We start from the raw sequence: 57671 nt of genomic DNA, 5'->3' as shown, positions 1-57671 counted from the left end.
CTCATGCTGAAATTAGCTCCAATAAATCTAGATAGCCAAATGTTTAAACAGCTATTATCAGAGAAGGATGAACCGTCTCTTAACGGGGAACCAAAATGGATCAGCAAGCTGGAACAAATATTGCAAGGTGATTGGAACGAAGAGATTGGCAGCAATGAAGTAAATTATGAAATCTATCAAAACAGTTTTTTTCCATTCTTTATCCCTTTCCTGCAATATGCGAAAGCGAGACTTATAGCTGGATTGGACGAGCTTGAATCCTCTGTGGGTGCAGAAGAGTCCCTTTTTGGCAAAACACTGCTTCCCTCTATGCTCCAAACCCTCCATAAGCATCTGCAAATGCTCTCCGTACGAACGCTGATCTCTGAACTTCATATTGCTAAATGGGGAGATGAATTGAACGGCGATACACCCGAGGACAGGTATCGTCATTTTGAAGCCGCTCTTGGTGATTCTGCCAGACGAAGAGAATTGCTTGAAATCTATCCTGTATTAGGCCGTCTGCTGACAGAGGCGGTCATTAGAAGCCTGACGGTGAATCTTGAAGCATTGAACCGTTTTACCAAGGATCTGCCTGCTATCCGCAAGGCCTTCAATCACGGTAAGGACAAGCTTGCTGCAATGCATGCTGATGCGGGTGATTCTCATAAGGATGGAAGGACTGTCATGATTTTTGAGTTTGAGTCCGGATTTAAGCTGGTCTATAAGCCGCGATCCATGGATTTGGACCGTCATTTTAACCAGTTCTTATCATGGGTTGAGGAGAGAGGCTATTCGCTGCCCTTAAAGGCGCCGCTCCTTCTCGACAGAAGCGGGTACGGATGGCAGGAATACATAGCATACAGAGAATGTCTGACAGAGGAGGAGCTGAAACGCTTTTATTACAGACAAGGCGGCTATATTGCACTGCTCTATTTTTTCCGTTCATCAGACTTTCATTTTGAAAATATCATTGCAAGCGGAGAATTTCCTGTACTGATTGATTTAGAAACGCTCTTCAGCAATCACCTTGATCTCTTTAAGGAAAGCAAGGTTCTTACCAATACATCGATTGAACTTCATGAATCGGTATTTGGATCACTAATGCTTCCAGTCCGTTTCTCAAGGGATATGCCGATTGATTTGGATATGAGTGCACTCGGAGGAGAAGGAGGCCAGGAATCCCGGAAGATTACGACGTGGGGAATTACAGGTTTTGGGACAGATAATATGCAGCTGGTGCAGTATCCGGTCATTATGGAAGGGCGTCAGAATTTGCCGCTTAAAGATGGCAAAAAGGCAAGTGCTACGGACTACATGCATGATATCAGCAGCGGTTTTCAGGAAATGTACGAACTGTTTATGGCAAACCGGCTTGAGCTTCTCTCTGACACAGGACCAATTGCTGTTTTCAGAGAAGACCATGTCAGGCATGTCATCAGACCGACCAGGAATTACACCCGGTTCCTGACAGCAAGCACTCATCCTGATTTTCTTCAGAATGGTCTGGACCGCGAGCAGCTGTTTGATCATTTCTGGCTGGCAACGAAGCGGGTAGATAAGTTTGCAGATTTTATCCGTTTTGAATGTGAGGATCTCTTGAACCAGGATGTTCCTTATTTTTCATTTCAGTTTGGAGGGACGAGTCTTTTTGACAGCAGAGGAAGCGAGATTGAAAGCTTTTACAGTCAATCGGGCATGGACCTCGTGTTCGACCGTGTGAAAAATCTATCAGAGAACGACTGCAGCAAACAAATGAGATACATTCGAATGTCTGTCATGACACTGCTGAAAAAACCGGAATCACACAAACCCATGGGAACTGTTTATCTGAATGAGGGTTATCCTGTACAGCAGGCGGCTGAATTTTTAAAGGCAGCAGCTGAAATTGGCGATGAACTGGTGCAGACCGCATTTTATGATCAAGAAAATCACGAGGCTGTCTGGATTGGGCTCTCGCTTGACCAGCATGGGGGATTGATCTGTTCTCCTCTCGGTCCCGGACTTTATGATGGGACGCTTGGAATCATCCTGTTCCTGGCACAGCTCTCTGAAGAAACAGGTAATCCCGTTTACAGGCAATACGCAGAAGCCGGGCTTGCGGGTGTGACGAAAACAATATCGGAATCCGCAGAGCCGCTGTCCATTTCAGCCTATCATGGGTATTCTTCTGTCCAATATACTCTCGCAAGCTTAGGGGTAATTTGGAAGGACCAGGGGCTCATTGACAGAGCATCTTCTTATCATACAAAGATTAAAGAACTGGCCGAAAAGAACGAAACAGCCGATTTTCTTGGAGGTACAGCAGGAGCACTTCTTGTGGCGCTGCAATTGTATCGTCTAACGTCTCAAAAAGAAGCACTGGATACTGCCGAGCATCTGGCGGAGTGCCTTGCCCCTCATGTGAAGGAGAAGCTTGAGAAGGGGATGTGGACCGGCCTTTCCCACGGTGCAAGCGGCTATGCCTGGCCGCTGCTTGAGCTGTTCAAGGAAACAGGAAACCGGACTTATTATGAGCTTGCAGAGAGCCTGATTGATTTTGAACAAGCCCATTTTCTCCCTTCTGAACAAAACTGGAAGGACCTTCGAGGTCAAGACGGCAAAACGCAGCCGGTATTTTGGTGCCACGGAGCCCCAGGTATTGGACTTGCAAGAAAGAAAATGCTGGAAGGACTGGAGGGCGGCACTTTACATGAAAAGCTCAGCAAAGACTTAACAGCCGCCATCAATAAAACGCGCTCGGCAGGATTTGGTGTAAGCCATAGCTTATGTCACGGAGATTTCGGCAATCTTGATATATTATTATCGGCGGCTGGCGGAGATGTCAGCGAGTGGAGAAAGATTGGGAAGTCATCCTTGGACTTTGGCAAACAGGCCGGATGGTCGTATGGACTCCATGAGAAAGCAGAACTTCTCGGTCTGATGCTTGGCTTGGCCGGAATCGGATATGGATTGCTCAGGCTCTGGAATCCATTGCTTCCATCAGTGCTGGCACTTGAATGGCCGGATAGAAAGGTGATGTAGATGGCTAAACATAAGCGGAGAGTCCCATATATTGAACAAATGCAGCAGACAGAATGCGGTATCTGCTGCATGGCGATGATCTCTTCTTATTACCGCAGTTCTGTGTCTCTTTACGAGCTGAGGGAATTTCTCGGGAGCGGGAGGGACGGCACCACGCTTTTCCAGCTTGTTCAGCTGGCCAAGCATCTCGGAATGGACGCATCCTGCTATAAGGTGAAGGCGGAAGAACTAGTCGCCTTGCCTCTTCCCGCCATCCTCTTCTGGGATGACCAGCATTATGTAGTATTAGAAAAAGTAACAGGCAAAAATGCGGTTATTATCGACCCTGCGATAGGAAGGAGAAAGCTTAGTTTCGGCCAGTTTGCGGAAAGTTTTTCAGGATATGTGCTGGTATGCAAACCAAATGACGGCTTCGTTATTCAAAAGCAGCCAAGTGTCTGGAAGCCGTATATCAGGATGCTCTCAGGCAGGAAAAGACTTCTCATGCCCGTCATCCTTCTATCTTTGATGATTCAGTCGTTTTCCATTCTTATGCCTGTTCTCATTCAGTTTCTAATTGATCAAATTTTATTGAAAAACAACGCATCAATGCTCTCCGTCTTTTTTGCGGGGATGGTGTTTCTTGTCTGTTTTCAAGGCTTGTTTTCTTTTTTCAGGGGGCGTGTCCTGATTGCTTTATACAACCATTTAGACAAAAGTATGATGACCCGCTTCTTCAGTCATTTATTAAAACTGCCCTATTCTTTTTTTCAGCTGCGATCCTTCGGTGATCTGCTTTTCCGTTCCAACAGCCACCGGATTATCCGGGACCTTTTGGCGAATCAGCTGATTAAAGGAGTGCTGGATGCGGGTCTGCTCCTGGTGATGATTGGCTATATGTTCAGCAAGTCCGTTCTCCTCACAGTCTGCGTGCTTGCCCTCATGTCGGTCAATATCGGCGTCATGCTGATCAGCAAACAGAAGCTTTCTGAATACAATCAGGAGGAAATCGTGAAGAATAGTGCCCTTCAAGGGTATCAATCCGAGATTTTTTACGGAATGTTTACTGTGAAAACAGCTGGAATCGAAAGCAAAACCTATAAAGACTGGCAATCAAAGTTCGAAGAATTGATTACAGCATACCGAAAAAAAGAGCTTTTGCTTAATGGAGTCAATACAGCATCAGGGATGATCATAATGCTTGCTCCGCTTACAGTACTTCTCATAGGATCCGGCCTGATTTTAAACGGAACCTTTACCATCGGTGCACTCGTTGCTTTCCATGCACTCGCAAGCCAGCTTTTCATGCTGAGCGGCTCCCTAGTTCAGACGGGAAACTCGTTTATTTTAACAGATTCCTATCTTCGCAGAATTCAGGACGTGCTGGATGCCCCTCCCGAATATGAAAGCAGAAGTCCAAAAGCTGCAGGCGGTTTAACCGGTGAAGTTGAGCTGAAGAATGTTTCCTATTCTTACAGTAAATATAGTCCGGAAGTTATTCGGGATGTCTCATTGACCATCAGGGCCGGCCAGAAAATTGCTATAGTCGGCAAATCTGGAGCCGGAAAAAGTACACTTGCAAGGCTTCTGCTCGGTCTGTACGAACCAGTGCAGGGGAACATCCTCTTTGACGGAGTGGATTTAAAGGATTGGGATAAACCGCGACTCAGAAGCCAGATTGGTGTTGTGCCCCAGGACGTCACATTATTTAACCGTTCAATTTATAACAACATTACCGTCCACAGACACAATGCTTCAATGGAAGAAGTGGAGGAAGCGGCAAAAATGGCGCAAATTCACCAAGATATTATGACAATGCCGATGAAGTACCACACAATGATCAGTGAAATGGGCATGAATATCTCTGGGGGGCAGCGGCAAAGAATTGCCTTGGCGCGCGCCCTGCTTCATAAACCTTCTATTCTGGTTTTAGATGAGGCGACAAGCTCGCTTGATCAGCTGAATGAAGCCAGAATAGACCAGTATTTGACGAACATGAAATGCACAAGGATTGTCATCGCACACCGCCTCAGCACCATCCAAAATGCAGACCGTATTTTTGTCATGCATGACGGAACAATAGCTGAACAGGGAACACATGATGAACTGATGAATATGGACGGCCATTATGCAAGCTTTTATCAAAACAACCGGGAACAGAAAACGATTGAGGTCGTGAACTGGTAAAAGGAGGAGAGGAAAATGAAAAAGTGGTTCCTACTTGCCATTTTGTCAGCAGTAGCTGCCTGTGCATATCCAGCAGAGGCAGAAGCCGGTTCTGTGCTAATCTCCGTTAACGATGACATGAAATGGGAGAATTTTCGCACACCGGATGGTCTTTCACCTGGAACAGATGTGAAACCTTTGCCGGGTGCGGGTCTGGTCCGGGTATCCTCTTCCGATAAAGGAAACCTCGAGAAAACTGTAAAAAAAATTGAACAGCAGCTGGAACCTTACATTCTGGAGAGCGGTTCGGACCCGGAAATGAAATTGCCTGATATACCGAAAGATTCGTTCATTAGCTGGCCAGTGATTTCCTCTGCGCTCCTTTATAAAAACTGGGGCTGGGATGTCAAAGCTGTCACCGAAGGCGGAAAAAGCTATGAGCTGCACAGAGGAAGCCGGAACGTTGAAATAGCGGTCGTTGATACCGGAATTGACCTTGAACATCCTGATTTGAAAGAAAGCATCGTCCGGCCAGGTCAATCCTTCGTACCAAATTCTCCTTCGACAGATGATAACAATGGCCATGGGACGATGACTGCGGGGATGATATCGGCAAATGGAGAGCTGCTTGGAGTAGGGCCGGGTCTTGGCATTGTCCCATATAAGGTCATGGACAAGGATGCGGGACAATTCTCGTGGATGATTGAGGGGGTCCTGGCCGCCATCCGGGACCGTGCAGATGTGATTCAAATCAGTCTCGGCACGTACAAATCACTTTCTGATAAAGACGAAAGAATTGCGGTAAGAGCATTTGAAAAAGCAGCGGGACTTGCCCGAAGAAATGGCATTCTCATAGTAGCCAGTGCGGGCAATGAGGGAATTGATCTATCGAATCCGGGCAGGGCAGGGGAACAATTGGGCAGACCTGGTGAGCGAATGGTGCATTTGCCTGGCGGAAGCCTCAAAAACACGGTATCCGTATCAGCTGCGACGAGACAGAACCAGCTCGCTCCTTACTCAAATTATGGAAAAGAAATTGATTTTACCGCTCCGGGCGGCGTTTTGGACTATACGGATCAAACCCTTGCTCCCCTTATTTTGACAACCTATCCGATAGACCTTCCCCAGCCTGTTATTCCGTTTTACCTGGGTATGCCTAAAGGATACGAATTTTCTGCCGGCACCAGCCTGGCTGCGCCGAAAACCGCGGCTACAGCAGGGCTTATTATTTCAGCTTATTTGGAGAAGCACGGGAAAAAACCAAGCGCTGACAAAGTTCTGGATATCATGCGGAGATCCGCAAATGATCTCGGTATGCCGGGCTCTGATCCGCAATTCGGATCAGGCATGATTAATGCGTTTCAAGCGTTAAAACTGGCAGCAGAAGAAAAATAAGGATGGAAGCCTGCACAAAATATTAGCAGGCTCTTTTTTATGAATTCACTTGCCTGGAGCTTGCATCTTTTTAGGAAAAAAATACTAAATTTCTCCTTTGGTGTCAAAAATACTTTACATTAAGTAAAAAGTTTTTTACTCTGAATGTAGAGGTGAACATCGATGTCTCAAAAATATAACGGAGTACTCCACAACCGCATAGCTATTCTAAGGGCTGAAAAGGGCTGGACCCAGAAGGAAGTGGCCGACCGGCTTGGGGTCAGCAGACAGACGGTCATCAGTATGGAAAAGAACAAATATACGCCGTCTCTGATCTTGGCGTTTGAGCTAGCGGAGCTTTTCGAAAAGAACGTGAACGAAGTGTTTCAATATGACACAAATAAAGAGAGGGACGACTGATGCTTAATCAAGAGATGATTGAACTGGCAAATAACATTTTGACGCAAACCGCTTTCATTTCCATGATCATATTTATCTTTTTCTACATCAAAGAAGGAAAAGATGAGCGGGGCGGAATGATTTTTAATGTGTTTTTTCGGAGCATGTTCATTGTACTTTCGGTCAGTATTATCGGAATTACAAACGTGCAATTCTGGTTCAGCGTTTCGGATGAATGGTTCCGGCTGCTGATTAATCTTGCATTATCCGCAACCTATACGTTCGGAGGAATTTACCTTTTGTATTTGCGCTTTAAGTTTTAAACAAATGCTGTTGTTTTATCTGTTGATCAAACCAAAAAGTCGGCAGCCATTCTAAATAAAGGAGCGTTTAAATTGATACTTGAAACGAAAGGTTTGACAAAGGTGTACGGGAAACAGGAGATTGTCAGCGGGGTAAATCTGCAGCTTGAAAAGGGTCAGATTTACGGGTTCTTAGGTCCGAATGGTGCAGGAAAAACAACGACGATGAGGATGATCCTCGGATTGACCAAGCAGGCTCGCGGGGAGATCCTGCTGTTTGGCAAAAGCCTGAAAACGGACCGGATTCAAATCTTGAAAAGAATTGGCTCTTTAATTGAGACCCCAAGCTTTTACAGCCATCTTACCGGTTTGGAAAATGTAAGGATTGCTGCGAAATTATATGGTGTGGATGACAGAAAAAGAGTGGATGAAGTGTTCTCGCTGGTGCGGCTGGAGCATGCCATACACCGGAAAGCTGGTACCTATTCATTGGGGATGAAGCAGCGGCTCGGTCTTGCTATGGCGCTGATTCACAGACCTGAGCTGCTGATTCTGGATGAGCCGACAAATGGTCTGGACCCTGAAGGAATTCAGGAGATGCGCGAGCTGATCAAGAACATGCCTTCTATTATGAATACAACTGTGCTGGTTTCAAGTCATCTTCTCAGTGAGGTGGAACAAATGGCTACCCATGTCGGAATCATCCATCAGGGATCAATGAAGTTCCAGGGAACCATGGAGGAATTAAAAAAGCAAAACAGCGGACACCTCCTGATTCGTACGAATGATCCGGAGAGAGCCTGGTCCATACTCAAAGAAAAAGGATTTATCGCCAAGCTCCAGGGAGACCAACTTAAAATCAGTGATGCAAGACCCGAAATTATCCAGCAGATTCAGCAGCAGCTCATTTCCAATGATGTGACCATACTTCGGATGGAAGAAGAAAAATCATCACTGGAAAAAATGTTTATGCAAATGACGAAAAGAGAGAATGCTTCATGAGGCAGATTCTGTCATCGGATTTGATTAAGCTGAGGCGAAGCTGGTTCCTTGAAGTTACAGCGGCGGTTCCGATTCTCATGTGTCTCCTCATTTCTGTCTTTTTCTGGTATTACCGGAATACCGGCATGGAGCCCTTTAAAATCTGGGGCGTCGTGTTTGAGTTTCTTTTCCTGATATTAAATCCAATGATTTTTGTAACGATTGCCGTCATTGCCTCCATCCTGAGTTCCGTTGAACATCAATCATCAATGTGGAAGCAGCTTCTGTGCATGCCGATCTCCAAAACGTCCTTTTACATGACCCGGATTGGGTTGGTGCTGTCGGCAACTCTCGGGGTCGGAGCCATTATGACAGCCGGAACCTATTTCCTTGGGAGTGTATTCGGCCTCACGGACGGAATGCGCTTTACCCAGTTTTTTGTCCATATTTTCTTTCCTTTTCTCATCAGCATTCCCTATCTTTGTTTTCAAACGTGGCTGTCATTGACTGTACAGCATCAGGCGCTGCCGATTTCAGCGGGAATTGCGGCTGTCTTTATCGGGCCGCTCATGAAAGATTGGGCCGTCTGGACTCCGTGGGGTTTCCTTTCAGCTTATTCGGTTCCGGTTTCCATTCCGGAGGGAGCCGTTATCGGAGCAACAGCCGATTATACAATTGACTGGAGCTTCCTGGTTATCATGATCCCATTGACCTGTATGCTTCTGCTGATTGGCACTATTCATTTTCATCAAAAAGAATTTCACTAGGAGTGACTTTGAATGCGAACTCTTTTACAAATGGAATGGGAAAAATCCAGGAAGACAAATATTTGGCTGATCATCCTGCTTATGACGGGAATCCCCGTCGTCTATGGTGTTGTCATCTACACTAAGGTGATGGTTGGCGAATACAATTCACCGTTTGAAAATCAGTGGCTGATGGCCTGGATGATTACAAGTCTGTTTTACGCAAGCGTGTTTTTGCCGATGCTTTCTGGAATGATTGCTTCTTCTTTGTGCAGATATGAAGAGAGGGGAAACAACTGGCTCAAGCTGTTCACTTATCCGGTGAAGCATGAGGCTCATTTCTTTTCGAAAACGTTATGGCTGTTCATGCTGCTTGCGCTGGCGCAGGTAATTGCGCTGGCTCTGTTTATCCTGCTTGGCTCTTTTCTTGGAATTAAGGGTGCTGTTCCATGGGGCACCTTATTCAAAAGCAGCCTGCTTGGATGGATGGGTGTCTGCGGACTTTCAGTCATCCAGTTTTTGATCGCCTATTATCTCAAAAGCTATATAAAAAGCATGATCCTGAACGTATTCCTATGCTGCATCGCATTTTTAACCGCAACTTCAGCTGCCGGTCAGACGTTCGGCATGTTTTATCCCTGGACGATGCCATATGCGGGTACTGTCGAAAACAGCTCCGGCATTCTCATTTCATTTACAAAGCTGTTCTTCCTTTACACATCCTGTTTTTTGCTGGTCGTTTTGGCTGCAGGGCAGAAGATTTTTGTTAACAGAACTCATTGAATGAATTAGAACGTTATCTTTCTGGCGTGCTGAAGTGTTCATCTCTCCTTATAAAGAGCTTCGCATATTCTCGGCTGGTCAACCTATTTAGGTCAATGTTGACATTCAGCAGAGAATACCTTAAAATTATCTTGAATTCGAGATATTAACTCATGTTTATATAGATTGAAGAAAGAGAAACTACTTTTAAAGGAGAGATGTATCAATGAAAACAGCCGGTATTCACCATATTACGGCAATTGTCGGCCATCCGCAGGAAAACGCTGATTTTTATGCAGGAATTCTCGGGCTTAGATTAGTGAAACAAACGGTTAACTTTGATGATCCGGGGACATACCATCTTTACTTCGGAGATGAAGGGGGCCATCCGGGAACCATTATTACCTTTTTCCCCTGGCCGGATGCTTACCAGGGAACGATTGGCGACGGCCAGGTCGGTGTAACGTCGTATGCTGTTCCAAAAGGAGCTCTGACGTTTTGGGAAGAAAGACTTGGGAGACTAGGCGTGCCGTTTGAAAAGATGGAACGGTTTGGCGAGTCATTCCTTGTATTTGACGACCCTCACGGACTGCATCTTGAGCTTGTTGAGAGGGAAGAAGGAAAACTGAACTCATGGGAGTTTGGCGGTGTTACGACCAATGTTGCGATAAAAGGTTTCGCAGGTGCAACTCTCCTGTCCGCACGTCCTGAAAAAACGGCAGAACTCCTTGAAAGGGTGATGGGATATGAAAAGATCGCCGAAGAGCGGGACTTTATCCGTTTTCGTTCAACGGCTGATATCGGAAACATCATTGATTTGAAGATGACTCCGATTGGCCGGGGAAGAATGGGGGTAGGCACCGTTCATCACATTGCTTTCCGGGCAGAAGACGACAGCAATCAGCTTCAATGGCAGCAGCATGTCGCAAGAAGCGGCTACCAGGTGACGCCTGTGCAGGACCGCCAGTATTTTAATGCGATCTACTTCAGGGAGCACGGTGAGATCCTGTTTGAAATCGCAACAGATCCTCCTGGATTTGCGCATGATGAAGAGGTGCTCGGCGAAAGACTTATGCTGCCGGAGCGGTATGAGACGCAGAGGGATAAGATTGAGAAGGTGCTTGCACCGTTTGAAATAAGGGAAGTGTAAGAACCCAGAAAAAACCCGGACTCCGCATGTATCCGGGTTTTACATATTTTTAAAGGAACAGCACCATATGCTCTTCATCAAAATAGGTGCCGTTCGCTTTCAGGGCTCTTTTTTCACAGCCATATACTGAAAAGCCTAACGAGGCGTAAAGGTGCCAAGCAGACTGATTGCTGCTGACAACAGAAAGCTGCAGCTGTTCTGTGTCTTCCAGCTGCCCGGCATGATCAATAGCCGCTGTCATAAGCTTTCTGCCAATGCCCTTTCCCCGGTAAGTTGGAGAGACATACATCGCGAAGATGGAGGCTTTATGTTTGAGTTTCGCTTTCGTTTCAGGTACAAGCGTAACAACCCCTGCAAGTGCATCCCCGTCAAAAGCGCCAAACGTATACGTGTGCTCGGCGTCGAGCCTTGCTTTGAAGAAGTCTATTGTATAAAGCAGCTCTTCTTCGTAGCTTGAGCCAAACGCTTCAGGGCTGGTTTTCAGGCCTTCAAGGCGGATGCCGCGGTATGCGGCGGCATCGTGTCCGTTTAGAATCCGGATCTTCATAGGCGCCTCCAAAAATGGTTTTAAGTAAGATTGCAGTGCCTGAACGATTTCATTCAGCCATACTTTTTCTGATGCTCTTTTTTCAATATCAAATAGTCTTCATCTTCCCTGATTTTGATCCATTTCTCCTTGAAGATAGAAGCAGATTCAGCTTTTTCTTCGTCAATGTCACGCTCGTGAAGGTCGCCGTCCTCCTTATACTTTTGCCCGCCCTTATAATTGGCGTAGCGTCTGGCGCGGGTGTAGCCCATCTGGATGAACTTCCGCGCCATGTCCATTCCGACAAAATCGCCATTTTCTTTGTATTCTTCATACATCGCGTAAATCGTTTCTGAAGATTTCTTCGCAATCTCAGGTGTTTTAAACCGCCAGTGGGGAAGGATTTCACCTTTATATGGCTCAACAAGCAAAACGCCCTGCTCGCCTCTGCCGACCCGGTACTTTTCGGGATTCTTTCGGAAATCCGTATGTTCGAAGTCCTCGTCATAATTGAATGCCATGTCCATCACCTCTGTACTCTTTACCCCAAAACAAAGAATGTTATCTGAAAATGGCAGCAAACAAACCGGTCAAAACAAGTGCGGCAAACATGGCAGCCGCGACAGCCTTCCCTCTGCTGATTTCAGGTTTTGATTTCCTATAGCCAAGCTTCCGGCTGACAAGCTTTCCAGCTGTGAAATGGCTGATGTAATAGGGAACAAGAATCACGATCAAATACAGCCAGAAAAGCGGATTGAACACAATGAAGAAAAAAAGGAACGCCGGCCAGAAAAGAATTCCGGCTTTTCTTCTGATGAAGGAATGAGTCTGCAGGATACGAAGCAAATATCTGTGAACAGCATATTCCGTTTTCAGCATATCGAGGTATTGTTCCCTGTAATCCTGATCTTCAGGGTCAATTTCCGCAGCGCTGCGGCTGAGTTCTCTTGCCTGTTTGAAATCGCCGCGGTTGAAGGCGGTATTGGCCAGAGTATAATACACATAGGGATTATCCTCATTGCTTTTCAAAGCCATTTGCTCGTATTCTTTCGATTTTTTCTTTTTCCCTGCAAGCAGGAGGAGATTGCTGTAGGCTGCAAGGTATGTGGCATCTTCGGTTTCATGAACAAGCGCAATCTCCATGAGTCCCAAAGCATTCTTCCATTTATTCTTCTGCAGGGCTCTAAGGGCTTTAAGATAATAGAGGTGCGCTGTGTCCGGATAGAGATGGAGAGCACTTTCTGCAGCCGCATCAAATGCTTTCCATTCACCAATATTGAAGAGGGCCATGACAAGTATGAGGTGACCGGTGAAGTCTTCCGGATCTTTACGGAGGGCTTCTTTTGAAAAATGGACAGCTGCAGGAAAATCCTCCTTATCTGCATAGATCCTGGCAAGAAGCGAATACGAACGGGCCTCCTCAGGATCAGACGCAATCAGTGCATGTGCTTCTTCAATAGCCTGGCTGTAATTTTTCCAGTCTGTCAGTTTGCGGATCCTCTCCTCATAGAAGCTGAACATCACCGGATGCCATGCACTTTCATATAGTCCAGAACGTGCTGATAATCCTTATTCGTATCGCTGAACGTCGCATAGTTCTTAGCTGTTGAAAACCATTCAAGCGTTGTAGGATTCCGGTTCTTTGCAGCTTTTAGGACATCTGCATGTGACATTGGCTGCAGGGAACCATGTTCGAGTGAGCGTTCAATGGCTTTTGATACGGCATCATCCACAACCTGAGTCAGATCAGCTCCTGAAAAGTGCGAGGTTGCCTTAGCCACTTTCGATAAATCAAGTTTCTCCTGAGGCTTATCTTTTGTTTTGAGCGTCAAAATCAGCTCGCGCTCCTCCTGTGAGGGAGGCGGGATGAAAATGAGAGAGTTAAACCTTCCCGGCCTTCGCAGCGCCGGATCAAGATACCAGGGTGTATTCGTCGCCCCGATGATGTACACCTGATCGTTGAACGACTGCAGTCCGTCAAGCTCCAAAAGTAGCTGATTGACGATCATCCGGTCGTGGTGCTGGCTCATGCGGTGCCGGTTTCCCCCAAGGGCGTCAAGCTCATCAATAAACAGCACACACGGCTTCTGCTCCCGTGCTTTCTCAAAAACATCGTGCAGATTGTGCTCGCTCTGGCCGACATACATGGAAAGAATCGCTTGGAGCTCAAGGTGGATAAAGCTTGCATTGATCTCACCTGCAATCGCTTTTGCTAAAAATGTTTTCCCGCATCCCGGAGGCCCGTACAGCAAAAGGCTGCCGCCGCTCTTTTTACCAAAGGCCTGAAAAAACTCAGGCGACTGGATGGGCATAATAAAATCCATTCGGATCCGTTTTTTCACATCCTCAAGTCCGCCCACATCATCAAATGTCTCCTGCGGCTGGACCGTCTCGACCAGGCTGTTTTTATCCTTATCAAATTGAATCACTTTCAAATTCCTGCGCTTCTTATCATCGCCTGAGCTCACAACCATACCTCCTGTACTGAACAATCATTCTTCTTTGATACTAGCAAAATATGAAAGTATTTCCAAGATGAAGAATACCTGGTTCAGGAGGGAGTTAAAACGACCGAGAATGCAGATTTGCTTCCGGCTAATAAGTTATAATGACCAATCATGCAAGTTTGACTGCCTTCTGGCAAATCACAAAAACTGAGAATGCATGGTGTTGACAGCGGCGGAGCCAATACAACCGAGAATGTTTCATTTACTGCCAACTTGTAAGAAAATACAACCGGGAATACATGATTTACTACCAACGATCGAGGATTTACAGCCAGCTTCCTATCAAATCCCAAATCATTGACATCTGCTTTCAGCGGGTGTATAGTATATCTATAATATCTCGAATTCAAGATAATTTTATGGAGGGATTTACATGCTGCCGTTAAAAGGGATTCACCATGTATCAGCCATTACAGCAAAAGCACCTCAAAACTATGAGTTTTATACGAAAACACTTGGTCTTCGGCTAATTAAGAAAACAGTCAATCAGGACGATGTGTCTGTGTATCATCTGTTTTACGGGGATGAAAAAGGAAATCCGGGCACAGAGCTGACGTTTTTTGAAATTGCCAATGCAGGCAGGGTCCACGAAGGAGTCAACAGCATTTCCGCTACATCGCTCCGCGTGAAAAGCGATGCGGCACTCTCCTACTGGAAAGAGCGCTTTGAGAAGCACAATGTGGAGCACGGGGAGATTACTGAGGCATTTGGCCGCCTGACTCTTTCTTTCAGAGATTTTGAAGGGCAGCGGCTGATTCTGGTATCTGATGAGAACAATTCGGGAGTTGCCGCAGGAACACCTTGGGAGAAGAGCCCGGTTCCGGCTGAATATGCGATTACCGGACTTGGTCCAGTCAAGCTGACAGTGGCTGTTCCTGAACGGACGATTGAAATTCTGACAGATATTCTCGGTTTCCGGGCGAAAGGCAGCTATCCGTCTGATGTACCCGGCCAGCCGGATATTCAGGTGTTTGAAACGGGAGAAGGCGGCACAGGAGCAGAGGTGCATATCGAAGAGCGCCTCGATCTGCCGCAGGAGCGTCTTGGACGCGGAGGAGTTCACCACGTGGCATTCCGTGTTGAAAATGAAGAAGAGATGCACAAGTGGATTGAGAAGCTGAAAGCTGAGCGCATCCCGAGTTCAGGATTTGTCGACCGTTTTTACTTCCGTTCCCTTTACTTCCGGGAGCCTAACGGCATCCTTTTCGAACTTGCAACAGACGGTCCGGGATTTGATACTGATGAGGAGCTTGAGCATCTCGGCGAAGCACTTGCTCTTCCTCCGTTCCTTGAGCCGCGCCGTGCTGAAATTGAAGCAAAGCTGAAGCCCCTGGATACATCACTCAGCTGACATAGTAAAACCCCGGCCTGATTTTAAGGACCGGGGTTTTCTGCTTGATTAAAAGAATCTGCTGCAGGTTCTACACTTGAAACTGAGCTTCATAAAGACGCTTATATCCTTTGCCTTCCGCCATTAGTTCATCATGGGACCCCTGTTCCGCAATTCCGTCTTTGTTGACGACGATGATCCTGTCTGCGTTTTTAATCGTGGCCAGCCTGTGGGCAATGACGAGAGTCGTTCTGCCTTCTGACAGCTTGGCCAGGGATTCCTGGATGGCTTTTTCTGTTTCAGTATCGAGAGCGGATGTCGCTTCATCCAGAATAAGAATCGGCGGATTTTTAAGAAACATCCTTGCAATGGATAAGCGCTGTTTTTGGCCGCCTGAAAGCTTTACACCGCGTTCGCCGATGACCGTGTCAAGTCCGTCCGGCAGGGAGTAAATCAGTTCTTCTAGCTGGGCATGCCGGGCAGCTTCCCATATTTCAAGGTCTGACGCACCCAGCTTGCCGTATGCGATGTTTTCTCTCATCGTTCCTGAAAAAAGAAAAACATCCTGCTGAACAATGCCAATTTGTGTCCGGAGCGACTGAAGCGTGAGGTCGCGGATGTCTGTTCCGTCGATTGTGATGCTCCCGCCGGTCACTTCGTAAAAGCGCGGAAGAAGACTGCAGAGTGTCGTTTTTCCCGCACCGGAAGGACCGACGAATGCAACAGTTTCGCCTGCATTGATGGATAAATCGATGCCGTCTAATACTTTGTCATGATTTCCATAACCGAATGAGACCTTATCATACCGTATGTTTCCTTTAAGTGGACCAGCCGTCACAGCTCCGGGACGGTCTTCTATATCAGGTTCTGTGTCTATTAATTCAATATAGCGTTTAAAGCCTGCAATTCCTTTCGGATAGCTCTCAATAATCGCATTGATTTTTTCAATCGGACGGAACAGCACATTTGTAAGCAGGACAAAACCAATAAATTCTCCGTATGTCAGTTCCTTTTGAATAACAAACCACGTGCCGCATACAAGGACGAACAGAGTGACGAGGCGCATCAAAAGGTAGCTGATGGAAAGATTCATCGCCATAATCTTATATGCCGTAAGCTTTGACAGCCTGAAGCGCAGGTTGTTTTTCTGAAACTGCTTTTTTTCAAACCTTTCATTTCCGAAAGCCTGAACAACGCGAATGCCGCTTACGTTGTTTTCAACTCTTGCGCTGAAATCCGCCACATCTGTGTACAGCTGATGAATGGCTGCCGTCATTTTGTTGTTGAAATAAATGGCGAGGAAAAGCAGGAACGGAATAACAAGGAACGTCAGCAGAGCAAGTTTTACATTGATGGCAAGCATGACGGAGAATGCGCCGATTAACGTCATCACCGCGATAAACAAATCCTCAGGTCCGTGATGGGCAAGCTCGCCGATTTCCATCAAATCATTTGTCAGCCGGGATATTAAATGCCCGGTTTTCGTATTGTCAAAAAAGCGGAAGGAAAGCTTTTGAATGTGTTCAAACAGTTTTTTCCGCATATCAGTCTCAATGTTAATGCCAAGCATATGTCCCCAGTAGGTCACAACATACTGAAGAACAGTGTTCAGCAAGTAAAGGAATAGCAGTCCTGCGCAGGCCCAGATAATCAGATTCCAGTCTCCGCCCGGAAGCAGACGGTCGATAAAAGCATTTACGACAAGCGGAAATCCGAGTTCAAGCAGTCCTGCAATGACGGCACAGGTAAAATCAATGATAAACAGTCCTTTATATGGGCGGTAATAAGTGAAAAAACGCTTAAGCATAAGGGGGACCTCTCTTTTTTCCATTTTCTACAACAAGTATAAGGGCAGATTCGCGCTCTGAACAATAAAAACTTGAAAGACAAGGTCTTAATTAAACGTTTGTTTAATATTTATTTAATGGATTAAAGCAGTTGATTGCAGGGTATGGAAAGAGAGGGAGAAGATGCTTTTCACAATCATTTAAGGAGTGAAACGATGATCACGGTGCCTAAATATTTGCTTGAAAAAGAAGATATGACCAATCCTGAAATCGTTCCCGAATGGGTTATAAGGGAATATCAGAATTTCAGAAGTGTCGTCACAAATAAAACGTTCCCATGCTACTTCGGAATGGCCGCAGAAAAAAAGGGAGAGCTGAGATATGCTTACATATCAAAAGAAGACTGGTCTAATCTTCCGGAAGCCCTGATTGCGTTTAAGAAGCTGTTTGACGAAGCTGAGAAGCTCATTCGCCACGGTCTGTTTGTATTCGTTGAACCGGAGGAGGACGAAAAATCGATTCCGTACTACCGGGAGTATTTCTGGAATGTGCTTCAGTACCTTCATGATATCGACAAAGAGCCTTGGCCGAAAGATTACCCGCAGGATCCGGATCATCACCTCTGGGCCTTTTCGTTTGCCGATGAACCGTACTTCGTCTTTGGAAATGCCCCCGCCTACAAACAGCGGAAAACAAGAGATCTTGGGGCAAGTTTAGTGCTTGGTTTCCAGCCGCGCCGCATATTTGAAGGACTCGAAGGCACGTCAGAGGGCGGCAGCATGTCCCGCGAAAAAGTGAGGGAGCGGGTTGAAAAGTGGGATCAGCTTCCAAAGCACCCGAACATCAGCCACTACGGGGACCCGGATCACAGAGAGTGGAAGCAGTATTTTATCGGAGATGACATTGAGCCCATCCAGGGGAAATGCCCTTTTCATCATAAGTAAGAAGAAGCTGCCTGATTTACCTGGCAGCTTTTTGTCTGTGTGCACTATCTGTACTCCCTCAAATCCTTTAGCCAGAACCACCCGATCATCCCGATAACAGTGAGAAGCAAACCGCAAATGAGAAGCACATGCCCTCCGCCAAAGAGATCGGTGAAAAACGAAGCTGCAGCGAGGCCGGCAGGAGGGAGAACACTCGTAAGAGCACCAATCGTTCCGAACACTCTTCCCTGCATGCTGCTCGTTACCTCGAGTCTGAGTATGACATTTATGAGCAGGGTACTGAACGAAAATAAAAATCCCACCAGCAAAATCACAGGAATTCCAATCACAGCCGAATCAATCTTTCCAAGAATGACATAGAGGGGCCCGAGAGCGATTGTACTGCCAAGAATAATCATGCCTCTGTGAACCAGTTTCTTTTCAAACACCATGATCAGCCCCGCACCGGCCATATACCCAAGCGGAATGCTTGCTTCAATCAGGCCGAATTCAGCAGGGGATGCTTTCCACTCTTTAATGGCAATTACCTGAATGATCATTAGGGATGTGGTGAAAAACAGAATGAGAACAGGTGATAGAATCGTGATCGCCCGTGCGAACGGTTCTTGCCATATATATGAGAATCCAGTGAGCAAATCCTGCTTAAACGTTGTTTTTTCTGCATAGGTCTCCCTGTGCTCGGGAAAATTTTTCACCGCGAGAACGAGAATCACAGATACAAAGAACATAAGCGCATCAATTAAAATAGCCGCAACACCGCCAAAAGCAGCCACGACGATTCCGCCGGCAGCAAACCCAAGTGTTCTTGCAATGTTGTCTGCAAGACTCATAGCACCTGTTGCTGACTGGATCTTCTCTTTGCCTACCACATCAGTGAGCGAAGCGTTAAAAGCAGGACCCTTAAACAACCCGGAAAGTGCTGTACCTGCAGTAAGCAGGATAATGACCCAGAACGGGGTTTCCACCGCGATTGCTGCCGCGAGACAAACTACAAGCAAACACCTGATCAAGTCTGATATCCACATCATTTTTTTCCGGTTCATCCTGTCTGCTGCCGTGCCTGCTATGGAGGCAAAACACGTGGTCACAAGCATATGAGTGATAAGGACGGCAGACATGAGGGCTGCGCTGTCATAAGTTTTGAGCACCCAGATATTCAGGGCAATTGTGTGAAACGTGCCGCCAAAAATGGAGAGTGTGTAGGCGGTGAAGAGCGACAAAAAGGTCTTGTTTGTCCATAAGCTTTGCTGTTTCAGCAAGACGTGAGCAGACTGAGGTTCAGCCATCGTATTCAGCCCCTTTGCTTAATCGTTTAAGTGGGAGTGGTTTGCTGTAGCTGGGTCGAAATAATACACTTAACTTAAACGTTTAAGTTAAGTGTATGCAGTTTCATTCAATCTGTCAATCAGTCTTTTTTTCACAGGCAAATTGTTTAAGTTGACCGCATCGGTGATAAAGATAAGAAAAAGACGGAAAAAGAGGTGCGGGGCATGTTTACAGCGTTCACAAAAAATTTCAGCCGGCCAAAAGGATTTTTAGGGATTGTAGCAGGAAAAATCATGGCACTTGAGAACACAACAATTAATAAATGGACGATCGGCAAACTGAAGATAAGGCCGGGGGACCGTATTCTGGAAATAGGATTTGGACCGGGGTACAGCATCGGCTATATGCTGAAACATCACCGCAGAGTCATTATAGACGGGGTGGATGTCTCTGAAACGATGAAGGAACAGGCAGAAAAGCAGTTCAGCAGCTATGTGAAAAACGGGCGCGTGAAATTAATGAAGGCCGATGCCGAAACAGTCGAGCTGCCTGCAAACACGTACGACAAGCTGCTTTCGGTCAACAATTACACGATATGGAACGACCCTCGCGCAGGGCTTGAGAATCTCACGAAATCCTTGAAGCCCGGAGGAATGGCGGCCATCACAATGCAGCCAAGGGAAGAGGATGCTTCAGCGGAAAAAACAAAAATGTTCGGCAGACAGATCCGCGATGACATGCTCGCCTGCGGCTATGAAGATGTAAGAGTATCCTTTAAAAAAGTGCGTCCTGAATTGACTGTCTGCGTGACAGGCATTAAAAAAGGAGGAAGATGAATGAACGTCCAGCATGAGCTGTTTGAAGGAGATGGAACCATTCCGAATAATACGGAGTTTCCGCTGCTCGTATACAAAGCCGCTTTTTCTGAAAAAGAGGAATTTGAACATGCATTGAAAAAGAACAGCTGGAACGGAGCCTGGGTCAACGGAGTCTACAACTATCATCATTTTCACAGTTCCGCGCATGAAGTACTCGGCGTACTCAGCGGAAGGGCTGAGGTTCTTTTTGGAGGAGAAGAAGGCCGCAAGCTTTTATTGGAAAAGGGAGATGTAGCGGTCATTCCGGCTGGAGTCGGCCACAAATGCCTCCAGAAAGATGCGGACTTCCAAGTCATGGGGGCCTATCCGGACAATGAGGAAATGGATATGTGCACAGGGAAACCGGAGGAATACGAGGAAGCCATCAGCCGGATTAAGCAAGTGCCGCTGCCTTCACATGATCCATTTTACGGGGAAAATGGTCCGCTGTTTGAGTATTGGAAAGTTGGAGAATGAAGCCACAACGCTTGCAGCATCACAAGGGAAAGTAGCGTCACTCACCGGAGTGATGCCGCAAATCCGTCTGCAGCATAAGAGAGGTGGCGCAATTCGCCGTAGTGCCTCCACTCACCGTAGTGCCGCCACAAGTCAGTCTGCACCATCAGAGAAAGTGGTGCCACTCACCTGAGTGATGCCACAAGTCAGTCTGCAACATAAGAGAAAGTGGTGCCACTCACCGGAGTGATGCCACAAATCCGTCCGCACCATAAGAGAAGTAGCGCAACTCTACAGAATGACGCCACAAATCCCACAGCATCATAAAAGAAAATGGCGCCACTCACCGGAGTGACGCCACAACCCTGATTGCATCATAAGGGAAAGTGGCACAACTCTCCAGAATGATGCCACAAGCCTAGCAACATCTTATAGAAAGTGGCGTCTCTGGCCCGGAGTGCCTCTTCAACTCGCGTGTCTAAATGCCGCGGGTGTTTATGGTTTGACACAATCACCTCAAATCATGTACTATACGTTTATAAGATTAAACATATAAACACTTAAAAGGCGGTAATAATAAAATGGAACAAATTCAATCCATTCTTGCGGCCCAAAGAGAGTATTTTTTAAAGGGACATACAAGAAAACTCGAGGACCGCAAAAAAAACCTGGATCGTCTCCGCAAGTCGATAAAAAGAAACGAGCAGGCCATTATAGATGCACTGAATAAGGACTTAAACAAATCCGAGTTTGAGGCCTATACAACAGAAATCGGGATCCTGCTTGAAGAGATCTCTTTTGCGGGCAAACATTTAAAAAAGTGGGCAGCCCCCGAAAAAGTGAAAACGGCGGTTACCCATATCGGCACAACCGGGCGGATTATCCCTGAACCTTACGGAACGGCACTGATTATCGCCCCGTGGAACTATCCCTTCCAGCTTGCTTTATCGCCGCTTGTCGGTGCCATATCGGCAGGGAATACAGCGGTCTTAAAGCCTTCTGAATTCGCTCCGGCTGTATCCGCTCTGCTGAAGAAGATAATTGAAGAAACGTTTCCAAAGGAGTATATCGCCGTCATTGAAGGCGGAATAGAAACGAATCAGCAGCTTCTGGCAGAGAAGTTCGATACGATTTTCTTCACCGGCAGCGTGCCGGTCGGCAAAATTGTGATGGAGGCCGCATCGAAGCATCTGACACCTGTTACTCTAGAGCTTGGCGGGAAAAGTCCATGTATTGTTCACAAGGACGCTGACCTTAAGCTCTCTGCTCGCAGAATTGCTTTCGGAAAGTTTACAAATGCAGGCCAAACCTGTATTGCACCTGACTATTTAATGGTTCATGAAGACATAAAAGAGGAATTTATGACACTGCTCAAGTCGGAAATTGAGCAAATGTTCGGCAAGGATCCTCTCCAGAATGAAAAGTACAGCCGTATGATCAGCGAAAAACATTTTGACCGTCTGACAGAGTTTTTTAAAGATGGGACCATTCTTCATGGAGGCGAGTCAGATAAATCCACGCTCACAATTGCTCCGACCATCATTGGGGATGTGGCAGCAGATTCTCCTGTTATGCAGGAGGAGATCTTCGGACCGATTTTCCCTGTACTCCAGTACAGGGAGCTGGAAGAAGCCATCTCTTTTATCCAGGCACGCCCTAAACCGCTTGCGCTTTATTTATTCACATCAAGCAAGCAGACAGAAGAGCAGGTGGTCACCAGGGTTTCTTTTGGAGGAGGCTGCATCAATGATACGCTTATGCACATCGCAACTCCGCACCTGCCGTTTGGAGGAGTAGGAGAAAGCGGAATGGGCAATTATCACGGCAAATTCAGCTTCGATGCTTTTTCTCACTATAAAAGTGTTTTGAATCAAACAACCAGATTTGACTTGAGCTTCCGTTATCCGAATGCGAAAAACGGGTTGAAGATTGTGAAGCGGCTTTTAAAGTAATAGATCTTGATTTGAAGAATCCCAACAGAAAAAAGTTGAAAATATGAAAAAATAAAAACCAAAGATGAAGAAAGTTCACGTTACCCTTCATTAAAGGATTAAGACCATCACCACTAATCTTACCTATGTTATGTGAATGAAACAAAAAATGGTTTCCTAGTCTGGAAACCATTTTTGCATTTGACCATATGGTGTTACCCATTCGATTATCTTTTTTACGTAAAGAAGAAACAATTACTATTCACTGTCTCAGTTGATGTACAAAATTCTCAAAGATAGAGGTGATATTGATTGTTTTTTTTCTAGAAATAACGGACTAGATAATAAATTGTATACCTAAAACAATGAAAGCCCTACCTCTCTTTCATCCTTACGGCTCCTTGTCCGTGCCAGTGTGAATCAGGATTGCAAAAATCAAGCGATTATTTTATCGAGTTATTTGATGAAACTTCAAACGTTCGTAAAAGAAATTCAAAAATAGAAATGGATTAGATTGCAGAAATAACAAAAGAGGTTAATGCTCTAATAGTGAGCTGAAGAAGTTGGCTGTTTTTGAAAAGATTTACTTTTAATAATCATCATATTCCCGTCAAATTCAGGGTATTCTCGGGAGTTGTAATACATTATTTATAATTAACCTTAACAGAAACTATTTATTTGATGATCAGTGATCCCTTTAATGACTCCCAGTTCACTAATCAAAAATTCATGTGCGTTATCCAACATTTTTTTTTCACTTGTATTAAGTGCTTTTTCTTTCTTCATACGCATTAAATCACGTATAACTTCAGCACCTTCTTGGATTTTACCGGTTTTAATTTTGTCCGTGTTTACTTTATACCTTTGTTTCCACGTCAGTAATCTATCTGATTCTCCATGCTGAAAAATGTGTATGATGTGCTTTAATGCAAGTATGTCAGTAACTGGGCGTATACTTGAACTCAATATTTTATCCGTAGGAATCATGACTTGCATATTACCTATTAACATATTTATGACATAATATTGTTGGTTTTTCCCTGATATTTCCTTGTCTTCTATAGCTTTAATTATACCGACTCCGTGCATTGGATAAACAATGTTATCGCCAATTTGAAACAAATAATCCACCTCCATATATGGTAACCTTCTTAAGCTTAACATATAGATTATTTTTTATCAAATTTTTAATAATATCATAAATATATTTTAAGTGTCAACTATTTTTTCTTGGGAGATTAAAAAAGAAAAATTGGCAGGAAACGTGTTGGATTACCAATAAAGGGAAGGTGGATTTTCCTGCGAATATCAAAAAAAAAGCATACCAATTTCTATGCAAATTAGTATGCCGATTGATATATGATTTACCGTGTTATTTAGGACGCTGTTTTTTCTTACGCTGCTTTTCTTTTAAACCGCGGATACTGAACCAAAATCGCCACAACACCGCACAGGGCAATCAGTACCGGATAAAACGAGTACGGCAGAATGCTTGTCGGCGAGATGGAAGCAAATTCAGCCGCTGAAAGCATCTGCGCACCGTAAGGAATAAGTCCCTGGATGCTGCATGAAAAGATATCGAGAAGACTTGCTGATTTTCGTTTATCGATGTCATACTTGTCCGCCATATCTTTGGCAAGAGGTCCAGTAGCAATGATTGAAATTGTGTTGTTTGCAGTTGCAAGGTTCGTTGAGCTGACAAGGCCGGCTATGGCAAATTCCGCTCCTTTTTTAGAGGAAATGCGCTTTGTCATCGTTTCAAGAATAAAGTGAATGCCGCCGTTTCGCTTAATCAGTTCCACCATACCTCCGATCAGGAGTGAAAGGATAACAAGCTCGGCCATTCCCATAATGCCGTCTGTTATTTTCTGCAGAAAGGCTGTCAGTGTGTAGCTGCCGTCTGCTATTCCAATCATACCGGAAAGGATAATTCCGCCTGCAAGAACAACAATCACATTCATTCCGAGCAGGGCTGCTGCAAGAACCCCGATGTATGGAAGCATTTTTACCCAGCTGTATGCGTCGGGCGAAACAGGCGCCTGACCTCCAAGTGTCATCACAAACAGAATGACGCACGTTACGATGGCTGCAGGCAGGACGATGAATAAGTTTACTTTAAACTTGTCTCTCATTTCCGTTTGCTGTGTTCGAACAGCCGCAATGGTTGTATCCGAGATGAACGATAAGTTATCTCCAAACATGGCACCGCCAATAATGGCACCCATTGCAAGAGCCGCAGAGATGTCTGCCTCTGTACTTATTCCGACTCCAATCGGCGCAAGAGCTGCAATCGTTCCTGTAGACGTACCCATCGCAAGCGAAATAAACGCACCAATGATAAACAGTCCTGCAATCAGCAGGCTTTGAGGGAGAAAGGTAAGTGCCAGGTTAACCGTCGACTCAACGGCGCCCATCCCTTTTGCCACCTCCGAAAAAGCACCCGCAAGAATAAAGATAAAGACCATGATCATTAGGTCAGGGTGTCCCGCTCCTTTTGAGAAACTCTCCACTTTTGATGTGAAGCTTTCTTTCCGGTTCATGATAAGGGCTGCCGCTGCGGCAACAAGGATTGCCACAAGGATCGGCATTTTGTAGAAGTCTCCCGTGATGATGCCCGATCCAACAAACAGTCCGATGAAAATAACGAGGGGCAAAAGTGCCCATCCGTTAGCTTTTGTGTCCATAATAACCACCTTTCAATTCTTCATATTCATAGTGTTCCGCTCTCTGCAGATAAAACTTGGCTGCATAAAAAAAGATCTCCTCTTGATAACAAGAAGAGATCCTATATCCGGAATGGAAATAAGCTCTTCTCATTTTTCAAGCGCATGGCTTGCTGGAATTGGCACAGCACTCAAAGATCCGAGTCCGCTGCCGAGGCATCACAGGGCCAGTCCCTCTGCCTCTCTTAATAAGAAGATGATATGTGTGTTTTAAAAAATACCTTTACTACATTAAGGGGTTGCGGTGCAAAAGTCAAATGGCAGTTTTTACTCAATTTATAATCAAAATTGTTTGAATTTTTCACTGTGTATGGAATAATATGGACTATATAGTCGGTTTTAAAAAAAGAAGGGCGGGCTGCAAATGGCTCCAATTGTATCAGAGGAATATAAGGAGAAGAAGAAGCGGCATATTCTGGACAGTTCTCTGAAGGCGTTCGGTGAAAAAGGGTTCCAGCTGGCCACCATCGATGACATTGTAGCAGAATCCGGATTGAGCAAAGGAGCCATCTATAACTATTTCAAAAGCAAGGAAGAGATTTATCTGCAGCTGATGCAAAGAAAGACGGAAGAAAATATCGCAGGATTAAAAGAACGTTTCCGTATAAAGGAAACGGCTGAAGAAAAGCTCAGGCAGTTTTTCGAAAACTATCTGGAGATCAAGCTTTCACCGGACTGGCAGCGGATGATCGGCGTTCATCTTGAGTTCTGGATTCATTCAGGACGGGATGAAGAGCTGAAACGGGTGATGACGGCAAGGTATGAGGAAGTTTACCGGACGCTGCTGATGGAGATTTTGCAGGAAGGAACCGAGCGGAAGGAATTCCGGCCGGATGTAAATCCTGCGATTATCTCGTCCATGGTTTGGGGAACGATTGACGGCACCTGCCTACATTATTCTGTCATCGGAAATGACTATCCGTTCCGGGAACAGATAAAGACACTTGAAGAAATGGTTTTTATGTACGTAAGAAAAGGGGAGAGAGAATGATCACATGTAAGCGGCTGTCCGAATGTACACTCCAGGATGCACTGATTGCGTGGAACAAGGGGTTTGAAGGCTATGATTTTGATATGACTCTTACTCTTGAAGCTTTTCTGAACAGACTCGTATTTGAAAATCTTTCTCCTGCTCTGTCCATTGTGGCTTTTGACGGAACAGAACCCGTGGGGCTGATCTTAAACGGCATCAGGTCCATTGATGGGAAAAACGTCTCCTGGAACGGCGGCACCGGAGTTGCCCCTGCATACCGAAGCAAAGGCGTCGGGAAAAAGATGATGGAAGAAGTCCTTTCCATCTATGAAAAAGCAGGAGTCCACACAGCCACACTTGAAGCACTCTCGCATAATGAACGGGCGATCAGACTGTATGAGAAAATGGGATATCAGACAACAGATCAGCTTATTCACCTTGGTTATTCGGCTCCATTGACATGCGATCCGAACCATGGACCGCATGATATTCACTGGAAAAAGCCGCATGATTTAGCGGAGCACTCTTTTTGCAGCAGGCTGATTCCATGGCAGGTGCAGTGGCAGAACATTCGTGACGGTGAAGCGCTGCTTGCGGTTGAAAACGGGGAAACGATTGGCTATTCCCTTTCAAAACGCAAATACGACGAGGATGGAAAGCTTTCCGGAATCCTCCTGTTTCAGTGCGAAGCTCATCCAGAGCATGAAAACAAAGAAAGTGTCCTTAAATCATTGCTGCACGAAGCTTTTGCGTTTTCAAACGAAGCTAACGTAAGCAGGACGGCCGTGAATTTCTCCAAAACCCACCCGGTCTGCGGCATTCTTGAAGACGAGGGATTCATCGTAAAAGCAGAGCAGGTTTTTATGGTAAGAGAGATGACTGCATAAAGTTCAGTCCTCTGCAGACCCTATGAAAAAAGAAAGAGGGTGCTGCACATGAACCGTATCTTGATTCTTCTTTTGCTGTGCCTTCCGGCCGTTTTTGTCCAGGGACAAACTCAAGCTGCGGCTGAAACCGGTGTACTGTCGTATGAAGAGTACGGAAGAGTGGCCATGAAGAAAACGATGGAAAAATACCCTGGTGCACAGATCACCGATTATCTTCATGTCGGGAAAAAGACAAAAGGCGCCATCTCAACAGAAACGTTCAAGCTTGTGTTAAAGGAGCGGGGCAAAACGTTTGAGATCTTTGTGTTTGTTGAATACAGCGAAAAGACGAAAAAGGTAACGAATGTTACTTTCAAAGATGCATAAAAGAAACGGAGCGGTAAATAGCTCCGTTTCTTTTTTTTGCCTGTTTTTTGAAAAACCTTACAAATGGGATTGACAATGATTACCACCGGGGTATATAGTTAATTACATAAGTAACTAACCAATGAACAAACTGAAAGAGGGGTCATATGAATCCATTTTTAGACACTGACAGGCCGATATTTCAGCAGATTGCAGAACAGATTGAAGACGATATCATCAATGGCTTAGTGCAGGAGGGAGAGAGGGTGCCATCAACAAATGAATTTGCAGCGCACTATCAGATCAACCCTGCAACTGCAGCAAAGGGAATCAACCAGCTGGTTGAAAAAGGCATTCTTTTTAAGAAAAGGGGAATTGGGATGTTTGTAGCAGACGGGGCAAAAAACAAGCTGATTCATCAGCGCAAGGAGCAGTTTTTTGAAGCCTATATCCTCCCGCTGAAATCCGAGGCGCAAAAGCTGAATATCAGTGTGAGCGATTTGAAAGAAATGCTTGAAAAAGGGGGCGGGAAAAATGAACGTTAGCATTAAGGGATTAACAAAAGAGTATGGAAAAAAGAAAGCACTGGACGCCATGACAATGGAACTTGAAGGGAATAAAATCTACGGCCTGCTTGGACGGAACGGAGCTGGAAAAACTACGCTGATGCAAATCCTTGCAGGGCAGGTCATGCCTGATGGCGGCGAGGTCCTGGTCGGCGGGCAGAAGCCATTTGAAAATCAGAGGATCACAGAGTCGATCTGCCTCATCAATGAAAGCGAAAATTTTAAAAAGGGAATGAAAATTGGCGACATATTCAAATTTGCAGGGTATTTCTACCCGAACTGGAGTCCTGAGACGGCAGAAAGACTCCTTGAAGAATTTTCGCTGGATAAAAAAATGAAGGTTAAATCGCTGTCAAAAGGAATGGAGTCCGCGCTCGGCATCACAGTAGGACTTGCAAGCCGCTCGCCTATTACCATCTTCGATGAACCGTATATCGGCCTTGATGCTGCAGCACGCAGCAGATTTTACGATCTTCTCCTCGAAGAATATGAGGTGCAGGAAAGGACATTCATTCTGTCTACACACCTTATTGATGAAGTCAGCAGGCTGCTTGAAGAAGTTCTGATTGTTTCGGAGGGAAAACTGCTGATGCAGAAAAATGCCGATGAACTTCGCGAGGAATCGTTTATCGTAAACGGCCCAAGGTCAGATGTATCCGCATTTACAGCAGGAAAGAATGTCATTCACCGGAAAGCATTCGGCAGCATGGAACAGGCAGTGCTGTATGGAGAAAGTAAGTCCGAGGCCCGAAAAGCGGGCTTGAACGTCGAGCATGTTCCTGTCCAGGAACTGATGGTTTATTTGACTGAAAAAACGAAAGGCGGGGTTTCAGCATGATCAGACAATGCCGCGGCATCCTTTTATTTGAGGTTTTGGATATGCGTCACTCACTTGTGATTTTCTGGAGTATACTTGTAGCCTGTATGGGTGTCTCTTTTGGCATCAGTCTTTCAACGGGCAGCAGCATGATCTTCTCAAGCGGAATGGCAGTCTACATTTTCAGCTCGATAGCGGGCTTTCTGACAGTAAAAGAAACCTATCCCTTCAGTGTGAAGATGGGTGCAACGAGACGAAATTATTATGTAACGACAAGCTTGTTTCTTCTGCTTCTTTCTTTGTTCATGGCGGGCGGCCATACACTATTAATCATGCTGCTGGAAAGCATCGGCGGAACTGGTTCAGGCGGCCTCAAACTTTTCTATTTTTCCATGCTTCTTGAAAGTGACGTTCCGTATTTCTTGAATTTCTATACAGATGCAGCCATCTGCTTTTTCCTTCAAACCATATTCTTTGTCCTTGGAAGCATCTTTTACCGCTTCGGGCTGATTGGCGGATACGTAGCCATCGGTCTTGCGGCGGTCCTGTTTATTATACCTGATGTCCGGGATGTTCTAATCGAAACCGTATTCAAGTTTGGGGGTCCTGAAGCAATCGGGTACTACGGGGGTCTGTTTGGAGCCGGAGCACTCTTTTTAGCCGCAGGATGGTTTATTCTCATAAAAGCAGGAGCCAAATCAGTCATAACGAGATAATCAGAAAAAAGCAGACCTTAACGGGTTTGCTTTTTTGTTTTTATGAGATTAGAGCAAGTAAAACAAGCATATATATGTGAGAAAGGCTTGGCCGCACAGGCTGCTGAAATATGAAAAGAAAAGGAGCCATTATGAAGGAGCTACTTTACACATTGCTTGAGATGCTTGCAGATCTTGGATATTACGGGATTGCACTCGGTTTGATGATTGAAATCATTCCGAGTGAAATTGTACTTGGCTACGGAGGATATTTGATCTCGCTCGGACGAGTGGACTTTACTGGTGCTGTCATCGCCGGCGTTGTTGGCGGAACACTAGCCCAGCTGTTTCTTTATTGGATGGGGTATTACGGAGGAAGACCTTTTCTTGAGAGGTTTGGAAAATATCTTTTCATCAGCAGCCATCATCTGGATCTTTCTGAAAAATGGTTTGAAAAATACGGAGCGGGCGTTATTTTCACGGCAAGATTTATCCCTGTTGTGAGGCACGCCATCTCCATTCCTGCCGGGATTGGGAGAATGCCGCTCTGGAGATTCACCGTGTACACGGTGGCAGCCATGATTCCCTGGACCATTTTCTTTTTATATATGGGCATTCAGCTTGGCACGAACTGGACGCAAATTAAAGAAGCCGCAGAGCCGTTTGTGCTGCCGATGATTCTCATTATGACGCTTGCTGGCATTGGCTATTACTTAATGAAAAAAAATGAAGCAGGAGAAAAAAGAATGTAAGCGAATTAAACAAACGTTTGATTAAATGTATGTTCGATGCGTTTAGGGCTATTAATAATAGTAGAATGCGCGGCAAGGGGGATGTGAATGTTCAGCCAGTACAGCAAGCTAGCAACGGAAGTATACGATTTAGACAAGCCGGTGGGCCATTCCTTTGGCGATCTGGAGTTTTACAGAGAACGTCTGCGTGAAGTGAAGGGAAGAATCCTTGAGCCGGGTGCAGGTTCTGGAAGGGTGTATATTCCTTTGCTTGAGGACGGATTCGCTATCGAGGGCTTGGATACCTCGGCACATATGCTGGACTCATGCAGAAAACGCTGTGAGGAAAGAGGACTTCGTCCAGTGCTCACAGAAGCAAGCATGAGTGAATTTAAGCTTCCCGGCAAATTCGAGGCCATTATTTTGCCTGCGGGCACTTTTCTTTTAATTGAGGACAGAAGAGAATCTATCCATGCGCTGAAGAATTTTTATGACCATTTAACAGAGGGAGGCCGACTTATTCTGGATCTTGACCTGCAGCCGGAAAAACAGCTGAATCAAGTGTTTACAAGTACGTGGGAAACGCCCGATCAGCACATCATCACAATGGAGGCAAAGCAGGTTGAGTACAGCGTGCTTGAGCAGTATTCTATCACCTATCTGAAGTATGAAAAGTGGAAAGACGGAAAGCTTTCAGAAACCGAGCTGCAGAGGTTTGCCATGAGATGGTACGGAGTGAAGGAATTTAAGCTGATTCTCGAACGCCTTGGTTTTACGGACATTGTCATTTCGGCGGATTATACATATGGAAAAGCACCGGAGCATGACCGGCAGACGATTACTTTTGAAGCTGTAAAGCCGGAATAATGAAAAGGGAAGAGGGCTGAAGGTTCGGCCCTTTTTTGTGCTGAAAAAGGAATAATCACTTTCCTTATTGAAGATGTGATGCAGGCGTTGAACGATTTGTTAAAAGGATGTGGTCCATTGAAAAAAGCCGTTCTCACTGCTGGTGTCTTTTTAGCTTTGCTTGCGCTTGCTGCTTATGTGAATAAATGGTATTACCCCCCTGTTCCCATAAGCGGAATAACGGCAAAAGAAGCTATTGAAAGACTGAAAAACACGGATCGTAAAATAGTTGAAATTGCTTCTGAAAACGGCCATGTCTGGTACATCACACGCAGTGAAAACAGGGGTGCTTCAATCGCGGATCAAGAAACTAAACGCATGCTTGCCGCCAATGGATGGAAATTAAAACGAAAAGACGGCAGCGGTCTGTTCTTTGAAAAAGACGGTGAAAGATTAATTGCTTCCACTCAAATGTGGACGAAAAAGTATGTACTGGTTAAAGTTCCGGAAAATTGGTGACTTTGTGGTTTTAACTGACAGGTGATTGATTAAAGCTTTTAGCCAATACAGATAAAATGTGAAAATCCACGTTTAACAGAGTGCTGAACGAAGTTGAGACTTTTGCCTTTATGCCGTTGTCCTTGTTTTCTAAATTTAAATTTAATGCACCAGTGGACTGAAGCGGAAGGCACTTGACTCCTTGTCCAGCTGCAGCGCCCAACTCCTCTGTCAGAACAAAATCCCCCAAAAAGTCAAACCCGGACTTTTCGGGGGATTTCTTATCTGACTGCCGGAGCAAAACGGGCGCTTCCGCTTTTCTGGGGCATGAAGAGGGCACTGGAGACCCCGCAAGCGCAGCGAGGAGGCTCCAGGCACTCCCCGCGGAAAGCAAGTGACTGGAGCGCAAGGGAACGGGTACGATGTGAGATTTAGATTCAGCATAAAAACAGCCTGCGATTAAAAAGAGAGGAGAATGGATTCACGTCTTCTTTAGCTTGAGAAGTATCACATCTCTTTGGTTAGCCATCAAGGAAAGCACTTGACAGTTTCGTCAGGAGGCTCCTGCCCTACCCGTGGTGATGGAGCGCAAAGGAACGGGTACCTTAAGTACGAAATTAAAACAACGCACAAAAAGCGCTTGGCAAATAAGATCCAAGCGTTTTTGTGCGTCTATTTATCTACTGACTTTTCAAAGCGAGAATGTACCTTGTTTCCGTTTCTTTTCCACAAGCGGCATGACCTGTGATGAAAAACGCTCCATTTCTTCGAGCTGCGGCGAGAACTGGAGAAGCAATAAATCAAGTCCTGCCTCTTCATATTCAAGGATCTTGTCAGCGATCTGCTCAGGAGTGCCGATCAAATTTGGACGCAGCCCGCGGTTTGAAACCGAGTAGTCATAAAGCTCAAGCTTTTGTTCAAGCCGGGACTTTGTTGTGAAGTCTTTGTATCCTGCATAGGCGGATGATTCTTTTACATCGGTTATCCGCTTCAGCTCCTGCTGGACTTCTTCTTCGGTATCCCGGCAGATGATATAGGCAGCCATTCCGAACGATTGGAATGGCTCTTTTCCGCGTGCTGCCCGGAGCTGCTTCATGCCGTCAATCTTCGTTTTGATTTCACCAGCCGTTCCCCCGTGCATCACATAGGCATCGCAATGCTCGGCAATCGTTTCTTTTCCGCGCGGGCTTTCTCCTCCCGCATAGAGAATCGGATTAGGCCTTTGCACCGGCTTAGGTGAAAGGCGGGCATTCATCAGGTCATAAAATCTTCCCTGATACGTAAACGTTTCTTTTTCCCAAAGCCCCTTCAGGACTTCAATAAATTCTTCCGTCCGGTCATAGCGTGCGTCGTGTTCTGTAAAAATGCCGCCGTACTGCCGTGCCTCTTCTTCCCACCAGGCAGAAACAACGTTCAGGGTAAACCGTCCATTGCTGATGTGGTCAATGTTTGCTGCCATCTTTGCCGTGACAGCAGGATTGTGGAAGCCGGGTCTGACAGCTGTCATAATTTCAATTTTCTCCGTGACGGCGGCAAGAGCGGCAGCCGTTGTCCAGGCTTCAAGCGAATCATGCTCAGGTCCCTTAATGTCATTTAAGTAAAGCTCGGCGATAAGGGTGGTGTCATAGCCCCACTCCTCTGCTTTTTGGATAACCTCCTGTGCGTAGGCGTAAGTAGGAGGCATATTTTCATCTTCAACATTTCTGAGCCATCCTCCGAAGATCGGCAGCCAAAAACCGTATTTCATTGCGGAATCCCCTCTCTCTGCATAAAAAAGCCCCTCTTGTTAGACAAGAGAGGCTGGTTCTGCTGTGCAAGTTCTAGCTCTCATCTCTCAAACAAACTGTTTGCTGGAATTGGCACGGTTTCTGCTGTCAGATCCGTTGCCGAGGCTTCAAAGGGCCATATCCCTCCACCTCTCTTGATAAGAAACGTATGAAATTAGTTGTATCATAAAATAATTTGATTAGTATGTCAATTCTAAAAATCAGCCCAGCTTCTCCTGAAGGAACTCCGTCACCTGGTCAGGAGTCTTTGCGTTCGCGCTGTGAAGATGCCCGAGCTTCTCGCCGTTTTTAAAAATCAGGATACTTGGAATCCCCATAACCTGGTATTTTTCTGCGATTTCAGGGAATTCATCTTTATTGATTTCATACCACTCATATGAGGAATAAGATTCCATAATTTCGCCGATAAACATGTTCATTCTTGTGCAGTCAGGGCACCAGTCTGCGAAAAATTTGATTAGCACCTCTTGATCTTGGGTAATTAATGTTTGGAACTGCTCTTCTGATGTAATTGGTTTCATGAATCAGACCTCCTTGCCCTTATTTTAATACAAAACGGGTGGTTTGCATGCAGGAAATGCCTGATGCGTGAAAAAAGTGCGGAGTAATTGCCGGCAAAAAACAGGATAAAGGCAAACATTCTTACATTCGCCTGCTTTACTGAAATTGGAAACGTCTTAAAAGGACGCAAATTGTGCCTTTGCCCGAATGTTATAAAGAAATCCATGATGGGCTATAACAATTTGGGCCGAAAGTGATAATATAGTAGAGATGAACTTTTCTTAGGGGGATATCCGCATGAAAATTAAAGTTGGATTATTATATGGAGGCAAGTCCGCAGAGCATCAGGTTTCCCTGCAGACGGCACTTGCTGTTATAAAAGCACTTGATACGAATAAATTTGATATACATCCGATCTACATTTCCGAAACAGGCGAATGGTTCCGCGGACCGCAGCTTACGGAGCCGGCTGCTTCACCTGCTGCCCTTCAGTTCAGCCAAAACGGCACAGCGGTTTCTCCGGTTGCGCTGAATCAGGATCTTTTCCCTGCAAAAGCAGATGAAACGAACGAACAAATTGATGTCGTATTCCCGCTTCTTCACGGACCGAACGGTGAAGACGGCACTGTTCAGGGCATGCTTGAGCTTCTGAACCTTCCGTATGTTGGAAACGGTGTGCTTGCTTCTGCAGCAGGCATGGATAAAGTCATTATGAAAAACTTGTTTGCCCAGGCGGGACTTGAGCAGGCTAACTATGTTTCTTATATTAAGAGCGAGTGGAAAAAGGCGCCTGAAGAAGCTTATGATAAAGTGGAGCAGGAGCTTGGGTATCCTTGCTTTGTTAAGCCTGCCAATCTGGGCTCAAGTGTCGGCATCAGCAAATGCAAAGACCGCGCGTCACTTGAAAAAGCATTCGCCGAAGCATTTGATTATGACCGCAAAATCATTATTGAAGAAGGCATTATCGGACGCGAGATTGAAATCGGCGTCATCGGAAATGATGAGCCGATCTGTTCGGTTGTCGGTGAAGTTGCTCCTAAAAAAGAATTCTATGATTATAAAGCGAAATACGAAGACGGCGACACGGACATGATGATTCCTGCACAGGTTACGGAAGAGGAATATGCCCTGATTAAAGAGCTTGCCATTAAGTCCTTTAAGGCAATCGACGGATCAGGACTTGTACGCGCAGACTTTTTCCTGACAGAAGACGGAAGAGCGCTGATCAACGAAGTGAACACAATGCCGGGCTTCACGCCATACAGCATGTTCCCGCTTCTTTGGAAGCATACAGGCGTTGAGTACCCTGAGCTTATCGGACGTCTTGTCGAGCTTGCTCTTGAGCGCCACGAAGGCAAGCAGCAAATTAAGCACACGTTTTAAGGAAAGCCTGGAAACACTATTCGTAAAAGAATAGTGTTTCTTATTCATTATGCAGAAGGCAGCTTACATATAAGAAGGGAGATTATAGATCATGATTAAACGTTCATTGCGCGACATTCAGACAATGGCGGGCGGATCAGGCCTTGCGCCACAGCATGAAAACACCATAATTCATGGCATTACAACGGATTCCAGAAAGATTGAGGCAGGTACACTGTTTGTACCGATAGCAGGCGAAAACTTCGACGGCCATCATTTCGCCGAAAAGGCTCTTGCTGACGGAGCGGCGGCCACTCTTTGGAACCGTTCAAAACCGAACCCTCCTTCAGGTGCTGTCATTCTGGTTGAAGACACATTGGAAGCTCTTCAAACCCTCGCAAGCAGCTACCTTGACCAGCTGAACCTGAAAGTTGTAGGCGTGACAGGAAGCAATGGAAAGACAACCACGAAAGATATGGTGGCAGCTTTACTTTCAACAACGTTCCGTGTCCACAAAACGCAGGGGAATTTCAACAATCATATCGGCATGCCGCTTACAATTCTCAGCATGACGGAAGATACAGAGGTAGCCGTGCTTGAAATGGGCATGAGCAACTTCGGGGAAATCGAACTTCTTTCGAATCTTGCCAAGCCGGATGCTGCGATCATTACCAACATCGGGGAATCCCACATGATGAATCTCGGGTCAAGAGAGGGAATTGCAAAAGCCAAGCTTGAAATTGTCAGCGGTCTTAAACCTGAAGGTGTTCTGATTTACGACGGGGAAGAGCCTCTGCTTAAAGAGCGTATTGGGGACGCTTCATATAAGAAGATTTCATTCGGAGCATCTGCTGAGAACACGTATTCTCCCGAGGGAATCAGACACACAGAAAAAGGCACGTTTTTTACCATTCGCGGCCGCGGGGAAGAACTGTTCCTGCCTGTGCTTGGAAAGCATAATGTCGGCAATGCGCTCGCTGCCATAGCAGCAGCTGAATTCCTTGGCGTGACAGAAGAAAAGATCAGCGAAGGGCTGAAGGATATTCAGATGACGGGCATGCGCCTGGAATTGACGAAAACAGAAGGCGGTCTTGCTGTCATCAATGATGCCTATAATGCAAGCCCGACATCCATGAAAGCTGCCATCAGGCTTGCAGGCGATATGGACGGATACAGCCGGAAAATTCTTGTTCTTGGAGATATTCTTGAGCTAGGGGATGACATGCAGGTTCAATTTCACCGTGAGGTTGGCGAAACAATCGATGCAGCCGAAACGCAGCATCTTTTCACATACGGAAAGCTCGGGGCAGAAATAGCCGAAGGTGCAAGGAAGAACCTCGATGGCGGAGTGATTCACGTTTATCAGGATAAGCAGGAGCTTATTAAAGACCTTAAGCAAACGGCGAAAGCTGGAGACCTTGTTCTTGTAAAAGCCTCGCGCGGAATGAAGCTTGAAGAGGTTGTTCAAGCTCTTCTCTAGAAATGAAATAAAGCAGCCGGTCCTTCTTTTGATCTGTCAGAGAAACACGAAAAGAAAGAGGGAAGGACCTTGGTCCATGACGTTCAGAAAATAAATGGAGAGATAACGAGTACGACAAGTCCGACCCCGATGGAATACGGCGTAAGCTCACTTACAACTTCATATGCACTGTTTTTTAATGCGGTCATGATGAACGCTCCTTTTTGTTTTGAAATATAGTAACCCAGGGTACTTTTTATATACCCGGGTTCTTTTTTTTCAATCCTCTTATTTTTAAAACCCGGTATAAAAATATGTTCATTCGGGAGAGAGTGATATGAAAGGATGCCTTTGTATACACGGATTTACTGGAGCTCCTTATGAAGTGGAGCCTCTCGTCAGCTACCTGCAGGAACGGACGGACTGGGTGCTGAAGTCGCCGACGCTTCCGGGCCACGGTGAAACGCCGAGCCTGAAGGGGATTGAATTCAGCGAATGGATTGCGCATGCTGAAAATGAGCTCAGGGATTTGCTTGAAGAATGTTCCGAGGTCTATATCATAGGCTTTTCAATGGGCGGCTTGATCGCAGCGTATTTGGCCTCGAGGTATCCGGTTGAAAAGCTTGTGCTTCTCAGCGCAGCTGCGCATTACTTAAATCCGCGCCAGATGCTTCTCGATGTGAAAGGGCTGATTGCAGATGCCATCAGGGGGGAAGGCGCAAACAATGAACTTTTTATCAGATACAGAAAAAAAGTGATGGAAACGCCGATTGCTGCAGCTCTGCAATTCAGGAAGCTTGTGAGGTATATCCGACCATTATTGGAGAAAATAACTATACCTGTACTGATTGTACAGGGAGAATGTGACGGAATTGTGCCTGTCAAAAGCGCTGTTTATATTTATGAAAAAATCCGTTCAAGGCAGAAGGAGCTTTGCTTTATGCCGTGTTCGAAGCATCTGATCTGCCATGGGGAAGAGTTTCCGGAGGTCGCAGAACTTATAGAAAATTTCTTAACGGCGCAGACTAAGACAAGTGTGAAATAATACGCCTTGTTGTAAAAGTATATAAAAAGTGATATGATTGAATTTAAGTGTTTACGGGCTTTTATAAGCTAACGTTTTGCCCGATGGGGCGTTTTTTGTTTCACCATACATGAAAGTCTGTGAAGCTATAAGGATTAAAAGGAGTAGAACAAATTGACAATTACGTTTCAAGAACTAGGTATCAGCCCATTATTAATGGACGCCATTAACCGCATGGGGTTTGAAGAAGCTACACCAATTCAGGCACAAACGATTCCGCTTGGGCTTCAAAATAAAGATGTAATCGGCCAGGCGCAAACAGGTACAGGGAAAACAGCTGCATTCGGTATTCCTCTTATCGAAAAGATCGACGTTAAACAAGATAAGATTCAGGGAATCATCATTGCACCGACCCGCGAACTTGCTATCCAGGTATCAGAAGAGCTTTACAAAATCGGTTCATCAAAACGCGTACGTGTACTTCCGATCTACGGTGGACAGGACATTAACCGCCAGATCCGCTCTTTGAAGAAATTCCCTCACATCATCGTTGGAACTCCAGGCCGTCTTATTGACCATATTAACCGTAAAACATTGAAATTATCTGATGTTCAGACTGTTGTTATGGACGAAGCGGACGAAATGCTGAACATGGGATTCATCGAAGACATTGAGAACATTCTTTCAAATGTGCCATCAGAGCACCAAACTTTGCTTTTCTCAGCTACAATGCCTGATCCGATCAGACGCATTGCTGAAAAGTTCATGACGAACCCTGAGATCGTAAAAGTAAAAGCGAAAGAAATGACTGTTACAAACATTCAGCAATTCTTCATCGAAGTACAGGAGAAGAAAAAGTTTGATGTGCTTACACGTCTTCTTGACATCCAGTCACCTGAACTTGCGATTGTTTTCGGACGCACAAAGCGCAGAGTAGATGAGCTTTCTGAAGCATTAATGCTAAGAGGCTATGCTGCTGAAGGAATTCACGGCGACCTTACTCAAGCTAAGCGTATGTCTGCATTGCGCAAATTCAAAGAAGGTGCGATTGAAGTTCTTGTAGCAACAGACGTTGCTGCTCGCGGACTTGACATCTCTGGTGTCACTCACGTTTACAACTTCGATGTTCCTCAAGATCCTGAAAGCTATGTACACCGTATCGGCCGTACTGGACGTGCAGGTAAAACAGGTGCTGCGATGACATTCGTAACGCCAAGAGAACAGGATATGCTGAAGATCATCGAGCGCACAACGAAGCGCAAAATGGACCGCATGAAGGCTCCTACTCTTGATGAGGCTCTTGAAGGCCAGCAATCCGTATCTGTTGATAAAATCCGTCAGGCAATCGCTGACGACAACTTATCATTCTACAAGCGCACAGCTGAAGCTTTGCTTGAAGAATTTGATCAAGTTTCTGTTCTTGCAGCAGCGATCAAGCTTATGACGAAAGAGCCGAACCAGACTCCGGTTAACCTGACAGAAGAATCTCCGCTTTACAAGCGCGGAGGCGGCAAACGTTCATCTTCTTCTTCAAGCAACCGCAGCGGCGGCAGAAGAGACGGCCAGCGTCCTTACAACAAGAACAACAAACGTTCTTACGGACAGCAGGGCGGAAAGCCAAGCACTAACAGCGGCAAACGCCGTTATTCAAACTCTTCATCATCTAACTAATACAAGTCAAAACGCACTGTGCTCCTTGCACAGTGCGTTTTTTGCATGCGAAAAAGTAATCGCATCCGGAAATGGGAACCCTAAAGTGAAACAGGGAAAGAAGGTGTTCTTTTTGACCATTGTCCGGCTTGGCTATGTAGCCATGAGTGTGAATTTAACCAATTGCTCCCCGTCGCAAACAATGACGTTCGCTCAATTTCAGCGACTGCAGGACAGAGAAGCGGCCATCGAAAAGCTGGCCAGAATTTCTGCCTCAAATCTTGCTAATTGCCTAAGAATACTCAAGCATAATACGGGTAATGACATTCGTTTTTTTAGATTCAGCTCAAAGTTGATTCCGCTGGCCAATCACCCTGAAGTGAAGGATTTTCACTATCTGCGGGACTTGAAAGAGCCGCTTAAGGAGCTTGGTGACTGGATTCGAAAAACAGGGATGAGGGTCGATTTTCACCCTGATCATTTTGTTCTTCTTAATTCGCCTAAACCTGAAATTATGAATACTTCACTCAGAACCCTGAGTATGCATGAAGTTCTCCTGAGAGGGATGGGTGTTCCGCATGAACATAGGTGCGTCATTCACGTGGGAGGTGCATACAGCAACAAGGATAAAGCGCTCGAGCAGTTCATTCATAACTGGGGGTATGTGCCTGTAAAGCTTCAGGAAATGCTGATGCTTGAAAACGATGATACCGTTTTTACTCTGCAGGATGCAATGTATTTATGCGAAAAGCTTGCCATTCCTCTGGTGTTTGACTATCACCACCACCTCGCAAATCATGAGAAGGATTCAGACTGGAGGAGTCACTGGGACAGGGTGACAGCGAGCTGGGAGCATTCGCCTCTCCCGGTTAAAATGCATATTTCAAGCCCCCGCAGCGATAGTGAGTTCAATGCCCATGCAGAGTACGTGGACCCTGAACTGTTCATGGCGTTCTTGTCAGAAATCAAAGGGAGCGTACCGCAGATTGATTGTATGATCGAAGCGAAGAAGAAGGATGACGCCCTTTTTGCATTGATGGAAAAGATGTGCGCCTATCCGAATGTGGAAAAAATAGACGGAGCTTCTTTTTATCTCCGATAGAGCTGTTCCTGTTCAAGTTCCCCGCATCCCGCTATAATAAATATGGAATCATTTAGAAATAAGTGAAACAAATCTATTTCAAAAACGTATAAAAAGAGAGATTTATTTAGGGGGAACACAGATGAGAGACGCACCTAAGCACAGGATCAGCGAACGGGCTTTAAAAGTATGGAAGCTTTCTGCCCTTATTCAGTCAATCATATTTCTGGCAGCAGCCGGGGGACTTGCCTATGCGGTTTACGCATTTGATTTTCCAATCTGGATCACCATGGCTGCATTCGGACTTTGGCTGGTGTTTTCGGTTGTTTTTATTTTTATCACTCCGAAAATTCAGCACCGTACATGGCGGTATGAAGTGCATGAGAACGAAATTGATATTCAGTCCGGGCTGTTTATTATTACGCGCGTGATTGTACCGATGGTAAGAGTGCAGCACGTGAACACAAAGCAGGGACCTCTGCTCAGAAAGCATGACCTTGCAACTGTGACGGTGAGCACGGCGGCAACCGTCCATGAAATACCCGCACTTGATGTGGCGGAGGCGGACCAGCTCCGCGACTTCATCTCAAAGCTTGCGAGGGTGACAGAAGATGATGTCTGAACCGAAAAGACTGCATCCCGCAGCAGCCATTCTGACATTCTTTAAACAGCTGAAAGACGGTTTGTTTCCGTTTGTTGTTCTGTTCTTTGTGAATGACTATAAGCTTTATTTCTTTATCGGCCTTGCCGTCGTTCTGTCAGTCATGGTCATATTCAGCATCATCAGCTGGACGAAATACACCTACAGATTTGAAGAGAATGAGCTTCGAATTGAATACGGTCTTTTTGTGAAAAAGAAAAAATACATACCGGTTGAACGGATTCAGTCCATCAACGAAAGTGCCGGCATTGTCCAGCAGCTGTTCGGCCTTGTTAAACTCCAGCTCGAGACAGCAGGGGGAGGGATTGAGGCGGAGGCTGTGCTGACTGCCGTGACACGTAAAGAAGCACGCCGCATAAATGAGGCTCTGGCAGAGCGGAAAAAAGAAGTTCCAGCTGAAGAAGAGGCTGAAAAACCGGTTGAAGAGCCGGGTTCTGTCTATAAAATCGGGATGAAAGAGCTCCTTGTGGCAGCTTCAACCTCAAGCGGCATTGGTGTTGTGCTCTCAGCCGCTTTTGCATTCATCTCCCAGTTCGACGAGCTGATTCCGTTTGATAAGCTGATAAACCGCGTGTCATTTTTAACAGATGCCAGCATCACGGTTTACGCCATAATCGTATTTCTCGCTTTTTTTATCGCCTGGGTCCTGAGTATTATCGGGGTGTGCCTGAAGTTTGCGAACTTTACAGTCGTTAAAAAAGATGAGGATCTGATCATATCCAGAGGTTTATTTGAAAAGCACCAGCTTACAATCCCGCTTGAGCGGATACAGGCTGTGAAAATCAGCGAAAATCCAATCAGGGAACCGCTTGGCTACGCTACTGTCCATCTTTTGAGTGCAGGGGGCAGCCTAAACAATCAAAACATGTCAGCCGTCTTATTCCCGCTGATCAAAAAAGCAAAAATTGCAGAGGTGTTAAAGGAGTTTGCGCCTGACTATACAATGCAGGAACAGCTGACTCCTCTGTCTAAAAGAGCGAAGAGGGGCTATCTTCTTATCTATACCATCCCCTTCGTCATTCTCTCCTGCATCATCGGCTATTTCTTCGAGCCCTGGGGCTATCTCGCCTTTTTAACCATTCCTGCCGCATTGGCAGCAGGCCTTGCTGCGTTTCGAGCCGGCGGCTGGAATACAAGAGGAGATCAGCTCACGCTTGTTTCCCGGGCCGTGGTCAAAACAACTTATTTGGCTAAAAGAAAGAGAATCCAGGTCCTGGAATGCAAACAGTCGTATTTTCAAAAGCGGCTTGAGCTTGCTTCCCTGCAGGCGTCCGCTACCTCGGGATTCGGCGGCACTCATTTTCACGTGAAAGGCGTGGATCTGAAGGATGCCGGGGAAATGTTTGAATGGTATTCTTATGAAAAAAGCGCAAGAAAAGACGCCGTCCTTTAATGGGACGGCGTCTTGCTGTAAACGGATAAAACGGATGCAGCTAACGCCCCGGCCTCTTCAAAAAAAGAGGGGCAATCAGGGCGCCGCCTACTGCACCGAAAATATGGGCAATAATGTTAATGTTCGTATTGATGAAGGTCATCACAATGCCAATAGCTAAAATCGTGATAATCAGCTGTGAGTTTGACGAATCGATCAGGTCTTTCCGGAAGACAACGATGTACAGGTAGATGCCGAAAAGGCCGAAAATGGCGCCCGATGCACCAACATGGGTATAGCTTAAGTCTTCAATGACAAAATAGGTTGCAAGGTTTGCGATAATTCCTGTTGCCAGGTAGGCAGAAAGAAACCTTCCTTTTCCAAGCATGCGCTCAAGAGCAGGCGCGAAGAGAATGATGGACACACTGTTAAACAGAATGTGGGCAAAATTTGCGTGCAGGAAGATCGGCGTAATCAGCCGCCACCATTCGCCATTGGCAACGCCTCCGTTGTACCCTACAATAGAGGCAAAGAAGAACGTAATATCAGGGAGCGGTATTAAAAACAGCAGCCAGAGCAGCACCTGGATACAGACAATGGCTGTTACAACAGGATAGAGACGAATGAACGTCCTGAAATCTTCAGATCTTGTAAACATAGAACATGTCTCCTATTCTATAGGCTTCTTCTATATTACCACGGTTATGAGCTCAGACGGCATATTAGTACACGGCGGCAAACACATTAGAAAGAAAGAAGGCGGTTTAATGATCAAAGGAATCGGCCTTGATATTGCGGAAATAGACCGGATCGGAAAAATGATTCTCAGGCAGCCGAAGTTTATTGACAGGATCCTGACAGACCGGGAAAAGGATGCCTATCATTCTTACTCCGGCACAAGAAAAACAGAGTACGCAGCGGGAAGATTTGCTGCCAAAGAAGCATTTTCAAAAGCGATGGGCACCGGCATCGGCGGGGCACTCAGCTTTCAGGATATTGAAATTATAAGAGATGAATTTGGCAGGCCAATGATTGTAAAGCCTGATATGAAAGGATTTTCCGTGCACCTGTCCATTACCCACACAAGGGAGTATGCGGCAGCTCAAGTAATAATTGAAAGCTCGTCAAGCTAGTCTGCATATTCACGCCCTGACCCTCATATATTTGTACAGCGGTAGGAGAGACAAGTCGTTTGATCGAACCGTGCCGGAGCACGGTGCTTTCAAGGAGCGTTTCTTCCTTTTTACGTCATATGAGACAAAGGGGCTGAATAGGTGAAAAAGCACTTTTTATTGCTGGTGGTGGGGATCATTGCCGTTCTGATGCTTGCAGCGTGCGGCGAGAAATCCAAAACGGATGTTGTGGAGAATCTGGACAAAAAGGTAGAAGAGCTGTCGGGGTATAAAGCAAAGGCGCAGATGACCCTGCAGACAGGAAGCGAGCCTCAGATCTACGAGGTGGAAATCTGGCATAAACAGCCGTCCTTCTACAGAGTGAATCTGAAAAACGCAGAAAAAGACCAAAGCCAGATGATTTTAAGAAACAATGAAGGCGTGTTTGTGTTAACGCCCGCTCTGAAGAAAAGCTTCCGCTTCCAAAGCGAATGGCCGCAGAACAGCAGTCAGGCATACTTGTTTGAATCACTCGTAAAAGACATCAAGAGTGATGCAGACTCAATCTTCAAGTCAACGAAAAATGAGTATGTGTTTGAAACAAAAACCAATTACCAGAACAGCCAGATGCTTCCTCTCCAGGAAATTACCTTTAACAAAAAGGACCTGAAGCCGTCGGTTGTAAAAGTGATGGATACAGACAGAAACCCTCTGGTTGTCGTTGAATTTACGGATTTTGACTTTGGTGCGAAGTTCGATAAAAATTCATTCGACATGGAGAAGAATATGTCATTTGCGAGTGTAGATGTTGAGACGTCTGCAGCTGTTGACTCTAAACCATTCTCGGTGAAATATCCGCTTGAGGAAATTGAAGGCGCGAAGCTGACCGAGGAAAAAGAAATGACAACAGAAAACGGCAAGCGGGTCGTACAAACGTATGACGGAGAAAAATCGTACACGTTTATCCAGGAAAAAGCCGTTGCGGCAACTGTCGCTACTTCTTCCTCAGTAAACGGCGAGCCGGTGGACCTTGGAGTTGCGGTTGGAGCGCTCACAGAACAGTCGCTGACTTGGACGTACGACGGAGTGGAATACATGATTGCTTCAAAGGATCTCTCTCAGGAAGAAATGATCCGGGTCGCACAATCAGTTCAGGGGCAGGCAATCAAGTAAAAAATCGGATGGCGTGTGAGCCATCCGATTTTTTTATGGAGAAAACAAATCCCTTTTTTGATTTGACAACGAGCCATAAAACCTCTCATAATCAGCAATAGATAAAGACAATCACGAGGAAGTGTAGACATGGAAATGGCTTTTTACAGAGATACCTGGGCGGAGATTGATCTGGATGCCGTCATGAGCAATGTCCGAAACATGAAAGCACATATAGGAGAGGGCAAGAAGCTGATTGCTGTTGTGAAAGCGAATGCTTACGGCCACGGCGATGCAGAAGTGGCGAAAGCTGCACTTGAAGCAGGAGCGGACATGCTTGCGGTAGCATTTCTGGATGAAGCCATTGCCCTTCGCGATGCCGGATTCCAAACGGAAATACTTGTAATGGGGGCATCCCGTCCCTCAGATGTGCAGCTTGCAGCCGACATGAACATCATCCTTACAGCACCTTCTTTCGAGTGGCTGGAGGATGCAGGCCGCAATATTCAAACCGGGACATTAGCCGTTCATGTAAAGCTCGATACCGGCATGGGACGCCTTGGGATCCGCACAGAAGAGGAACTTCACAAGGTTTTTTCTTTTTCAGAAGGAAAACAGTGCTTGAACATAGAAGGTGTTTTTACCCATTTTGCTACAGCGGATGAACTTGATACTGCCTATTTTGATGAGCAATACAAGACTTTTGAGGTGCTGGCAAAAGCAGCTGCAACCTATGGGAATGTGATGATTCACTGCGGCAACAGCGCAACGGGCCTGAGATTTCCGGATAAGCTTGTCCATGCAGTCAGACTTGGGATCTCGATGTACGGTCTAAGCCCTTCAAGTGAAATGAAACCTCTGCTTCCATTCCAACTAAAAGAAGCGTTTTCCCTTCATTCAAAGCTAGTTCATGTGAAAAAGATAAATAAAGGCGACAAAATCAGCTACGGAGCAACCTACACGGCAGAGGAAGATGAATGGATCGGCACGATTCCCATCGGATATGCAGATGGCTGGGTCCGCCGCCTGAGGGATTCCGACGTGCTTGTGGACGGAGAAAGAGTGCCAATTGTTGGAAGGATCTGCATGGATCAATGCATGATCAAGCTGCCTTCGCAAAAAGAAATTGGAACGAAAATTACGCTTATCGGCAGTCAGAATGATGAGATGATACCGGTGGATGAAGTAGCGGAAAAACTGGGGACAATCAACTATGAAGTCACTTGTACAATAACTTCGCGCGTTCCCCGTATGTTTTTGAGAAATAAGAGTATAATTGAAATGAGAAACTCTCTATTGGACGGAAGAAAAAAGGGTAAGGCCGGTTTTTAAAAGGGGTCTCATTGTATAAAAGAGCCAAAGCGCTAAAAACAGCAGGACGGAATAATTAGAAAATAACTTTGCTTCTTGCATTGATAGTGTTATTATTGTATGTGGAATGGAATAATAGGTGTGTAAGTTTGGTGGAGGTGTATGTTTGTGTCTGAATCCAGCGCAACAACAGAAATCTTAATTCGACTGCCGCAAGCATTGGTCTCGGAGTTAGACGGTCTTGTGAAACAGGAAAATGGGAATCGGAGCGAGTTAATTTATCAAGCAACGAAAATGTATATCCGCGAACGCAAAAAGCGTCAGATTCGCGAGTCTATGAGACGCGGTTACATGGAAATGGCCAAGATTAACTTAAACATTGCTTCCGAAGCTTTTCAGGCTGAATCAGAGGCTGACCACACCGTTGAACGCTTAGTAAGCGGGGGTTAATCCTTTGATTGTCAAACGCGGCGACGTTTATTTTGCTGATTTATCACCTGTAGTCGGCTCTGAGCAAGGCGGGGTCCGTCCGGTACTGATCATTCAGAATGATATCGGAAACAGGTTCAGTCCTACGGTCATCATAGCAGCCATCACTGCTCAAATTCAGAAAGCGAAGCTTCCAACCCATGTGGAAATTGATTCAAAGCGATATGGATTTGAACGTGACTCTGTTATCCTGCTGGAACAGATCCGAACGATTGATAAACAGAGATTGACTGATAAGATTACACACTTAGATGATGAAATGATGGATAAAGTGGACGAAGCTTTGCAAATAAGCTTGGGACTCATTGATTTTTAACGGATAAAAAGGTTCTTTTTAAGGAAGTTGCTGCCAGAAAGCAACTTTTTTTTATTTTATTGACATAAATCGGTATAATGTAAGGTGGAATACTTGTTACCTTTTTTGCCCATTTACTAAGAGGGGGATCACGGACACATGACAGAAAAGTCCAATCAATTATTTGAATATGTAATGGCTCATCAGAATGAGATTCTAAAAGAATGGAAAGACCGTCTGAAAGAGCTTGGGGACCAAAAGTACTCCAGTCTTCTGTCAGACCATGCTTATGATAATGCGTGCAATGAATACCTTCAGATTTTAATCAGCCATATGCACAGTCCGGGAACCGACTTTTCAGAAAGAGTGTCTGACTTTGCGCATAAAGCAGTTCAGCTTGGCTGGAGCCTGAAATTTATTTCAGAAGGCCTGAAACAGCTGTCCCTCATTCTTTTCACGAGACTGACAGAGGACTTGTCTGAAGAGGAAAAAATGCAGGTTGTATGGGAGTTTGACAGACTGCTGTCCCCAATTAACAATGAACTGATTCATCAATATGCCGCTTCATGGGAAAGAACGGTATCCCTGCAGAAGATTGCGCTGCAGGAACTGTCTGCTCCGCTGATTCCTGTCTTTGAAAACATTACAATTATGCCGCTTGTTGGTACAATTGATACAGAACGTGCAAAACAGATTATGGAAAACCTGCTCACAGGCGTTGTCAAACACCGCGCCCAGGTTGTGCTGATCGACATTACCGGTGTGCCGGTGGTCGACACAATGGTGGCGCATCACATCATTCAGGCTTCTGAAGCTGTGCGTCTTGTAGGGGCTAAATGCCTTCTGGTCGGCTTAAGACCGGAAATTGCCCAGACGATCGTAAACCTTGGCATCGATCTAAGCCAGGTTATTACTAAAAACAGCCTTCAAAAGGGAATGGAAGCCGCTCTTGAAATGACCAAAAAACAAATTGTTGAAATGGGGGATCCGGAATGAGAACTCCACGAATTCCTATACTAAAGCTTCATAATTGCCTGCTTGTATCCATTCAGTGGGAGCTTGATGATCAGACAGCCCTGCAGTTTCAGGAAGATCTGCTTCACAAGATTCATGAAACAGGAGCAAGCGGCGTTGTTATAGACCTTACTTCTGTGGATGTAATCGATTCGTTCATTGCCAAGGTGCTTGGTGATGTGATCGGCATGTCGAAGCTTATGGGAGCAAAGGTGGTTTTAACAGGCATACAGCCTGCTGTTGCCATTACACTTATCGAACTTGGAATCCATCTGGCAGATGTACAGACCGCGCTGGATCTTGAAAAAGGGCTTGAAACTCTACATCAGGAGCTGGGGGAATAAGCATGGATAACCAATCCTGTGTAAAAATCATTACGGAGTGGGACATTGTGGCTGCCCGCCAGCTTGGCCGCAATGTTGCTAAAGAGCTCGGGTTTGGTACGGTCGACCAAGCGAGGATTACGACAGCTATCTCCGAACTTGCACGTAATATATATTTGTATGCTGGACAAGGCCAGATTTGCATTGAGCAAATTTCCGAATTCAGCAAAAAAGGATTGAAAATAATAGCCATTGATAACGGGCCTGGTATACCGGATGTGCGAAAAGTAATGGAAGACGGCTTTTCAACTTCCGGAGGACTTGGAGCCGGTTTGCCTGGAGTTAAACGCCTGATGGATGAGTTTAGTATCGATACCGTCTTAGGAGAGGGAACGGATATCCAAGCTGTTAAATGGCTTCGCTAGGAGGAAGCTGAATGGATTTTAAGGATGTCATTGAGTCAAAATATCAGGAACTGCTCAGCCATTACCTGAATGAATTGACTGAAACGGCTTTGTATCAGGGACAGAAGTTCAGCAGAAAAGCAATTGCTGAGCAAATCCCCCCTGAGGAGATCATCAGTCTTCACCGGAAGGTTCTTCAGGATCTTTTTCCTGATGTTGACCAGGAGGTGCTGAACTCGCTTGATTTTCTGCTTGAGGTCATGATGGGATACGGTCTTGCCTATCAGGAGCATCAAAGCCTCAGGGACAAGCAGCAGGAGATCAAGTCGGAAATTCAGGTCGCTGTAAACGTGCAGCAGATGCTTCTCGAAACATCTGTGCCGAATGTTCCGGGTCTTGATATAGGCGCAATAAGCGTTCCGGCAAAGCATATGAACGGAGATTACTACCACTTTGTCTATGACGAGGAAACAGTCAGCATCGCTATAGCAGATGTCATTGGCAAAGGGATTCCGGCTGCGCTTTGCATGTCGATGATCAAATATGCGATGGACAGTCTGCCTGAATCGCGGAAATCTCCAAGCAGGGTGCTTGAGAATTTAAACAGGGTTGTCGAGCATAACGTGGACCCAAGCATGTTCATCACGATGTTTTACGGAATGTTTGATACCAAAACGAACGAATTTATATACGGTTCTGCAGGTCATGAGCCTGGATTTTACTACAGTGCAACAGAAGATTCTTTTTCGGACATGCAGACTAAAGGGCTTGTCCTTGGAATTGATTCATCCGTTAAATATAAGGAGTACAGGAAAGTGATCGAAAAGGGCGACATGGTTGTGCTTCTTTCCGACGGAGTGACTGAATCAAAATCCGGAGATGAATTTGTAGAACGCTGCTTTATTACAGATCTTATAAATAAATACAGTCATTTAAAGGCTCAGGAGATTGTGGATCATATCTACAGAGATTTTCTTCAGATGCAGGATTTTGAACTGCACGATGATTTTACTCTCCTCATTTTAAAGCGTGAGGTTTAATCCTTTTTTACACGGGGTAAATAACTCATTAGGACAAAAGGAATAATATTAGGGGGACTACACATGAACCTTTCAATAAATGCAAATCAAACAGATGAACTTGTTCAAATAGATCTGGCTGGAGAAATTGATGCCTATACTGCACCTAAACTGAGAGAGCAGCTTATGCCGCTTGCTGAAGAAGGGAAATCGATGACGGTCAGCCTGAAGGATGTTTCCTACATGGACAGTACCGGACTCGGTGCATTTGTCGGTCTGCTGAAGGCTGTCAGAAAAAACGGCGGAGATATGAAGCTTGTGAATTTATCTACCCGTCTTGAAAGACTTTTTAATATCACTGGTCTGAGTGAAATTATTGACATTTCTTCTAAATCAGAAGGTGGGGTTCGATGAGACAGTTAGTGGATTACATCGAAGTGAGGATTCCTGCAAAGCCGGAATATGTGGGAATCGTCCGTTTGACTCTTTCCGGGATAGCAAGCAGAATGGGCTATTCGTACGATGAAATTGAAGATTTGAAGATAGCTGTCAGCGAAGCATGCACGAATGCCGTGCAGCATGCGTATGAGAACGCGGAAGGCGGAGAGGTAAACTTAGGGTTTGGCCTTTATGACGACCGCCTTGAAGTGATGGTTTCAGACAGCGGCCAGAGCTTTAATTTCGAACAAAAGAAAAATGAGCTGGGGCCGTATTCTGCCGCAAACCCTGTAGACCAGCTTCCTGAGGGAGGGTTGGGGCTCTACTTGATGGAAACGCTCATGGATGAAGTTCGTGTGCAAATCGATTCCGGCGTTACCGTCTTCATGACAAAGTATTTAAGCGGGGAGCGAGTAGAACATGACACAACCATCCAAAACTACGAAGCGAACTAAAGAAGAAATAAACGAACTGATTTTTGATTTTCAGCACAATCAAAATGAAGATGCCCAGCTTTTTCTTGTTGAGTACTACAGCGGCCTTGTTGAGACGCTTGCGAAGAAGTACTCAAGGGGAAAAAGCTTTCATGAAGACCTTAAACAGGTCGGAATGATCGGCCTGCTCGGTGCCATTCGCCGCTATGATCCTGAATTCGGCAAAACCTTTGAGGCATTTGCCATTCCGACCATCATCGGTGAAATAAAGAGATTTCTCCGCGACAAAACATGGAGCGTCCATGTTCCGCGAAGAATTAAAGAGCTTGGCCCGAAGATTAAGATGGCTGTTGATGAACTGACAAATTCCCTTCAGCGCTCACCGCAAGTCCATGAGATCGCTGATTATCTGGAGGTTTCAGAGGAGGAAGTGCTTGAAACGATGGAGATGGGAAAAAGCTATCAGGCGTTGTCTGTAGACCATTCCATTGAAGCGGACTCCGACGGCAGCACAGTGACCATTTTAGATATTGTCGGTTCAAAAGAAGAAGGGTATGAGCAGGTTAACCAGAAGCTCATGCTTGAAAGTGTTCTTCACGTTTTGTCTGACCGTGAAAAAGAGATTATCCACCACACATATATCCTGAATAAAAGCCAGAAGGAAGCGGGAGAGATTCTCGGCATTTCTCAAATGCACGTTTCAAGGCTTCAGAGAAGAGCGATTACGAAGCTCAAAGAAGCACTTTCTGCTGATATGTCACTGGGGATGCAGTAATGTATCAAACGGAACAAAACAGCCATGTCTACGCATACGCCTACCAGATTCAAAAGGAAGGAAAAACATTATGCGGGGACAGTTTTTTAATTAAAGCGACTGAGGACTATTTCATCTGCGCCGTTGCAGATGGACTCGGAAGCGGCGAGCGTGCGTATGAATCCTCATCTGCAATCAAGGAAGTCATTGAGGAATATCATGCAGAGGATGTTGAGCTGCTGATTGCCAAATCAAATGAGGTACTGAAAAACAAGCGCGGAGCAACCGTTGCTATTTTCAAGGCGTACTTTGGACAGAATATGTTCACATTCAGTTCGGTAGGGAATATCCGGTTCGTCCTTTATTCTCCGTCAGGGAAGTATGTCTATCCCCTGCCTGTTCTTGGCTATATGTCAGGCAAGCCTCAGAAGTTCAGCGTTCATACGTACTCTTATGATGCAGGAGCAAAATTCATTCTGCATTCAGACGGACTCAACATTCCAGCAGTAAAATCTCTTTTGAAGGATTATCAGACAATTGAAGATATCTCAAATCATCTGGAGCCTTATACGAAATCGCGCCAGGATGATTTAACCTACGTAGTCGGTCAGCTGTTTTAGCTGGCGGGCTTTTTTATTGGGCTGAAAAACGGGTAAACAAAACAATTTTTATCAATAAGGGCTATTCGTCATTTTTGAAATAGCCCGGCTTTTGGTAAACTGTTTCTAAGTCGATGTAAGGGGAGGCAACAGAATGGCAGACAAAACAGAACGCATCATGCAGACAATCAGCAAAGAGCTGTCTATTACATATAAGCAAATACAGAACGTGATTGAATTGCTCGAGGGCGGAAATACCGTTCCTTTCATAGCGAGGTACCGGAAAGAACAGACAGGTGCCCTTGATGAAGTGCAGATCCGCGATATCTCTGAAAAATGGCAGTACATCCAAAATCTTGAGGCCAGAAAAGAAGAGGTTATCCGCCTGATTGAGGAACAGGGCAAACTGACCCCTGAACTGAAAAAAGACATTAATGATGCTCTCAAACTTCAGAAAGTCGAGGATCTCTACCGGCCTTACAAGCAAAAACGCAGAACAAAAGCGACAGTCGCGAAGGAAAAAGGTCTTGAACCTCTTGCAGCCTGGATGAAAGAACAGCCTTCAAATGGCTCGCTTGAAGAAAAAGCTGCCGCGTTTATCAATGAAGAAAAAGAAGTGCTGACAGCCCAGGATGCCATTTATGGTGCGAAAGACATTCTTGCCGAGTGGATTTCAGACGAGCCGTCCTATCGCCAGTGGATCCGCGATCTTACTTTCAGAAAAGGAAAAATCGCCGCATCAGCCAAGGATGAAGAGAAAGACGAAAAGAACGTGTATGAAATGTATTACACGTACGAGGAGCCTATCCTGAAAATTGTGCCCCACCGGGTTCTTGCTCTAAACCGCGGGGAAAAGGAAGGCATTTTGAGAGTAACGGTTGAAGCGCCTGCGGAAGAAATTATTGCGCAGCTTCAAAAACGCGAACTTAAAAATCCGCGCACAGTTGTAAAAGATACGTATATAGAAGCGATAGAAGATGCTTATAAAAGATTGATTGAACCTTCCATCGAGAGAGAAATCCGGAAAGAACTGTCTGAAAAGGCGGATGACCGGGCAATCCACATTTTCTCTGAAAATCTGAGAAATCTTCTGCTTCAGCCGCCTCTTAAGGGGAGAATCGTCCTTGGAGTCGATCCTGCCTACCGGACAGGCTGTAAGCTTGCTGCGGTAGATGAAACAGGGAAGGTTCTTGAAATTGGGGTTATCTATCCCCATCCGCCTGTTAATAAAGCCAGAGAAGCGAAACAGAAGCTTGCGGATATCATCAAGCGCTTTAAGGTTGAACTGATTGCCATTGGAAACGGGACGGCATCAAGGGAAACTGAACAATTCGTGGCAGATCTGATTGAAGAACTGAAAGCAGATCTCTCGTACATCATTGTAAATGAAGCGGGTGCAAGTGTTTACTCTGCATCTGACCTGGCCCGCGAAGAGTTCCCTGACTTTCAGGTTGAAGAACGCAGTGCTGTCTCCATAGCGAGAAGACTGCAGGATCCGCTCGCCGAACTGGTCAAAATCGATCCTAAGTCAGTTGGAGTCGGGCAGTACCAGCATGACGTTGCACAGAAAAAATTGAATGACTCTCTGACGTTTGTTGTTGAAACCGTTGTAAACCAAGTTGGAGTTAACGTGAATACAGCTTCATCTTCTTTGCTTCAGTATGTGGCGGGGCTAAGCAAGTCTGTAGCGCAGAACATTGTGAAACAGCGTGATGAAATCGGGAAGTTTGATGACCGGAAGCAATTGAAAAAGATCCCTCGCCTTGGAGCTAAGACCTATGAACAGTGCATAGGGTTTTTAAGGATTTCCGGGGGCAAACACCCTCTGGATTCTACCGGAATCCACCCTGAAAGCTACAAAGAAACAGAAGAGCTGCTCCGTATGCTTGGCTTGAGCCTGAAAGACCTTGGCTCTGATAAGCTTAGAGAAGGAATAAGCAGTCTGAACATAAAAGAAGCTGCAGAAAAAATCGGCATGGGAGAACTGACCTTAAAAGATATTTGTGATTCTCTCGTGCGTCCAGGCCGTGATCCGCGGGATGAAGTGGCTAAACCGCTGCTTAAAAAAGGCGTTCTGAAACTGGAAGACCTCGAGACAGGCATGGAGCTTCAGGGGACGGTCCGAAACGTAGTGGACTTCGGAGCCTTCGTTGATATTGGCGTGAAGCAGGATGGGCTTGTCCACATCTCCAAGCTGAAAAACTCTTACGTGAAGCATCCGCTTGATGTTGTCTCAGTAGGAGATGTTGTAACTGTATGGGTAGACTCAGTAGACAGGCAAAAAGGCCGGGTTGCACTTACAATGGTTAACAGCTGATGAAAAACACTGCTTACGAGCAGTGTTTTTTTCTATAAAAATACCAGCACTGGTTCAGCATTTTGATTTGATAACGGTCCTTTTCATAAAACGCACGCTGCATTTGGTTTTTTAACCATGATGGCATTGCTCGTTCCTCCTTATTGTTTATAATGGAGTATGTGTATGACTTACTTTATGCGGGCTCGGGATGTCCTGTTCGTAGAAACAAACTATGCGGGGTGCTTTGAAATGAATGAACGCAAACTTCAGGAACTGACAGAATCGCTTTCTGCAGAATACTTCAGAAAACCATTCAAACATAAAGCGGTTTTCAACAGCAGGCTGCGGACAACGGGAGGAAGGTATTTGCTTAGAAGCCACAATATCGAAGTGAACCCGAAATATCTTTCTCAGGGAATCGATGAGGTGATCGGCATTATCAAGCATGAGCTGTGCCACTATCACCTTCATATAGAAGGAAGAGGATATAAGCACCGTGATCCTGAATTCAGAGCGCTGCTTTCACAAGTGGGCGCACCAAGGTTCTGCACGCCGATCGAGCCTCCGGCAAGAACAAGGAAAATCGTTCAGTATCAATGCACAGAGTGCCGGTTTATCTACAATCGCCGCAGGAAGATGGATACATCAAAATACGTGTGCGGCAAATGCGGAGGGAAAATCAAACTTGTTTCATAGAATTTTATAAAAAGGGTTGACGCTCTGTGTCGAGCTGTGTTAAATTATAAAAGCCGTCGTAAGAGACGCAAAACAAGACTGAAAAGAAGGCTTGACAGTTTGTCCAAACCTTCATATAATTAAGAAAGTCTGTCAGCAATTTTATTCCGCAGTAGCTCAGTGGTAGAGCTATCGGCTGTTAACCGATCGGTCGTAGGTTCGAGTCCTACCTGCGGAGCCATAATATGGGGAAGTACTCAAGTGGCTGAAGAGGCGCCCCTGCTAAGGGTGTAGGTCGCGTAAGCGGCGCGAGGGTTCAAATCCCTCCTTCTCCGCCATTATTTTTTATTGTCTCTGGCCCGTTGGTCAAGCGGTTAAGACACCGCCCTTTCACGGCGGTAACACGGGTTCGAATCCCGTACGGGTCATCATTTTCACAAATGAATACGGAGGATTAGCTCAGCTGGGAGAGCATCTGCCTTACAAGCAGAGGGTCGGCGGTTCGAGCCCGTCATCCTCCACCATCTGGTCCCGTGGTGTAGCGGTTAACATGCCTGCCTGTCACGCAGGAGATCGCCGGTTCGATCCCGGTCGGGACCGCCATTTTTATTGGGCTATAGCCAAGCGGTAAGGCAACGGACTTTGACTCCGTCATGCGCTGGTTCGAATCCAGCTAGCCCAGCCATTTTCATTTTGAAAAATGAATATCTATGTGCCATTAGCTCAGTCGGTAGAGCATCTGACTTTTAATCAGAGGGTCGAAGGTTCGAGTCCTTCATGGCACACCATTTAATGTATGCGGGTGTGGCGGAATTGGCAGACGCGCTAGACTTAGGATCTAGTGTCTTTGACGTGGGGGTTCGAGTCCCTTCACCCGCACCATACATTATTCTTTTCGCGGTCGTGGCGGAATGGCAGACGCGCTAGGTTGAGGGCCTAGTGGGGGTAACCCCGTGGAAGTTCGACTCTTCTCGGCCGCACCAAAAGAGCTTTGAAAAACTTAAAAAAAGTTGTTGACATAAAGATCACTACTTGGTATTATATTTAAGTCGCTTCACAAATTATCATGTGCGCCCGTAGCTCAATTGGATAGAGCGTTTGACTACGGATCAAAAGGTTATGGGTTCGACTCCTGTCGGGCGCGCCATATTACGGGAAGTAGCTCAGCTTGGTAGAGCACTTGGTTTGGGACCAAGGGGTCGCAGGTTCGAATCCTGTCTTCCCGACCAGGTAATTTTATAACTTTATATGCGGGTGTAGTTTAATGGTAAAACTCTAGCCTTCCAAGCTAATGTCGTGGGTTCGATTCCCATCACCCGCTCCAATCTTTAAAATGATCTTTGAAAACTAAACAAAACCAAAAGCGTACCAAACGTTTTAAATTTTTTAAGTCAGCAACATTTATGAGTCACAAATTTTCTTCGGAGAGTTTGATCCTGGCTCAGGACGAACGCTGGCGGCGTGCCTAATACATGCAAGTCGAGCGGACCTCTTCGGAGGTCAGCGGCGGACGGGTGAGTAACACGTGGGCAACCTGCCTGTAAGACTGGGATAACTCCGGGAAACCGGAGCTAATACCGGATACTATGTCAAACCGCATGGTTTGACATTCAAAGACGGTTTCGGCTGTCACTTACAGATGGGCCCGCGGCGCATTAGCTAGTTGGTGAGGTAACGGCTCACCAAGGCGACGATGCGTAGCCGACCTGAGAGGGTGATCGGCCACACTGGGACTGAGACACGGCCCAGACTCCTACGGGAGGCAGCAGTAGGGAATCTTCCGCAATGGACGAAAGTCTGACGGAGCAACGCCGCGTGAGTGATGAAGGTTTTCGGATCGTAAAACTCTGTTGTCAGGGAAGAACAAGTGCCGGAGTAACTGCCGGCGCCTTGACGGTACCTGACCAGAAAGCCACGGCTAACTACGTGCCAGCAGCCGCGGTAATACGTAGGTGGCAAGCGTTGTCCGGAATTATTGGGCGTAAAGCGCGCGCAGGCGGTTTCTTAAGTCTGATGTGAAAGCCCCCGGCTCAACCGGGGAGGGTCATTGGAAACTGGGAAACTTGAGTGCAGAAGAGGAGAGTGGAATTCCACGTGTAGCGGTGAAATGCGTAGAGATGTGGAGGAACACCAGTGGCGAAGGCGACTCTCTGGTCTGTAACTGACGCTGAGGCGCGAAAGCGTGGGGAGCGAACAGGATTAGATACCCTGGTAGTCCACGCCGTAAACGATGAGTGCTAAGTGTTAGAGGGTTTCCGCCCTTTAGTGCTGCAGCTAACGCATTAAGCACTCCGCCTGGGGAGTACGGTCGCAAGACTGAAACTCAAAGGAATTGACGGGGGCCCGCACAAGCGGTGGAGCATGTGGTTTAATTCGAAGCAACGCGAAGAACCTTACCAGGTCTTGACATCCTTTGCCACTTCTAGAGATAGAAGGTTCCCCTTCGGGGGACAAAGTGACAGGTGGTGCATGGTTGTCGTCAGCTCGTGTCGTGAGATGTTGGGTTAAGTCCCGCAACGAGCGCAACCCTTGATCTTAGTTGCCAGCATTCAGTTGGGCACTCTAAGGTGACTGCCGGTGACAAACCGGAGGAAGGTGGGGATGACGTCAAATCATCATGCCCCTTATGACCTGGGCTACACACGTGCTACAATGGATGGTACAAAGGGCTGCGAGACCGCGAGGTTTAGCCAATCCCATAAAACCATTCTCAGTTCGGATTGCAGGCTGCAACTCGCCTGCATGAAGCTGGAATCGCTAGTAATCGCGGATCAGCATGCCGCGGTGAATACGTTCCCGGGCCTTGTACACACCGCCCGTCACACCACGAGAGTTTGCAACACCCGAAGTCGGTGGGGTAACCGCAAGGAGCCAGCCGCCTAAGGTGGGGTAGATGATTGGGGTGAAGT

General features: G+C 45.9%; 57 protein-coding genes, 12 tRNA genes, 1 rRNA gene and 2 riboswitches (2 of these 72 cut by a window edge). Of the genes, 58 read left to right on the top strand and 12 right to left on the bottom strand.

Going from position 1 to position 57671, the window contains the following annotated elements:
- The 9 genes from MHB63_07845 to MHB63_07805 form a co-directional block, all read left to right on the top strand.
- Positions 1-3003: the 3' portion of a type 2 lanthipeptide synthetase LanM family protein gene (locus tag MHB63_07845; protein MEK3806476.1), read on the top strand. It extends 141 nt beyond the left edge of the window; 3003 of the gene's 3144 nt are visible here — the last part of the coding sequence; the start codon falls outside the window, past its left edge; its stop codon occupies positions 3001-3003.
- A complete protein-coding gene (locus MHB63_07840; GenBank protein MEK3806475.1) occupies positions 3004-5169 on the top strand; it encodes a peptidase domain-containing ABC transporter in 2166 nt (721 codons plus the stop codon).
- A 15-nt stretch (positions 5170-5184) separates the two neighbouring features.
- On the top strand, positions 5185-6543 hold the full coding sequence (locus MHB63_07835; GenBank protein ID MEK3806474.1) for a S8 family serine peptidase: 1359 nt from the start codon (positions 5185-5187) through the stop codon (positions 6541-6543).
- Positions 6544-6705: 162 nt separating this feature from the next.
- Positions 6706-6942 (top strand): helix-turn-helix transcriptional regulator, encoded by a 237-nt coding sequence (locus tag MHB63_07830; GenBank protein MEK3806473.1) that lies wholly within the window; start codon positions 6706-6708, stop codon positions 6940-6942.
- On the top strand, positions 6942-7244 hold the full coding sequence (locus MHB63_07825) for a hypothetical protein (GenBank protein MEK3806472.1): 303 nt from the start codon (positions 6942-6944) through the stop codon (positions 7242-7244). Before MHB63_07830 ends, MHB63_07825 begins: the two co-directional genes overlap by 1 nt.
- A 72-nt stretch (positions 7245-7316) precedes the next feature.
- Positions 7317-8225: an ABC transporter ATP-binding protein gene (locus MHB63_07820; GenBank protein MEK3806471.1), complete on the top strand. Its 909-nt coding sequence runs from the start codon at positions 7317-7319 to the stop codon at positions 8223-8225.
- On the top strand, positions 8222-8971 hold the full coding sequence (locus MHB63_07815) for an ABC transporter permease (protein ID MEK3806470.1): 750 nt from the start codon (positions 8222-8224) through the stop codon (positions 8969-8971). Before MHB63_07820 ends, MHB63_07815 begins: the two co-directional genes overlap by 4 nt.
- 12 nt (positions 8972-8983) lie before the next feature.
- A complete protein-coding gene (locus MHB63_07810) occupies positions 8984-9733 on the top strand; it encodes an ABC transporter permease (GenBank protein ID MEK3806469.1) in 750 nt (249 codons plus the stop codon).
- Positions 9734-9938: 205 nt separating this feature from the next.
- Positions 9939-10862, top strand: coding sequence for a ring-cleaving dioxygenase (locus MHB63_07805; GenBank protein MEK3806468.1), 924 nt, complete (start codon positions 9939-9941; stop codon positions 10860-10862).
- Between the two features lie 49 nt (positions 10863-10911).
- Here MHB63_07805 and MHB63_07800 read toward each other — a convergent pair whose 3' ends face one another.
- From MHB63_07800 to MHB63_07785, 4 genes are read right to left on the bottom strand one after another with little or no spacing between them, the layout of a single operon-like run.
- Positions 10912-11409, bottom strand: a complete 498-nt coding sequence (locus tag MHB63_07800; protein ID MEK3806467.1) for a GNAT family N-acetyltransferase — start codon at positions 11407-11409, stop codon at positions 10912-10914.
- Positions 11410-11462: 53 nt separating this feature from the next.
- Positions 11463-11909 carry a DUF4385 domain-containing protein gene (locus MHB63_07795; GenBank protein ID MEK3806466.1) on the bottom strand — a complete coding sequence of 149 codons (447 nt, stop codon included), beginning with the start codon at positions 11907-11909 and terminating at the stop codon, positions 11463-11465.
- A 40-nt stretch (positions 11910-11949) separates the two neighbouring features.
- Positions 11950-12909, bottom strand: coding sequence for a tetratricopeptide repeat protein (locus MHB63_07790; protein ID MEK3806465.1), 960 nt, complete (start codon positions 12907-12909; stop codon positions 11950-11952).
- Complete coding sequence (locus MHB63_07785; protein MEK3806464.1) at positions 12909-13856, bottom strand: ATP-binding protein; 948 nt, start codon at positions 13854-13856, stop codon at positions 12909-12911. Before MHB63_07785 ends, MHB63_07790 begins: the two co-directional genes overlap by 1 nt.
- A 415-nt stretch (positions 13857-14271) precedes the next feature.
- Between MHB63_07785 and MHB63_07780 the strand changes: the two genes are divergently transcribed.
- The gene (locus MHB63_07780; protein ID MEK3806463.1) at positions 14272-15246 is read left to right on the top strand and encodes a ring-cleaving dioxygenase; all 975 of its coding nucleotides are present in this window, start codon (positions 14272-14274) and stop codon (positions 15244-15246) included.
- A gap of 70 nt (positions 15247-15316) precedes the next feature.
- Here MHB63_07780 and MHB63_07775 read toward each other — a convergent pair whose 3' ends face one another.
- Entirely contained in the window at positions 15317-17032 is a 1716-nt protein-coding gene (locus MHB63_07775; protein MEK3806462.1) for an ABC transporter ATP-binding protein, read from the bottom strand.
- A gap of 195 nt (positions 17033-17227) precedes the next feature.
- Between MHB63_07775 and MHB63_07770 the strand changes: the two genes are divergently transcribed.
- A complete protein-coding gene (locus tag MHB63_07770; GenBank protein MEK3806461.1) occupies positions 17228-17956 on the top strand; it encodes a YqcI/YcgG family protein in 729 nt (242 codons plus the stop codon).
- 44 nt (positions 17957-18000) lie between these two features.
- Here MHB63_07770 and MHB63_07765 read toward each other — a convergent pair whose 3' ends face one another.
- Positions 18001-19242, bottom strand: a complete 1242-nt coding sequence (locus MHB63_07765; protein MEK3806460.1) for an MFS transporter — start codon at positions 19240-19242, stop codon at positions 18001-18003.
- Positions 19243-19446: 204 nt separating this feature from the next.
- On the opposite strand from MHB63_07765, the gene MHB63_07760 reads away from it, so the two are divergent.
- From MHB63_07760 to MHB63_07750, 3 genes are all read left to right on the top strand, one after another.
- Complete coding sequence (locus tag MHB63_07760) at positions 19447-20058, top strand: class I SAM-dependent methyltransferase (protein ID MEK3806459.1); 612 nt, start codon at positions 19447-19449, stop codon at positions 20056-20058.
- Positions 20059-20556, top strand: a complete 498-nt coding sequence (locus MHB63_07755; protein ID MEK3806458.1) for a cupin domain-containing protein — start codon at positions 20059-20061, stop codon at positions 20554-20556.
- A gap of 560 nt (positions 20557-21116) precedes the next feature.
- Entirely contained in the window at positions 21117-22487 is a 1371-nt protein-coding gene (locus tag MHB63_07750; protein ID MEK3806457.1) for an aldehyde dehydrogenase, read from the top strand.
- Positions 22488-23126: 639 nt separating this feature from the next.
- On the opposite strand, the gene MHB63_07745 is transcribed toward MHB63_07750, so the two are convergent.
- The gene (locus MHB63_07745) at positions 23127-23588 is read right to left on the bottom strand and encodes a CarD family transcriptional regulator (protein MEK3806456.1); all 462 of its coding nucleotides are present in this window, start codon (positions 23586-23588) and stop codon (positions 23127-23129) included.
- A 272-nt stretch (positions 23589-23860) separates the two neighbouring features.
- Positions 23861-25153, bottom strand: a complete 1293-nt coding sequence (locus tag MHB63_07740) for a Na+/H+ antiporter NhaC family protein (protein ID MEK3806455.1) — start codon at positions 25151-25153, stop codon at positions 23861-23863.
- A 123-nt stretch (positions 25154-25276) separates the two neighbouring features.
- Positions 25277-25384: riboswitch (SAM riboswitch) on the bottom strand.
- Between the two features lie 169 nt (positions 25385-25553).
- On the opposite strand from MHB63_07740, the gene MHB63_07735 reads away from it, so the two are divergent.
- From MHB63_07735 to MHB63_07695, 9 genes are all read left to right on the top strand, one after another.
- A complete protein-coding gene (locus MHB63_07735; protein MEK3806454.1) occupies positions 25554-26180 on the top strand; it encodes a TetR/AcrR family transcriptional regulator in 627 nt (208 codons plus the stop codon).
- The gene (locus MHB63_07730) at positions 26177-27049 is read left to right on the top strand and encodes a GNAT family N-acetyltransferase (protein MEK3806453.1); all 873 of its coding nucleotides are present in this window, start codon (positions 26177-26179) and stop codon (positions 27047-27049) included. The genes MHB63_07735 and MHB63_07730 overlap by 4 nt, the downstream gene beginning before the upstream one ends.
- A gap of 48 nt (positions 27050-27097) precedes the next feature.
- Positions 27098-27415 carry a DUF3889 domain-containing protein gene (locus MHB63_07725; protein MEK3806452.1) on the top strand — a complete coding sequence of 106 codons (318 nt, stop codon included), beginning with the start codon at positions 27098-27100 and terminating at the stop codon, positions 27413-27415.
- A 146-nt stretch (positions 27416-27561) separates the two neighbouring features.
- Positions 27562-27939, top strand: coding sequence for a GntR family transcriptional regulator (locus tag MHB63_07720; GenBank protein ID MEK3806451.1), 378 nt, complete (start codon positions 27562-27564; stop codon positions 27937-27939).
- Complete coding sequence (locus tag MHB63_07715; protein ID MEK3806450.1) at positions 27929-28798, top strand: ABC transporter ATP-binding protein; 870 nt, start codon at positions 27929-27931, stop codon at positions 28796-28798. Before MHB63_07720 ends, MHB63_07715 begins: the two co-directional genes overlap by 11 nt.
- Positions 28795-29493 carry a hypothetical protein gene (locus MHB63_07710; GenBank protein MEK3806449.1) on the top strand — a complete coding sequence of 233 codons (699 nt, stop codon included), beginning with the start codon at positions 28795-28797 and terminating at the stop codon, positions 29491-29493. The genes MHB63_07715 and MHB63_07710 overlap by 4 nt, the downstream gene beginning before the upstream one ends.
- A 131-nt stretch (positions 29494-29624) precedes the next feature.
- The gene (locus tag MHB63_07705; protein ID MEK3806448.1) at positions 29625-30224 is read left to right on the top strand and encodes a DedA family protein; all 600 of its coding nucleotides are present in this window, start codon (positions 29625-29627) and stop codon (positions 30222-30224) included.
- 87 nt (positions 30225-30311) lie between these two features.
- On the top strand, positions 30312-31070 hold the full coding sequence (locus MHB63_07700) for a methyltransferase domain-containing protein (GenBank protein MEK3806447.1): 759 nt from the start codon (positions 30312-30314) through the stop codon (positions 31068-31070).
- Positions 31071-31187: 117 nt separating this feature from the next.
- Positions 31188-31568 carry a hypothetical protein gene (locus MHB63_07695; GenBank protein ID MEK3806446.1) on the top strand — a complete coding sequence of 127 codons (381 nt, stop codon included), beginning with the start codon at positions 31188-31190 and terminating at the stop codon, positions 31566-31568.
- A 670-nt stretch (positions 31569-32238) separates the two neighbouring features.
- On the opposite strand, the gene MHB63_07690 is transcribed toward MHB63_07695, so the two are convergent.
- Positions 32239-33294 (bottom strand): LLM class flavin-dependent oxidoreductase, encoded by a 1056-nt coding sequence (locus tag MHB63_07690; protein MEK3806445.1) that lies wholly within the window; start codon positions 33292-33294, stop codon positions 32239-32241.
- A gap of 77 nt (positions 33295-33371) precedes the next feature.
- Positions 33372-33478: riboswitch (SAM riboswitch) on the bottom strand.
- Positions 33479-33534: 56 nt separating this feature from the next.
- Entirely contained in the window at positions 33535-33855 is a 321-nt protein-coding gene (locus MHB63_07685) for a thioredoxin family protein (GenBank protein ID MEK3806444.1), read from the bottom strand.
- A gap of 277 nt (positions 33856-34132) precedes the next feature.
- On the opposite strand from MHB63_07685, the gene MHB63_07680 reads away from it, so the two are divergent.
- The 7 genes from MHB63_07680 (at position 34133) to MHB63_07650 (ending at position 42465) form a co-directional block, all read left to right on the top strand.
- A complete protein-coding gene (locus MHB63_07680) occupies positions 34133-35218 on the top strand; it encodes a D-alanine--D-alanine ligase (protein MEK3806443.1) in 1086 nt (361 codons plus the stop codon).
- A 91-nt stretch (positions 35219-35309) separates the two neighbouring features.
- Entirely contained in the window at positions 35310-36677 is a 1368-nt protein-coding gene (murF, locus tag MHB63_07675) for a UDP-N-acetylmuramoyl-tripeptide--D-alanyl-D-alanine ligase (protein ID MEK3806442.1), read from the top strand.
- A gap of 316 nt (positions 36678-36993) precedes the next feature.
- On the top strand, positions 36994-37701 hold the full coding sequence (locus tag MHB63_07670; GenBank protein ID MEK3806441.1) for an alpha/beta fold hydrolase: 708 nt from the start codon (positions 36994-36996) through the stop codon (positions 37699-37701).
- Positions 37702-37854: 153 nt separating this feature from the next.
- On the top strand, positions 37855-39351 hold the full coding sequence (locus MHB63_07665) for a DEAD/DEAH box helicase (protein ID MEK3806440.1): 1497 nt from the start codon (positions 37855-37857) through the stop codon (positions 39349-39351).
- Positions 39352-39463: 112 nt separating this feature from the next.
- Positions 39464-40432, top strand: coding sequence for a UV DNA damage repair endonuclease UvsE (gene uvsE / locus MHB63_07660; GenBank protein ID MEK3806439.1), 969 nt, complete (start codon positions 39464-39466; stop codon positions 40430-40432).
- A gap of 121 nt (positions 40433-40553) precedes the next feature.
- Complete coding sequence (locus MHB63_07655) at positions 40554-41033, top strand: PH domain-containing protein (protein ID MEK3806438.1); 480 nt, start codon at positions 40554-40556, stop codon at positions 41031-41033.
- Complete coding sequence (locus MHB63_07650) at positions 41023-42465, top strand: PH domain-containing protein (protein MEK3806437.1); 1443 nt, start codon at positions 41023-41025, stop codon at positions 42463-42465. The genes MHB63_07655 and MHB63_07650 overlap by 11 nt, the downstream gene beginning before the upstream one ends.
- 40 nt (positions 42466-42505) lie before the next feature.
- Here MHB63_07650 and MHB63_07645 read toward each other — a convergent pair whose 3' ends face one another.
- The gene (locus tag MHB63_07645; GenBank protein ID MEK3806436.1) at positions 42506-43102 is read right to left on the bottom strand and encodes a rhomboid family intramembrane serine protease; all 597 of its coding nucleotides are present in this window, start codon (positions 43100-43102) and stop codon (positions 42506-42508) included.
- A 109-nt stretch (positions 43103-43211) separates the two neighbouring features.
- On the opposite strand from MHB63_07645, the gene acpS reads away from it, so the two are divergent.
- The 14 genes from acpS (at position 43212) to MHB63_07575 (ending at position 54105) form a co-directional block, all read left to right on the top strand.
- Positions 43212-43577, top strand: a complete 366-nt coding sequence (gene acpS / locus MHB63_07640) for a holo-ACP synthase (GenBank protein ID MEK3806435.1) — start codon at positions 43212-43214, stop codon at positions 43575-43577.
- A gap of 141 nt (positions 43578-43718) precedes the next feature.
- Positions 43719-44729, top strand: coding sequence for an outer membrane lipoprotein carrier protein LolA (locus MHB63_07635; protein ID MEK3806434.1), 1011 nt, complete (start codon positions 43719-43721; stop codon positions 44727-44729).
- A 129-nt stretch (positions 44730-44858) separates the two neighbouring features.
- Positions 44859-46040 (top strand): alanine racemase, encoded by a 1182-nt coding sequence (alr, locus tag MHB63_07630; protein MEK3806433.1) that lies wholly within the window; start codon positions 44859-44861, stop codon positions 46038-46040.
- Positions 46041-46187: 147 nt separating this feature from the next.
- A complete protein-coding gene (locus MHB63_07625) occupies positions 46188-46469 on the top strand; it encodes a YlcI/YnfO family protein (protein MEK3806432.1) in 282 nt (93 codons plus the stop codon).
- 4 nt (positions 46470-46473) lie between these two features.
- Positions 46474-46824, top strand: a complete 351-nt coding sequence (ndoA, locus tag MHB63_07620; GenBank protein ID MEK3806431.1) for a type II toxin-antitoxin system endoribonuclease NdoA — start codon at positions 46474-46476, stop codon at positions 46822-46824.
- A gap of 138 nt (positions 46825-46962) precedes the next feature.
- Positions 46963-47799 (top strand): STAS domain-containing protein, encoded by an 837-nt coding sequence (locus tag MHB63_07615; GenBank protein MEK3806430.1) that lies wholly within the window; start codon positions 46963-46965, stop codon positions 47797-47799.
- Positions 47796-48161: an STAS domain-containing protein gene (locus MHB63_07610; GenBank protein MEK3806429.1), complete on the top strand. Its 366-nt coding sequence runs from the start codon at positions 47796-47798 to the stop codon at positions 48159-48161. The genes MHB63_07615 and MHB63_07610 overlap by 4 nt, the downstream gene beginning before the upstream one ends.
- A 2-nt stretch (positions 48162-48163) precedes the next feature.
- Positions 48164-48565, top strand: coding sequence for an anti-sigma regulatory factor (locus MHB63_07605; GenBank protein MEK3806428.1), 402 nt, complete (start codon positions 48164-48166; stop codon positions 48563-48565).
- Positions 48566-48576: 11 nt separating this feature from the next.
- Positions 48577-49584, top strand: a complete 1008-nt coding sequence (locus MHB63_07600) for a PP2C family protein-serine/threonine phosphatase (GenBank protein ID MEK3806427.1) — start codon at positions 48577-48579, stop codon at positions 49582-49584.
- Between the two features lie 63 nt (positions 49585-49647).
- Positions 49648-49977, top strand: coding sequence for an anti-sigma factor antagonist (locus MHB63_07595; protein MEK3806426.1), 330 nt, complete (start codon positions 49648-49650; stop codon positions 49975-49977).
- The gene (rsbW, locus tag MHB63_07590) at positions 49974-50456 is read left to right on the top strand and encodes an anti-sigma B factor RsbW (GenBank protein ID MEK3806425.1); all 483 of its coding nucleotides are present in this window, start codon (positions 49974-49976) and stop codon (positions 50454-50456) included. Before MHB63_07595 ends, rsbW begins: the two co-directional genes overlap by 4 nt.
- On the top strand, positions 50422-51210 hold the full coding sequence (gene sigB / locus MHB63_07585) for an RNA polymerase sigma factor SigB (protein MEK3806424.1): 789 nt from the start codon (positions 50422-50424) through the stop codon (positions 51208-51210). Before rsbW ends, sigB begins: the two co-directional genes overlap by 35 nt.
- Complete coding sequence (locus tag MHB63_07580; protein MEK3806423.1) at positions 51210-51809, top strand: PP2C family serine/threonine-protein phosphatase; 600 nt, start codon at positions 51210-51212, stop codon at positions 51807-51809. The genes sigB and MHB63_07580 overlap by 1 nt, the downstream gene beginning before the upstream one ends.
- Before the next feature lie 133 nt (positions 51810-51942).
- On the top strand, positions 51943-54105 hold the full coding sequence (locus tag MHB63_07575) for a Tex family protein (GenBank protein ID MEK3806422.1): 2163 nt from the start codon (positions 51943-51945) through the stop codon (positions 54103-54105).
- A 13-nt stretch (positions 54106-54118) separates the two neighbouring features.
- Here the strand turns inward: MHB63_07575 and cmpA are convergent, their stop codons facing one another.
- Complete coding sequence (gene cmpA / locus MHB63_07570) at positions 54119-54232, bottom strand: cortex morphogenetic protein CmpA (GenBank protein MEK3806421.1); 114 nt, start codon at positions 54230-54232, stop codon at positions 54119-54121.
- 104 nt (positions 54233-54336) lie between these two features.
- Between cmpA and MHB63_07565 the strand changes: the two genes are divergently transcribed.
- The 14 genes from MHB63_07565 to MHB63_07500 all read left to right on the top strand — a co-directional run.
- The gene (locus MHB63_07565; GenBank protein MEK3806420.1) at positions 54337-54783 is read left to right on the top strand and encodes a SprT family protein; all 447 of its coding nucleotides are present in this window, start codon (positions 54337-54339) and stop codon (positions 54781-54783) included.
- A 145-nt stretch (positions 54784-54928) separates the two neighbouring features.
- A tRNA-Asn gene (locus MHB63_07560) sits at positions 54929-55003 on the top strand.
- A 6-nt stretch (positions 55004-55009) separates the two neighbouring features.
- A tRNA-Ser gene (locus tag MHB63_07555) sits at positions 55010-55100 on the top strand.
- 18 nt (positions 55101-55118) lie between these two features.
- Positions 55119-55190, top strand: a tRNA-Glu gene (locus MHB63_07550).
- A 20-nt stretch (positions 55191-55210) separates the two neighbouring features.
- Positions 55211-55286: transfer RNA gene (locus MHB63_07545), tRNA-Val, on the top strand.
- A gap of 3 nt (positions 55287-55289) precedes the next feature.
- Positions 55290-55365: transfer RNA gene (locus tag MHB63_07540), tRNA-Asp, on the top strand.
- 7 nt (positions 55366-55372) lie between these two features.
- Positions 55373-55447, top strand: a tRNA-Gln gene (locus MHB63_07535).
- A 27-nt stretch (positions 55448-55474) separates the two neighbouring features.
- Positions 55475-55550: transfer RNA gene (locus MHB63_07530), tRNA-Lys, on the top strand.
- Positions 55551-55560: 10 nt separating this feature from the next.
- Positions 55561-55644, top strand: a tRNA-Leu gene (locus MHB63_07525).
- Between the two features lie 15 nt (positions 55645-55659).
- Positions 55660-55745, top strand: a tRNA-Leu gene (locus tag MHB63_07520).
- A gap of 87 nt (positions 55746-55832) precedes the next feature.
- A tRNA-Arg gene (locus MHB63_07515) sits at positions 55833-55909 on the top strand.
- Positions 55910-55914: 5 nt separating this feature from the next.
- Positions 55915-55991, top strand: a tRNA-Pro gene (locus tag MHB63_07510).
- A 21-nt stretch (positions 55992-56012) separates the two neighbouring features.
- A tRNA-Gly gene (locus MHB63_07505) sits at positions 56013-56086 on the top strand.
- A 94-nt stretch (positions 56087-56180) separates the two neighbouring features.
- Positions 56181-57671: ribosomal RNA gene (locus MHB63_07500) — 16S ribosomal RNA — on the top strand (it continues 47 nt past the right edge of the window).

This window comes from Bacillus sp. FSL H8-0547, assembly GCA_038002745.1.
In the GTDB taxonomy this organism is placed as follows: domain Bacteria; phylum Bacillota; class Bacilli; order Bacillales; family Bacillaceae; genus Bacillus_P.
The sequence above is the reverse complement of the archived record's forward strand: the minus strand, read 5'-3'. Positions and strand labels throughout refer to the sequence as shown.

Excerpts from the sequence above, each read along its gene's own strand:
- MHB63_07840 (MEK3806475.1), top strand. The coding sequence starts at position 3,004 with ATGGCTAAACATAAGCGGAGAGTCCCATATATTGAACAAATGCAGCAG.
- MHB63_07835 (MEK3806474.1), top strand. The coding sequence starts at position 5,185 with ATGAAAAAGTGGTTCCTACTTGCCATTTTGTCAGCAGTAGCTGCCTGT.
- MHB63_07830 (MEK3806473.1), top strand. The coding sequence starts at position 6,706 with ATGTCTCAAAAATATAACGGAGTACTCCACAACCGCATAGCTATTCTA.
- MHB63_07825 (MEK3806472.1), top strand. The coding sequence starts at position 6,942 with ATGCTTAATCAAGAGATGATTGAACTGGCAAATAACATTTTGACGCAA.
- MHB63_07815 (MEK3806470.1), top strand. The coding sequence starts at position 8,222 with ATGAGGCAGATTCTGTCATCGGATTTGATTAAGCTGAGGCGAAGCTGG.
- MHB63_07810 (MEK3806469.1), top strand. The coding sequence starts at position 8,984 with ATGCGAACTCTTTTACAAATGGAATGGGAAAAATCCAGGAAGACAAAT.
- MHB63_07805 (MEK3806468.1), top strand. The coding sequence starts at position 9,939 with ATGAAAACAGCCGGTATTCACCATATTACGGCAATTGTCGGCCATCCG.
- MHB63_07800 (MEK3806467.1), bottom strand. The coding sequence starts at position 11,409 with ATGAAGATCCGGATTCTAAACGGACACGATGCCGCCGCATACCGCGGC.
- MHB63_07795 (MEK3806466.1), bottom strand. The coding sequence starts at position 11,909 with ATGGCATTCAATTATGACGAGGACTTCGAACATACGGATTTCCGAAAG.
- MHB63_07790 (MEK3806465.1), bottom strand. The coding sequence starts at position 12,909 with ATGTTCAGCTTCTATGAGGAGAGGATCCGCAAACTGACAGACTGGAAA.
- MHB63_07775 (MEK3806462.1), bottom strand. The coding sequence starts at position 17,032 with ATGCTTAAGCGTTTTTTCACTTATTACCGCCCATATAAAGGACTGTTT.
- MHB63_07770 (MEK3806461.1), top strand. The coding sequence starts at position 17,228 with ATGATCACGGTGCCTAAATATTTGCTTGAAAAAGAAGATATGACCAAT.
- MHB63_07765 (MEK3806460.1), bottom strand. The coding sequence starts at position 19,242 with ATGGCTGAACCTCAGTCTGCTCACGTCTTGCTGAAACAGCAAAGCTTA.
- MHB63_07760 (MEK3806459.1), top strand. The coding sequence starts at position 19,447 with ATGTTTACAGCGTTCACAAAAAATTTCAGCCGGCCAAAAGGATTTTTA.
- MHB63_07755 (MEK3806458.1), top strand. The coding sequence starts at position 20,059 with ATGAACGTCCAGCATGAGCTGTTTGAAGGAGATGGAACCATTCCGAAT.
- MHB63_07750 (MEK3806457.1), top strand. The coding sequence starts at position 21,117 with ATGGAACAAATTCAATCCATTCTTGCGGCCCAAAGAGAGTATTTTTTA.
- MHB63_07735 (MEK3806454.1), top strand. The coding sequence starts at position 25,554 with ATGGCTCCAATTGTATCAGAGGAATATAAGGAGAAGAAGAAGCGGCAT.
- MHB63_07730 (MEK3806453.1), top strand. The coding sequence starts at position 26,177 with ATGATCACATGTAAGCGGCTGTCCGAATGTACACTCCAGGATGCACTG.
- MHB63_07725 (MEK3806452.1), top strand. The coding sequence starts at position 27,098 with ATGAACCGTATCTTGATTCTTCTTTTGCTGTGCCTTCCGGCCGTTTTT.
- MHB63_07720 (MEK3806451.1), top strand. The coding sequence starts at position 27,562 with ATGAATCCATTTTTAGACACTGACAGGCCGATATTTCAGCAGATTGCA.
- MHB63_07715 (MEK3806450.1), top strand. The coding sequence starts at position 27,929 with ATGAACGTTAGCATTAAGGGATTAACAAAAGAGTATGGAAAAAAGAAA.
- MHB63_07710 (MEK3806449.1), top strand. The coding sequence starts at position 28,795 with ATGATCAGACAATGCCGCGGCATCCTTTTATTTGAGGTTTTGGATATG.
- MHB63_07705 (MEK3806448.1), top strand. The coding sequence starts at position 29,625 with ATGAAGGAGCTACTTTACACATTGCTTGAGATGCTTGCAGATCTTGGA.
- MHB63_07700 (MEK3806447.1), top strand. The coding sequence starts at position 30,312 with ATGTTCAGCCAGTACAGCAAGCTAGCAACGGAAGTATACGATTTAGAC.
- MHB63_07690 (MEK3806445.1), bottom strand. The coding sequence starts at position 33,294 with ATGAAATACGGTTTTTGGCTGCCGATCTTCGGAGGATGGCTCAGAAAT.
- MHB63_07685 (MEK3806444.1), bottom strand. The coding sequence starts at position 33,855 with ATGAAACCAATTACATCAGAAGAGCAGTTCCAAACATTAATTACCCAA.
- MHB63_07680 (MEK3806443.1), top strand. The coding sequence starts at position 34,133 with ATGAAAATTAAAGTTGGATTATTATATGGAGGCAAGTCCGCAGAGCAT.
- murF (MEK3806442.1), top strand. The coding sequence starts at position 35,310 with ATGATTAAACGTTCATTGCGCGACATTCAGACAATGGCGGGCGGATCA.
- MHB63_07670 (MEK3806441.1), top strand. The coding sequence starts at position 36,994 with ATGAAAGGATGCCTTTGTATACACGGATTTACTGGAGCTCCTTATGAA.
- MHB63_07655 (MEK3806438.1), top strand. The coding sequence starts at position 40,554 with ATGAGAGACGCACCTAAGCACAGGATCAGCGAACGGGCTTTAAAAGTA.
- MHB63_07650 (MEK3806437.1), top strand. The coding sequence starts at position 41,023 with ATGATGTCTGAACCGAAAAGACTGCATCCCGCAGCAGCCATTCTGACA.
- MHB63_07645 (MEK3806436.1), bottom strand. The coding sequence starts at position 43,102 with ATGTTTACAAGATCTGAAGATTTCAGGACGTTCATTCGTCTCTATCCT.
- acpS (MEK3806435.1), top strand. The coding sequence starts at position 43,212 with ATGATCAAAGGAATCGGCCTTGATATTGCGGAAATAGACCGGATCGGA.
- alr (MEK3806433.1), top strand. The coding sequence starts at position 44,859 with ATGGAAATGGCTTTTTACAGAGATACCTGGGCGGAGATTGATCTGGAT.
- MHB63_07615 (MEK3806430.1), top strand. The coding sequence starts at position 46,963 with ATGACAGAAAAGTCCAATCAATTATTTGAATATGTAATGGCTCATCAG.
- MHB63_07610 (MEK3806429.1), top strand. The coding sequence starts at position 47,796 with ATGAGAACTCCACGAATTCCTATACTAAAGCTTCATAATTGCCTGCTT.
- MHB63_07605 (MEK3806428.1), top strand. The coding sequence starts at position 48,164 with ATGGATAACCAATCCTGTGTAAAAATCATTACGGAGTGGGACATTGTG.
- MHB63_07600 (MEK3806427.1), top strand. The coding sequence starts at position 48,577 with ATGGATTTTAAGGATGTCATTGAGTCAAAATATCAGGAACTGCTCAGC.
- MHB63_07595 (MEK3806426.1), top strand. The coding sequence starts at position 49,648 with ATGAACCTTTCAATAAATGCAAATCAAACAGATGAACTTGTTCAAATA.
- rsbW (MEK3806425.1), top strand. The coding sequence starts at position 49,974 with ATGAGACAGTTAGTGGATTACATCGAAGTGAGGATTCCTGCAAAGCCG.
- sigB (MEK3806424.1), top strand. The coding sequence starts at position 50,422 with ATGACACAACCATCCAAAACTACGAAGCGAACTAAAGAAGAAATAAAC.
- MHB63_07580 (MEK3806423.1), top strand. The coding sequence starts at position 51,210 with ATGTATCAAACGGAACAAAACAGCCATGTCTACGCATACGCCTACCAG.
- MHB63_07575 (MEK3806422.1), top strand. The coding sequence starts at position 51,943 with ATGGCAGACAAAACAGAACGCATCATGCAGACAATCAGCAAAGAGCTG.
- cmpA (MEK3806421.1), bottom strand. The coding sequence starts at position 54,232 with ATGCCATCATGGTTAAAAAACCAAATGCAGCGTGCGTTTTATGAAAAG.
- MHB63_07565 (MEK3806420.1), top strand. The coding sequence starts at position 54,337 with ATGAATGAACGCAAACTTCAGGAACTGACAGAATCGCTTTCTGCAGAA.